Genomic DNA, 57,269 nt, shown 5'->3' with positions numbered 1-57,269 from the left:
AGTGACAGGCTGCGCGAAAAGCCTTGTGCCAGAGGCCTTTTACGAACCTTGCCGTAACCCCGAAAATGCCAGCGCCCCGCCGGTTGGCCGGCGGGGCGCTGGGTATCACGGGGAACAGTAGCCGTCAGGTTCTGCCGGGTATCTTGCCCTTCCAGATGGTAAAGATGCCAGTGGCTCGCAACACCGTGCGCTCCCCCACTTTCAGCAGACAATCGGCGTTGGCGAAACTGCCGCCGAACTTGAGTATCTGCACGTGAGCCTCCAGCCAGTCACCTTCACGCACCGCGCCAAGGTAGTCGAGGTTCAGGCTGACCGTGATCGGCGGCACCTCGAGGCCATATTCACGCTTGAACACCACGCCAAAGGCAGTATCGGCCAGCGTGGCGAGGAAGCCGCCGTGGACGATGCGCACGGAGTTGAGCAGGTGACCACCAATCCGCACGCCGAGCAGGGGCAGTTCGTCGTGCAGATAGACCCCCCCACAGAAGCGTACGAACCCGGGCGGAGTCGGCAGGGCCGAGAAACCTACGGGCGCCGGCTGCGCCCCCTCATCGGTCGTCGTCATCAGTTCACCGCCCGGCTCTTGCCCACCCAGAACGGCTCGCGCAGTTCGCGCTTGAGAATCTTGCCGGCACCGGTGAGCGGCAGTGTTTCACGGAACTCCATCGATTTCGGGCACTTGTAGCTGGCGATATATTCGCGGCAATAACCGCGCAGCTCGTCCTCGCTGACCTGTGCGCCGGGCTTGCGCACCACGATGGCATGCACCGCTTCGCCCCACTGCTCGTGCGGTACGCCGATCACCGCGCACATCAGCACCGCCGGATGGCGGGCGATGATGTTCTCGACTTCGGCGGAATAGACGTTCTCGCCACCGCTGACAATCATGTCCTTGAGGCGGTCGACGATGAACAGGTAGCCCTGCTCGTCCATATAGGCGCCATCGCCGGTGAACAGCCAGCCATCGCGCAGGGCCTTGGCGGTTTCCTCCGGCTTGTTCCAGTAGCCGGCCATGATGTTCGGACCGCGGACAATGATTTCACCGACAGTTCCGCGCGGCACCTCGACGCCGGACTCGTCGACGATCATCACGTTGACTCCCAGGCCGCCACGCCCGACGGAGCGGATCAGGCCACTTTCGCGTGCCTCCGGCCCATGGTTCTGCGGCGGATTGGTGGAGACAATCGGGCAGGCTTCGGTAAGGCCGTAGGAATGCGACAACTGCAGGTGCGGCAGTTTTGCCAGTACCTGCTCGATCATCTCCCCGGCGGTCGGAGAGGCGCCATAAGTGAGGCGCTGCATCGAGCTCAAATCGTACCGGTCGAACTCCGGATGCGCCAGCAGGCCGAGAATCATGGTCGGCACCAGAATGCTGTCGGTCACACCCTCTTGCGAGATGGCTTTGAGCACTGCCGTGGCATCGAAGGTCGGCTGAATCACATGCGAGCCGCCAGCGATGAAACCCGACACCACACGGGCCAGACCGGCGATGTGAAACAACGGCATCACGTGCAGATCGCGCTGTTCGGCGCTCTGGTGGATTTCCGCCATACGCTGGATGCAGGCGGACCACAGGTTCAGGTGGGTCTGCATCACCCCCTTGGGGAAACCGGTGGTGCCGCCGGTGTACATGATGCAGGCGAGGTCTTCGCCGCCACGGCCCGCATCCGCCACGGGGCTGGCTTCGGCGAGCAGGGTCTCGTAATCGAGCAGGCCGGCCGGTGCCTGTTTCTCGCCAGCGTAGATCAGCGTCAGCGGGCCACGAACCTGGCGGCGAATCTCCTCCACCATCGGCAGGAAGTAGTCATCCACCAGCAGGAAGCGGGTGTGGCAATCGTCCAGGGAGTAGGCGATCTCCGGCACGGCCCAGCGGATGTTGATGGGGTTGAGTACGCCACCGCCCCACCAGGTGCCCTGCATGTACTCCAGGTAGCGGTCCGAGTTCAGCGCCAGCATGCTGACCCGGTCGCCAGGTACCATGCCCAGCTGTTGCAGCGCGCCGGCCAGGCGCGCGACGCGCTCGCCGAATTCGCGGAAGGTACGGCGACGGGCGCCGAACAGGGTGACGATCTTGTCAGGCGTTTGCTGCAGCGAACGCTGCAGACCTTGCGTCAGATACATGGTGAGAGTCCTTGGAATTGTTGTTATCGGACCCGCGCGCTCAACTGGCGCAGCGGGCCATCTCCTGTTCCTGCAGTTCGCGCCAGGCGATCTTGCCGGTGGCGTTCTTCGGCAGGCTGTCGACGATCTGCACCACTCGCGGCGCCTTGTAGACCGCCATGTGCTCGCGACACCAGGCGAGCAGCTCGTCGCTGCCCAGGAGGGAACCGGGCTTGAGGGTGACGACGGCCTTCACCGTTTCCCCGCGATGCGGGTCGGGAGCAGCGATCACGCAAGCCTCGGAAATCGCCGGATGCGTATGCAGCATCGCTTCGATTTCCGCCGGCCAGACCTTGAAGCCCGACGCATTGATCATTCGCTTGAGGCGGTCGCGCATGAACAGGTAACCGTCCTCGTCCATGCTTGCCAGGTCGCCCGTGCGCAGGAAGCGCTTGCCGTCGATGACGATGAAGGTATCGGCGTTGGCCCTGGGGTTGTTCCAGTAGCCGAGCATGATCTGCGCGGCATGCGCGACGATCTCGCCGACGTCGCCCTGGCGCACCGGCTGCAGTGTTTCCGGATCGAGCAGGCGCAGGTCCACGCCATAGGTCGGAATACCCAGGCAACCGCGCTTGGGCCTGAACAACGGATTGGTGCAGAGGAACGAGGCGGTCTCGGTCAGGCCGTAGCCTTCGATGTAGTCCAGGCCGTAGCGATTCTTCAGCAGGTCATTGATGTGCTGCGGTGTCGCCGCCCCGCCGCCGGTGATGATTGCCAGGCTCGACAGGTCGCGCTGCTCGATGCCCGGCAGGGCAAAGAAGTCCACCAGCATGGTGGGCAGCGCCGCCCAGAAGGTCACCCCATGGCGCTCGATCAGCGTGGCAGCGGTCTCGCGGTCCCAGCGCGGCATCAGCACGATGGTGGCGCCATTGAAGATCGCCGCGTTGACGTTGGTCTGCAGGCCCAGCAGGTGGAACAGCGGGGCCACCGCGAGGAACACCGAGGAAGCATTGGTGGGCCGCCAGAGGCTCCCCCCGACGAACGAGGTGCTGACGGTGCGGTGCGTGTGCACGCACGCCTTGGGTTTGTCGGTGGTGCCCGAGGTGTAGGGCAGCATGCACAGATCATCCGGCCCGGCCCGGTGTGGCGCCGGCGCGTGCTCCTGGGCCAGGGCGGCCGTCCAGCGCTCGCCACCGGCGAACAGGGACTCGGTCGATGACGGCCGACGCACCCAGACCGGCACAGCCAGGCCCGCATCATCCTCGCCCAACGCATCGCCGTAGGCATGCACGATCACATGGCGCAGCGAGGTGCGCCCGATCAGCGGCGCGACCTGCTCCACCAGCTCTTCGGCGACGAAGGCTGCCACGGCGCCGCTGTCGCTGACGATATGCTCCATTTCGTCGAGCCGGAGCATGGCATTGGCCGGCACCAGCACGGCATCGGCGCGCAGGATGGCGAAGTACGCGGCGATGTACTGCGGGCAGTTCTGGCTGAACACCACGACCCGGTCGCCGCGCTCCACCCCGCAGACGTTCTGCAGGTAGCCGGCCATCCGCTCGGCGTCACGCAGCAGTTCGGCGTAGCGATAGGCGGCGCCGAAGAACTGCACCGCGGTCTTGCCTGGGTAACGCCGGGCAGCTGTTTCCAGGTGCGAGAAGATACTCGTCTCGGGGATGTGCACCTGTCGCGTCGGAAGATTCGCGGCGTGGCGCGGGTCGACGCGTAGCGGTCCGGACGGGCGCTCGATCACCCCGGGCGCCGTTGGGCAGGGATGGCTGTAGGCCATGAAGAAAGCCTCCTATCGCGGGTTGTGGCCCGCTTGTTGGAATTATCGGTCAGAAGCGCGTATCGCCATCGAGCAACCGTCGGGCGATGGTGCGTCGCTGGATTTCCGAGGTGCCGTCGGGAATACGCATGGTGCGAGCGAAGCGGAAACCTTCCTCCAGGCGCAACTCGTTGGTCAGCCCCATGCCGCCGTGGATCTGCATGCAGCGGTCCATCACGCGGCACAATGCCTCGGTGGACGAGGCCTTGACGATGGAGACTTCCTTGGTCGCCGGCTTGTCCTGGTCGATCAACCAGGCGCAATGCTGCACCATGCTCTTCACCGCATAGATGTCCATGGCGCACTCGGCCAGCATGGCCTGCACCATCTGGTGCTCGGCGATCGGCTTGCCGAAGGTCTTGCGGACCTTGGCGTAGTCCAGCGCCTGGTCCAGTGCCCAGCGCGCCAGCCCCAGACAGGACGCCGCCATGCTCAGGCGGCCGGCATTCACGCCGTCCAGCGCCACGCTCAGCCCCTTGTCCTGTGGGCCGATGAGATGACTGTGCGGCACCCGCACATTGTCCAGGCTGACAATGCCGATATCTGCGCCCAGGTGCCCCATGGTAGGGATGACACTCGGCACGGAAAAACCGGGTGTATCGGTTGGCAGGAAGAAACCGCTGATGCCGCCCTTCCCTGCCTTGGCCTTCTCTTCGTCGGTGACGGCAAAAATCATCGCGTAGTCGGCATAAGGCGCGTTGGTAATCCACTGCTTGGTGCCGTTGATCACCCAATGGTCGCCATCGCGTACCGCACGGGTGCGCATGGCCATGACGTCGGAGCCGGCATCCGGCTCGCTCAGGCCGAAGCACATTGTCTTCTCGCCACTGGCGATGCCTGGCAGATAATCCGTCAGCACCTTCGGGTCCATATGCTTGAGCACCGGCGTCAAACCATTGGTGAAGGGCGATGGCAGGATCACCGTCTGGATCAGGTGTCGCGACGGACCGACATGGGCATTGAGACGCTCCTGGATGTAGACCGAAACCTGGGCGCCGAGCCCTCCGCCACCCAGCGACTCATCGCCCAGCGCCGTGTAGAAGCCGGCCTCGGCGGACAACTGACGGACGCGGGCGCGTAGCGCCATCAGCTCCGGCGCGTAGCGGCCTTCTTCGGTGTACAACTTGCGTTCGTTGTGCAGCAGCGCGGCATGCTGCTTCTCCAGCGGCTCGACTTCCTGCTGGATGAAGCGGATCAGGGCATCGCCAACCGCGACCCACTCATCGGGAATCGTGAAATCCATGGTGCGCTCCTCAGACCGGGTCCCAGCCAAACACGTTGCTCGACACTTCCAGCGGCAAGAAGGATGGCGCAAAAGCCGGCAGCAGATGCTCGGCCAACGACTCCGGCGTCCAGCCTTCGGCACGGTGCAGCGAGCGAATCGGCCGCGGCTGGCTCATCAGGAAGACTTCGTTCTTGCGCACGGTGAAGATCTGCCCGTTGACGCTGGCCGCTGCATCGCTGGCCAGGAAGGTGGCCATGGCGGCGATCGGCGCCGGCGTCATCGACTTGATCTTTTCCACCCGTGCGGCCTGGGCCGGATCAGCAGCGGGAATCGAGCCGACCATGCGGCTCCAGGCAAAGGGCGAGATGCAGTTCGAGCGCACGCCGTAGCGCGCGCCGTCCAGGGCGATGGACTTGGACAGACCGACGATCCCCAGCTTGGCCGCCGCGTAGTTGGCCTGGCCGACATTGCCGACCAGACCCGAAGTGGAGGTCATGTGCACGAAGGCGCCGGACTTCTGCTCACGGAAATGGGTGATGGCCGCGCGGCTCATGTAGAAGCTGCCGTACAGGTGCACCTTGATCACCGCATCGAACTCTTCCGGACTCATCTGATGGAAGATGCGGTCACGCAGGATACCGGCGTTGTTCACCACCGCGTCGACTCGGCCGAAACTGTCCAGCGCCTGCTGAACGATACGCTGCGCGCTGTCCCATTCCGACACGCTGTCGCGGCTCAATACCGCCTCGCCACCCGCCGAGTGGATCGCGTCCACCACCTCGCGGCCGGGGTCTTCATCATCGGCAGCCCCGGTCACGCTGACACCAACGTCGTTGACCACCACGCGCGCGCCCTGCGCGGCCATCTGCAGCGCCATCTCGCGGCCGATACCCCGGCCGGAACCGGTGACGATCACGACCTTGCCTTCCATCATCTGCGAACTCATCGATTGCTCCCTCGTATTCTTGTTCTGTGCGGCTCTCAGCGGAATGCGCTGAGGCCAGTGATCTCGCGGCCCTGGATCAGCGCCAGGATGCCGTTCATGCCGTCGGGCACCTGGAACATCCGGGCATCACGCCACATGCGCTCGATGCCCAGTTCCTCAGTGATGCCCATGCCGCCGTGCAGTTGCATCGCCAAGCCCAGCGCGCGCTCGCAGGCTTGAGTGGCGTAGCGCTTGGCCATGGCCGAGGTGCCGTTGGCGCGCTGGCCGCGGTCCATGGCGTCCAGCGCCTGGTAGCAGAGCAGGCGCGAGGTGACGATCAGGGTCTCCATGTCGGCCAGGTCCTGCTGCACCAGTTGGTGCGCGGCCAGCGGCTTGCCGAACTGCTCGCGTACGCGGGTGTACTCGACGCACATCTCGAAAGCCTTCTGCGCCAGGTGCACGCACATCAGGCCAATCAGCGGACGGTTGCCATTCCAGCCGACGGTGAGCGTCTTGGCCGCGTCGCCCGCCTCGCCGATCAGGTGGCTGCGCGGAATGCGCGTCTCCTCGAGGACCACCTCGCTCAAGTGCCCCTGCTGCAAGCCGGTGACACCGATTTCGCGCACCTCGACCTGCGACTGACTGCGGTCGACCAACGCGCGCTGGGCGATAGGCCGGCCGCGCTCGTCGTTGCCCAGGGTGCAAGAGACGTTGAGCACGTCGCACACCGAGGCGTTGGTGATCCAGATCTTGCGCCCCGTGATGTAGGCGTGTTCGCCCTCGACACGGATACGGGTCTTCACCGCATTGGAGTCGGAGCCGGCGTTCACTTCGGAGTTGGCGGTGCAGGCGATCTTGCGCCCGGCGATCAGGTCTGGCAGGTACTGCGCGGCAATCGCCTCCGGACAGCCGGAGTAGATGCGCGCCACGGTGCCTTCATGGGAGATCAGCGACAACGCGACGATGGCCGGCAGTTGTTCGAGGATCAGCCCGTAGTCGAGCATCTTCAGCCCACCGCCGCCGACTTCCACCGGCAGGCGCGGCGCGGTGATGCCCAACTCGGCCAGCGCGGCATAGATTTCCAGCATGGCCGCCTTGGGTAGCGGCTTATCCACGGGGTGACGAGAGAGCACCGGATCGATACGGTCGCGCACCATGCGCTTGGCCGCATCGATCATCATTTCCTGGGATTCGTTAGGCGCGAAATTCATCGTGGGAACTCGTTGACGGGCTCAGGCGCCGGTGTATTTCGGCGAGCGTTTTTCGGCGAAAGCCTTGCGGCCTTCGATACGGTCCTTGCTGTCGCGCAGCAGGCCCCAATGCAGGTTGGACTGGGCGACGAAATCGCGCGGCGCCATGTGGCTGGTTTCCACCGCCAGGCGCTTGATCGCCTGGACCGCCAGTGGGCCATTGGCGGCAATCCGCTCGGCCAGTTGCATGACCAGCGGCAGCAGGCCCTCCCGCGGCACGCAGTCGCTGATCAGGCCGATGCGCAAGGCTTCCTCCGCGCCGATGCGCTCGCCGGTCAGTGCCAACTTCATCGCGTGGGCGGCGGGTACCGCACGCATCAGGTACTGCACGCCACCCACCGCCGGAACGCTGGCCACCTTGGCTTCGGGCAGAGCGAAAGACGCTTCGTCGCTGGCAATGCGCAGGTCGCACTGCAGCGCCAGCTCCAGGCCGCCCCCCAGGCAATAGCCATGGATGGCGGCGATCATCGGTTTCCAGATTTCCAGGTCGCCGAGGTCGATCAGCCGTGTGTAGCCGCCCTCCTCGGCCTCCGCCGCGCGGCTCTTGAAGTGACCGCTGGCGAAGCCCGTGGACGGCGGCAGCGTCGCCTTGAGGTTGGCGCCGGTGCAGAACGCCTTGTCGCCGGCGCCGGTCAGAACGATGACGCGCACCTGGTCGTCATCCTGCGCGGTGTTCAGCGCCTTGCGCAGATGGCGCAGATCGCCGATGGTCAGGGCGTTCATGGATTCGGGCGCATCCAGGGTGATGAGCGCCACGTGGCCGATGATCTGGAACTGGATCGCCATGGCTTACGCGCTCGGACTGGACAGGGAACGGCCGCCACAGACGTACAGCGTCTGGCCGGTGATGTAGGACGCCTTCGGGTCGGCGAACATCAGTACCGCATGGGCGATATCCTCGGGCTTGCCGATGCGGCCCACGGGAATGGTCGCCATGATCTTCGCCCGTTGCTCGTCGGAGAGCGGTGCGAGGATCGGTGTGTCGATGGCGCCCGGAGCGATGGCATTGGCGGTGATGCCATGCTTGGCCAACTCGATCGCCAGGGTGCGCGTGAGGCTGATCACGCCACCCTTCGCCGCCGAGTAGTTGGCCTGGCCGAAGCCACCGAGCCAGGCGCGCGATGAGATATTGACGATGCGCCCGAAGCCCTGCTCGATCATCCCCGGCACGACGGCCTTGGCGCAGAGGAACTGCGACTTGAGATTGACATCCAGTACCAGGTCCCAGTCCGCCTCGCTCATGTTCACCAGGCGCTTGTCACGGGTGAGGCCGGCATTGTTCACCAGCAGGTCCGGCGCCTTCCAGCGCGCGGCGACCTGCGCCACGGCAGCGCTGACCTGCTCGGCGCTGGTCACGTCGACCTTCACGCCCATCAGGTTCTGCGCCTGGGCGCCCGCTTCCGCGACCAGTTTGTCCATGGCCTCGCTATTGAGATCGAACATGGCCACCGCATAACCGGCATTCAACAGTGCTCGGGTCAGGCCCAGGCCGATGCCCTGGGCGCCGCCGGTAACGATTGCAACTTGCTTGCTCATGGAAATTCCTCAAACACCCAGAATGTGTACGGCGGACGCCGCGTGATCGACGCCGGCGATGCCGCCGCCGGTGCATTGGGTCAGCGCCAGCTCGGCGCCATCGGCCTGGCGTTCGCCGGCACGCTGTTGCAGCTGCCAGACCGCCTCGACCATCTGTGCGACGCCGGTGGCGCCCAGTGGGTGGCCCTTGGCGAGCAGGCCGCCGGAGGGGTTCACCACTGTCTTCCCACCCAGGCTGGTGGCACCGCTTTTCAGCAGCTCGTGAGCCTCACCGCGGCCGCACAGACCCAGGGCGTTGTAGTAGATGAGTTCGGCGATGCTGAAGGCGTCGTGCAACTCGATGACATCGATATCGGCCGGCTTCACGCCCGCCTGCTGATAGGCCAGCGTGGCGGCGCGGGCGGTGATCTCGGCTGACAGGATGTCGTCATCCGGTTCCTCGGCACGGCCGGACTGGATCACCGAGGCCATCACCCGTACCGGGCGCGCCTGCTGCGGCTTGCGGGTGGTCAGCACCAGCGCCGCCGCGCCGTCCACCGCCGACGGGCAACACTGCAGCAACGTCAGTGGGTCGAAGACCATCCGCGAGTTCATCACCTCATCCAGGGATACCTCGGTACGGGTCTGCGCGTAGGGATTGAGCGCACCATGGCGGCGGTTCTTCACCGCCACCTCGCCCAACACGTCGGCGCTCACGCCGAATTCGTGCAGGTAGCGGGTGGCGCGCATGGCGTAGATCGCCGGCAACGCCATGCCGGCACGGGCATAGAGCTCGGTCATGTAGTCGTTGCGCTGCAGCGGAATGGTCCCGCCGCCCAAGGTGGTGAGCTTCTCCACGCCGAACACCACCACAGTGTCGTAGATACCCGCCTGCAGCGCATGGCAGGCCAGATGCACGCCAGTGGCACCGCTGGCGCAGGCGTTTTCGACGTTGTAGATCGGCAGGCCGGAAAGCCCGAGATCACGCAGCAGTACCTGGCCCAGGACCATGCCGCCGAAGACGTTGCACGCATAGAACGCCTGCGGCTCGTGCAGCTCGACGCCAGCGTCGGTCAGGGCCTGCAATACAGCCTGCTGGGTGAGGTCCTGCATGGAGGCGTTCGGACGGCCAAACGGCGTCATCGCCACGCCGGAGATGTAGACGGGCTTGTTCATGCGTCCTCCTGCGGACGGAAGGCGTAGATCGGGCCGCTGTCGGACTCCACCAGGCACAGGCTCAGCGCCTCACCGATACGTGGCTGGCGCCCGGCGGGATAGTCCAGGCGGGCGAACACCCGCAGGCCCTCGGGGAAGTCAGCCAAGCCGAGCGGCTGCGGCGGCTTGTTCGCCTTCGGGCTGAAATGCACGACGGTGAAGCTGTACAGGCGCGGCGTGGAATCCAGTTCGACCAGTTCGCCGCCCTCGCACAGTGGCGAGGTTTCCGGTAGCGGTGGAAAGTGCAGGCCAGCATGGCTGGCACGCCGGCTGGCGAGCAGAACCACACGGCCATCTCGCTCGCGCCAGGGTTGTTCGGCGACGCTGGGTGTCGCCTCGTGGTGTGCACTCATGGGAGCTCCTTGGCTTCAGACGCGTTCGAACACCGCGGCAAGCCCCTGCCCGCCGCCGATGCACATGGTTTCCAGGCCGTAACGGACTTTGCTGCGCTGCATCTCGTGGAGCAGCGAGGTCATGATGCGCAGGCCGGTGGCGCCGATCGGGTGGCCCAGGGAAATCCCGGAACCGTTGACATTGATGCGCGGATCGTCCTCGAGCTGCCATTCGCGCAGCACGGCGAGCACCTGGCCGGCGAAGGCCTCGTTGACCTCGATCAGGCCCATGTCCGCCATCTCGAGGTTCAGTCGCTTCAGCAGTTTGGCCACCGCCGGTACCGGACCGATGCCCATGCGCAGCGGGTGACAGCCGGCCGAGGCCCAGCCAGCGAAGCGCGCCATCGGGCGCAGGTCGTTCTGGATGACGAATCGCTCGGACACCACCAGGCACCCCGCCGCCGCATCGTTCTGCTGGCTGGCACTACCGGCGGTGACGGTGCCATCCTTGATGATCGGGGATAGCTTGGCCAGCGCCTCGTAACTGGCGTCTTCGCGAATGCCCTCATCGCGCCTGACCACCAGTGGCTCCCCTCGACGCTGCGGCACTGCCACTGGCATCACCTCGGCATCGAAGCGGCCCCGGCTCCAGGCTGCGGCGGCTTTCTGGTGGCTGCCCACGGCCCAGCGGTCGCAGGCTTCACGGCTGATGCCGTAGTCTCGCACCAGGTTCTCGGCGGTTTCGACCGCACCGCCGGAGCACTCGCCGTAGCGGCTGACCGGTTGCGAATTGACCCGCCCGCGATCCAGGCGATCGTGCAGCTTCACGTCACCCAGCCGCGCGCCCCAGCGCATGCTGGTGCTGTAGTACTCGATATTGCTCATGCTCTCGACGCCGGCCACCAGCAGGCAGTCGGCAGCGCCGGTCTGAACCTGCATGGCGGCGTCTATCACTGCCTGCAGGCCGGAGCCGCAGCGACGATCCACGGTGTAGCCGGCTACCTCGTCCGGCAACCCCGCCAGTGACGCCGCGTAGCGCCCCATGCAGGGTGCCTCGCTGGACTGGTAGGACTGCGCGACTATCGCTTCGTCGACCTGCGCGGCATCGACGCCGGTGCGCCGCAGCACCTCCTGCAGGACCAGCGCGGCGAGGTTCGCCGCCGGCACGGAGGCCAGCGCACCGCCAAACTTGCCGATGGGCGTGCGCACGGGGGAAAGGATGTAGGCGTTGGACATGGCTGTCTCTTCTTGTCGATTCGGGTCGTGGGGATGCAAAGACGGTCAGGCACTCATGCCCAATCCGCCCTGGCGCAGGCGGTCGATCCGCTCGTCGGTCAGCCCCCAGTCGCGCAACGCGCTGAGCCCGCCCTCACCACGCGCCGGTGCGGGCTTCGGAACGGAACTGGGAGTGCCGAGGAAACGCGGCGCCGGCGCCGGCTGCACCACGCCATTGATCTGCATGAAGCTGCCTCGGGCTTGCGCATGAGGATGCTCGGCGGCCTCAGTGAACCCCAGCACCGGCGCCACGCAGGCATCGCTGTCAGCGAAAATCTCGCACCATTGCTCACGGGGCCGCTGGAGGAACGCCTGCATGAAGGCCTCGCGCAGGCGCGGCCAGCCTTGGCGATCATGCTGCGGCGGCAACTGGGCCGGATCGAGGCCAAGCTTGGCCAGCAGCTCCGCATAGAAGCGCGACTCCACTGGACCGATGGCCATGTAGCCCCCATCCAGGGTGCGATAGGTGTCGTACCAGGGCGCACCGCCATCCAGCAGATTGCTGCCGCGCTCCTCGCGCCAGTTTCCGGAGGCCAGCAGCCCCCAGATCACCGAGCCAAGCTGGGCGGCGCCTTCGGCCATGGCAGCATCGACCACCTGGCCGACACCGCCGCGCAGCACATTGACCAGCGCCGCCAGCACGCCCATGGCCAGCAGCATGCCACCACCGCCGTAGTCGCCCAGCAGGTTCAATGGCGGCACGGGCCGGCCGGCCACCGGACCGATACCGGAAAGCACCCCGGACAGCGCGATGTAATTGATGTCATGCCCTGCGCGCTGAGCCAGGGGGCCGTGCTGGCCCCAGCCGGTCATGCGGCCGTAGACCAGCTTCGGATTGCGCGCGAATGCCTGCTCGGGGCCAAGCCCCAGGCGCTCCAGGGTACCGGGGCGGAAGCCCTCGATCAGTACGTCGGCATGCTCCATCAGTTCCAGAGCAACAGCCGCCGCCTCCGGGAGTTTCAGGTCGAGCGTGACCGAGCGGCGGCCACGACCGGTGATATCCACCTTCGGCCCGCTCATCTTCGGCCCCAGGTCGCTGTGCGCCTGTGGCCGGTCGATGCGGATGACGTCCGCGCCCATGTCGGCCAGCAGCATGGTGGCGAAGGGTGCCGGGCCGATGGCCTCGAACTCCAGAACTCGAATACCGCTCAACACACCCATCGACGTAGTCCCATTGATCTGCAGCGCAATTGGCCCGCGCCTCGGCAATGCCGCGCCTTTGCGGCTTTTCATCAATGGAACATTCCAGGCTCGCGGGGGCCGCCACCCGCGTTGGGTGGCAGCCTTCCACCCGGTCATCGAGCTCCCGAAGGCCTCTGGTGAAGAGCGTGGCAACTGGGGCATGCTCTGATCGACGCCCGTCTACACTGAAAACAATCGCGGGCGCATGAAACTGCCTCGGAAGCGCCATGGACAAGCCAAGCAGCACAACAACAAACGTCTCAGCTCCGCACGACCGCCCCCACGAACCGGCACTGACCACGGCCCTGGATCGCTCGAAGCTGGTCCCTCCCCGTAGCGGCAGCCGCACCATCAGTCGCGACCGCCTGCTGCAGCAACTGGTGGAAAACCGCCGGCGTCGCTGCACGGTGATCAAGGGCCCTGCCGGCTGGGGCAAGACCACCCTCCTGCTCGCCTGCCGCCAGCAGTTGCTCTCGCTGGGTTTCGAAGTCGCGTGGCTGAGCCTGGGCCCGGAGGACAACGACCTGGGTCGCTTCATCGACTACCTGCTGGGCAGCCTGGCGCAGATCGACCTGCAGATGGTGCAGCACGCGTCCCTGATGGAGGCTCACGGATTCGACAGCGAATCGGTGGAGCGCACCATCATCACGCTGGTGCAGGGCGTCGCCAGCAGCCAGCGCGAAGTGGTGCTGGTGCTCGACGACCTGCACAGCCTGACCGACGTTGGCATCCACCAGGCTCTGCAATGGCTGCTCGACTACGCGCCGAGCAACCTGCACCTGGTGCTCGGCACTCGCAGCGCGGTGCCGCTGTCGCTTGCCCGCCTGCGCAGCCAGGGACAGGTCCTGGAGCTGGATCTCCGCGACCTGAGCTTCACCCTGGAGGAAACCCGGCAGTTCCTGCAGCAGCAACTAGGCGAACTGGCTACCGATGAGATACGTGAGATCCATGAATTGACCGACGGCTGGATTGCCGGCCTGCAACTGCTCGCCGCCAGCCGGCGCAAGCCATCCCAGAGCAGCAACGGCTCGCCATCTCCCTTGCGCGACCACCAGGCCTTCGCCAGCTATTTCGAATCGGCCGTGCTGGCTCGTCTGCAACCCGACGATGTCGAATTGCTCCTGCACACCGCCGTGTGCAATCGCTTCTGCCCCAGCCTGTGCGCAGCACTCGTCGATCGCCCGGAGGCCATTGCCGAGGCCGTGGAACTGCTGGCGCGCCTGGAGCAGGACAACCTGTTCCTGATTGCTCTGGAGACTCCCGATCAGGAAAACTGGTATCGCCTGCACCCTCTGCTGCGGGAAACGCTCCTCGGCCTCTTCGCCCGCCTGCCCGCCCAGCAGCAAAGTGCGGTACACAGTCGCGCCTGGCAATGGCAGCGTGATCGCGGGCAACTAGTCGAGGCCGTCCGCCATGCCGTAGCCGGCGGCCAGGCCGCGATGGCCGCGCAACTGGTCGAGGATCAGCTCGAAGCGCTGTATGCCCAGGGCGACCTGCGTATCCTCATCGAACTGGCGCGCCTGCTGCCCAGGGAGCAGATCCAGACCAGCATCCGCCTGCGCCTGCTGCTGGCACGCATGCAGGTTTTCGCCCGCGACTTCAATGCCTGCGAGAACAGCATCTCCAGCCTGGAACGAGACCTGCCGGTCGATGATGACGATTCACGCTTCCGCCTCGCGATGCTGCGTGCCGTGCTGGCGGTGCAGCGCGACGACACCGATGAGGCACTGGCGATCCTGCCACAGCTGCTCAACCCGCCACCGGGCGTCAACTCGGTGATGCTCGGCGGCAGCCTGAATATCCTCTCCTGGCTGTACATGAACCGCGGCGAATACGAGCGAGCGCGGCAGGTACAGCTGGATCGCCCGCCCCTGCTGGTCAATGGTGCGCCGTTGCTCGGCACCGCCGGCGGGACGCTGCAGGGCCGCTGCCTGATCGGCCTGAGCCTGGCAATGGAAGGCCAGATCAGCCAGGCAGAGCGCATCTACCGCGAGGTCATCTACGAAGCGCAGCGCCACGGCCGCTCCTGCGCGGACGCGCTGCACCTGGCCACCGCCCTGCTGGGCGACACGCTCTACGAAAGCAATGAAATCGAAGCCGCGCTGGCCCTGCTGGAGCCGCAGATCGATGTTCTGGAGCGCATCTCGATTCCCGACTCGGTCCTGCGCGCCCTGGAGGTACTGGGCAAGGCGCACTGGGTCGCCGGCAACCGCCGCGAAGCCTTCGCCTATCTCGAACACCTGGAGGAATACGGCCGCCGCAACAAGCTCGACCGGCTCATGGCCCACGCGCTGGTCTGGCAGGTGCACTGGCACCTGCTGCTGGGCGAAGTGGTCGCCGCCGAGACCAAACTGGCGCGCCTGGACACAATCGCCGCGCGCCATCCCGACGCCGCCACCCGGCACCTCAAGGACATCTTCATCATCGTCGAGAATGCCCACGTGCGCTGGGACGCAGCCCACGGCGACCTGCACAGTGCCAACCTGCGCCTGAACCGCATGATCGCGGCCGGCGAACAGGACGGTCGGCAACTGGCGGTAACCCGTTTGAAAATGCTCAGCGCGGTGTTCGACGCCCAGCGCGGACAGACCGAGCAGGCCAGGGAAAAGGTCCTCGCCCTGCTACGCGTCGCCCAGCGCTACGGCCAATTGCGCAGCGTGATCGACGCCCATCCCGATGCGCTGGAGCTGATCGAAACACTGACCCGCGACCACCCGCTGGACCCCCTGCTGGCGTTCTACGTCGAACGCTTGCGCGGCACACGCCGCGCACCGGCCATACAGTCCTGTGCAGATCCCGTAACCCGAACCACCGGCCTGCAATTGGGCGCTGGCATGGAACCGCTCAGCGAGCGCGAACTCGAGGTGCTGCGCCTACTGGCCCAGGCCCTGCCGAACAAGAAGATTGCCCGTGCACTGGGCCTTTCCCATGAAACGGTGAAATGGCACCTGCGGCACATCTACAGCAAGCTTGGCGTCGGCAGCCGCGACGAAGCCGTGGCCCGCCTGCGGGATGCGGAGACTGCCGAAGACGCCAACCGCTGACCCCACCGCGCCGCCACCCGCAACGGGTGGCGGCGTCGGCTGCAACGCAGCCGAGCATGGCTGGAACCTTTCCCGAGGATCCGCCATGAGCACCGATGTGATCGAGTTTCGCGAGTCCCAGCTGGCCATTGCCGACGGCATCGCTACCTTCACCCACCAGAAACCCGCCGCGCGCAACGCACTCTCGCTGGACCTGCGCGAAGACTACGCCGACATGCTCGACCGCGTGGAAGCCGACCGTAACCTGCGCGCGCTGATCATCACCGGCTCTGGCGGCAGCTTCTGCGCCGGTGGCGATATCAAGTCGCTGAAGGAACGCCAGATCAGCACCGACCCGGAAGTCAACTCAGCCAACGCCATGCGCCTGCGCATCCGCCGCCTGCATGGCTGGCTGGAACGTCTACGCGGCCTGGAGATCCCGGTGATTGCCGCCGTCGACGGGCCGGCCTACGGCGCCGGATTCGCCATTGCCCTGCTGGCGGATTTCATCGTCGCCTCCAACCGCGCCTCGTTCTGCATGCCCTTCGCCAAGCTCGGCCTGGTGCCGGACTCCGGCGCGCTCTACACACTGCCCCGAGCGGTCGGCCTGCAAAAGGCCAAGGAATTGCTGTTCAGCGCCCGCCGCGTCTCGATCGAAGAAGCCCGCGAATTGGGCATCGTTCATTCGATCCACACCCAGGAAGAACTGCCCGCCGCGGCTCAAGGTCTGGCCCGCCGTTTCCTGACCTCGCCCCGCGATGCCATCGCCATGAGCAAGCGCCTGCTCAACCAAAGCTACGAGACGAACTGGAACGCCATGGCCGAACTGGAAGGCCTGGCCCAGGGCGTCGCCTCCACTGCGCCTTATCACGACGAAGCAGTCTCCGCCTTCCTGCGCGGCGAGCCGTCGCGCTACGACTGGGACCGCGACTGAGCCACCCAGCCTGGGTGGAGTAGCCACCCGGCGCCCACCCCTAACGTAACGAACCATCGCGCCCTTTCGCGCAATACGACAACAGTGACCGGCGGCGCCGGTCGGGCAGTCAGGAGCCTTCCGTGCATATCGAGCGCAGCGTCTTCCGCGACGACCATGAGATCTTCCGCACCACGGTGCGACGCTTTTTCGAGCGCGAATGCGTGCCACGCCAGGAAGCCTGGAACCAGGCTGGGCAATGGGACCGCGATATCTGGCTGAAGGCCGGCCGCGAAGGGCTGCTGTGCATCACTCTGCCCGTGGAGTACGGCGGCGGCGGCGGCGATTTCGGCCATAGCGCGGTGTACAACGAGGAGTTCAACCGGGCCGGGCTGTCTGGCAACGGCCTGGGCATGCACTCGGACATCATTGCCCCCTACATCGCCCGCTGCGGCAGCGAAGAGCAGAAACAGCGCTGGCTGCCCGGTGCCTGCTCCGGTGAGCTGATTCTCGCCATCGCCATGACCGAACCGGGCACCGGCAGCGACCTCAAGGCGGTGCGTACCAGCGCCATCCGCGACGGCGACGAGTACGTCATCAATGGCAGCAAGACCTTCATCAGCAATGGTTTGACCGCCGACCTGGTCATCGTGGTCTGCAAGACCGACCCGGACGCCGGCTCCAAGGGCATCAGCCTGATCGCGGTGGAAACCGACCGTCCGGGCTTCCAGCGTGGCCGCAAGCTGGACAAGGTCGGCCAGCACGCCCAGGACACCGCCGAGCTCTACTTCGACAACGTGCGCGTACCGGTCGGCAACCGTCTGGGTGAGGAAGGCAAGGGCTTCGCCTACCTGATGGGCGAGCTGCCGCAGGAGCGCTTCTCCATCGCCGTTTCCGCCGCCGCCCGGCTGGAGACCGTGCTCGAACACACCCTGGAATACGTGAAGAGCCGCAAGGCCTTCGGCCAGACCGTCTGGGACTTCCAGAACACCCGTTTCAAGCTCGCCGACATCAAGGCCCAGGCCACCGCCGTGCGCCTGATGATCGATCACTACCTGGCCGAGCACATGCGTCGCCGCCTGACCCTGGAAGAGGCGGCGATCGCCAAGCTGTTCGCCACCGAAACCCTGGGCAAGGCGCTCGACGAGATGGTCCAGTTGCATGGCGGCTACGGCTACATGCTCGAGTACCCGGTGGCCCGCGCCTTCGTCGACATGCGCGTCAACCGCATCTACGGCGGCACCAGCGAAGTCATGCGTGAACTCATCTCGCGCAAGCTCTGATCACACAAGGACAACAACCATGAGCCAGAAAGCATTCGTCGCCGGCGTCGGCATGATCCAGTTCAAGAAACCCGGCACCAGCGACTTCTATGACGTCATGGCGGCCCAGGCGATCCAACAGGCGCTGAGCGATGCCGGCATCGACTATCGCCTGGTACAACAGGCCTACGCCGGCTACGTCTATGGCGACTCCTGTTGTGGCCAGAAAGCCGTGTACCACGCCGGCATGACCGGCATTCCGGTACTCAACGTCAACAACAACTGCGCCACCGGTTCTTCCGCCCTGTTCCTCGCCCGCCAGGCTGTCGCCAGCGGCGCCGTGGATTGCGCCCTGGCGGTCGGCTTCGAGCAGATGAACCCCGGCGCCCTGAAGTCCGCCTGGACGGACCGCCCGGCGGCGCTGGAGCGCGCCAACGCCGTTGTCAGCGAACTGGTGACTGGTGTCGATGTACCGAGCAACGCCATTCGCCAGTTCGCCGGCGCCGGCCGCGCGCACATGCAGAAGTACGGCACCAAGCTGGAAACCTTCGCCGCCATCCGTGCCAAGGCCAGTCGCCACGCCGCGCGCAACCCGTTGGCGGTGTTCCGCAACGTGGTCACCACCGAGCAGGTGATGAACGACGTGGTGCTCTGGCCCGGCGTGCTGACCCGTCTGATGGCCTGCCCACCCACCTGTGGCGCCGCCGCGGCCATCGTGGTTTCCGAAGCTTTCGCGAAAAAACATGGCCTGCGCACCGACGTACTGATCGCCGGCCAGTCCATGGCCACCGACATCCCCGCCTCCTTCGAAACGCGCGACATGATCCGTGTGGTCGGCTTCGAGGTCACCCGCCTCGCCGCGCAGCAGGCCTACGCGCAGGCCGGTATCGGCGTGAACGATATCGACGTCATCGAACTGCACGACTGCTTCGCCCAGAACGAACTGCTGACCTACGAAGGCCTCGGCCTGTGTGCCGAGGGCGAAGGCGAGAAACTGGTGAACGACGGCGACAACACCTATGGCGGCAAGTGGGTGGTCAATCCGTCCGGCGGTCTGCTCTCCAAGGGCCACCCGCTGGGCGCTACCGGCCTAGCGCAATGCTACGAGCTGACCCACCAGTTGCGCGGCAGCGCCGGTGATCGCCAGGTGGAGAACGCCCGCATCGCCGTGCAGCACAACCTCGGCCTGGGTGGTGCCGGGGTGGTCACCGTGTACCAGAAGAACTGACGTCGGAGCACCTACCAGATGATCGACAAGAAACACATCGGCAAAGTCCTGCCGTCCTTCAGCGCTACCGCCGAAGCTGGCCAGTTGCGCTTCTTCGCCAAGAGCATCGGCGAAACCAACCCGATCTATCTCGACGAGCAGGCGGCGCGCGATGCGGGACACCCTGCCCTGCCGCTGCCGCCGACCTTTCTGTTCTCCCTCGCCTTCCAGATGCCGAACCAGGCCTGGCGCGATGAGCTGGGGATCATTTCCTCGCGCATCCTGCACGGCGAAGAGTCCTTCACCTACCACCGCATGGCCTACGCCGGTGACACCCTGCACTACGACGTGCGCATCACCGACATCTACGACAAGAAAGGCGGCGCGCTGAGCTTCGTGGTGCGCGAGTCGAAGGTGACCAACCAGCGCGGCGAGCACGTGGCGACCCTGCGCACCACCCTCGTCCATCGCAACGGCTGAACCGGAGACCACTCATGAGCACAATCCGCTTCGATTCCGTCCAGGTTGGCGACAGCCTGCCGCCACTGACCCTGGCACCGATCAACCGCACCACCCTGGCCCTGTTCGCCGGGGCCTCGGGCGACCACAACCCGATCCACATCGACATCGACTACGCGCGCAAGGCCGGCATGGTCGACGTGTTCGCACACGGCATGCTGTCCATGGCCTATCTGGGCCGGCTGCTCACCCAATGGGTCGATCAACGTCAGTTGCGCAGCTTCGGCGTGCGCTTCGCCGGCATCACCCATCTTGGCCACCAGATCACCTGTACCGGCAAGGTGGTGGAGAAGTTCGAGGCCGACGGTGAGCGTCGCGTGAAGCTGGAAATCCAGACCGCCAACCAATACGGCGAAACCAAGATCGTCGGCGACGCCATCGTCGCCCTGCAGTGAGGAACAAGCACATGGCAAAACCCGACGGCAAGGTGGCATTGGTCACCGGTTCCGGACGCGGCATCGGCCAGGCCATCGCCCTGAAGCTGGCCAGCGAAGGCGCGCGCATCGTGATCAATGACCTGGATCTGGAGCCCGCGCAGGAAACCGCCGCGATGATCCGCGACCTGGGCGGCCAGGCGGCGATCTGCCACGGCAACGTCAGCGCACCGGACTTCGCCGAGCGCTACATCCGCACCGCGATGGAGCACTTCAAGGCTATCGACATCATCGTCAACAACGCCGGCTACACCTGGGACGACGTGGTGCAGAAGATGAGCGACGAGCAGTGGTACGCCATTCTCGACTGCCACATGACCGCGCCCTTCCGCATCTTCCGCGCGGCCTATCCGATCATCAAGGCGCAGGCCCAGGCCGAGGCCGAGGCCGGTAAAGAAGTGTTCCGCAAGGTGGTGAACATCTCCTCGGTGTCGGCCCTCAACGGCAATGCCGGCCAGCTCAACTACAGCGGCGCCAAGGCCGGCGTGGCCGGCATGACCCGCGCACTGGCCCGCGAGTGGGGGCGCTTCAAGGTCAACGTCAACGCCGTGGCCTTCGGCTTCATCGAGACCCGCATGACCCGTGCCGATGCCCATGCAGGCGCGACGGTGAGCATCGATGGCCGCGATATTCGCGTGGGCATCAGCCCCGAGGTCGCCAAATCCTTCGCCCAGCGCAATCCGCTGGGGCGCCCGGGCACGGTGCAGGAGGCGGCCGACGCGGTGTACCTGTTCTGCTCGCCGGAATCGAACTACATCACCGCGCAAACCGTTGCCGTGGCCGGGAACCTGCAATAACCGCCACGCCGCTTACCCTCATCGAAAAAAACAACAAGAACACGGAGTCCCGCATGAAGACCCGGATCACCCTGCCCTCGACGTTGCTGGCCGGCCTCATCGCCGCCAGCGCGAGCCTGCCTCTGCAAGCAGGCGACCCCAACGGTAGCCAGCCGGCCAGCCCGATCACCGCACAGAAGAACGCCGCAGTGCTGAAGGTGCTGCCTTTCAGCGACCGTACCGACTACGAGTCGGTCACGCGGGGACTCGTCGCGCCCTACAAGGGCCAGGTGAAGAATGCGGCGGGCAAGGTGATCTGGGACTCTCAGGCCCACGACTTCCTCGACAAGGACCAGGCGCCGGAGACGGTCAACCCGAGCCTCTGGCGCACTGCCCAGCTGAACAACCATGCGGGCCTGTTCCAGGTGGCGGACGGCATCTACCAGTTGCGCGGGATGGACGTGGCCAACATGACCATCGTCGAAGGCAAGGACGGGCTGTTCATCATCGATCCGCTGATGTATGCCGAGACCGCGCGTAACGCGCTGGACCTCTACTATCAGCACCGCCCCAGGAAGCCCATCGTTGGCGTCGGCTACAGCCACAGCCACGGCGATCACTTCGGTGGCGTGCGCGGCATCGTCGACGACGCCGACGTGAAGAGCGGCAAAGTGAAGATCTTTGCGCCGTCCGGTTTCATGGAACATGCCATCAGCGAGAACATCTTCGTCGGCAACGCCATGAGCCGCCGCTCGCAGTTCCAGTTCGGCACCTTCCTGCCGCGCGGCGAACGCGGGCAGGTCGACATCGGCATGGGCAAGGCGCTGCCCTCGGGCGGCACCTTCACCCTGATCGCGCCGACGGACCTGATCCAGAAGGAATACGAAACCCACACCGTCGGCGATATCGAGATCGAGTTCCAGCTCACCCCCGGCACCGAAGCGCCGGCGGAAATGAACTTCTACTTCCCGCAGCATCGCGCGCTGTGCATGTCCGAGAACAGCACGCAGATGATGCATAACATTCTCACACCGCGCGGCGCGCTGGTGCGTGACGCCAAGGCCTGGTCGCAGTACCTGGATGCCAGCCTGGAACGCTACGGCGACAAGACCGATGTCATGTTCGTCTCGCACAACTGGCCGACCTGGGGCGGTGAGCGCATCCGTACGCTGCTGGCCGACCAGCGCGACATGTACGCCTTCCTCAATGACCGTACCGTCCACCTGATGAACCAGGGCCTGACCTCTACCGAGATCGCCCAGAAGATGGACAAGCTGCCGGGGGACCTGGAGAAGAAGTGGTACACCCGCGGTTACTACGGCTCGCTCAGCCACAACTCCCGCGCTGTCTACCAGCGTTACCTGGGCTTCTATGATGGCAACCCGGCCAACCTCGACCCGCTGACGCCGGTGGATGCGGGCACCCATTACGTCGACGCGATGGGCGGTGCCGATGCCGTCCTCAAGCGGATCCGCGCCGCCATCGACCAGGGCGACTACCGCTGGGCCGCCACCTTGGGCAACCACCTGGTCTTCGCCCAGCCGCAGAACGAAGAGGCGAAGAAGCTGCAGGCCGATGCCCTGGAGCAATTGGGCTACCAGTCCGAGAACGCCCTATGGCGCAACATCTACCTGACCGGTGCCATGGAGCTGCGCAACGGCGTACCGCAGTACGACGCGGGTGCCACCAAGGCCGATGTGGTGAGAAGCATGGAGCCGGGACAGTTCTTCGATTTCCTGGCGATCCGCCTGGATTCGGATAAAGCCCAGGGCCACGACATGGTGATGAATTGGGTGTTCACCGATCTGGCCAGGGACTATGCCGTGACGCTGCGCAACGGCGTGCTCACCCATCGCGATAACGAGAAGAACGCCAGCCCCACTGTGACCATCACCCTGGCCAAGGCCACGCTGGACCAGATCAGCCTGCGCAAACTGGACTTCCCCACCGCCATCAAACAAGGCGACATCAAGCTCGACGGCGACGGCAAGGCCCTGGGCGTCTTCCTGGGAATGATCGACACCCCCGCTCCCCAGTTCAACATCGTCACTCCCTGACGCGAGCCACTTCGACACAGGACACAAGGCATGAAGCAACTTACCCCCATGGATGCACAGTTCTTCTACTCCGATGCCCCCCATCAGCCGATGGTCATCGGCGGCCTGTGGATCTGCGATCAGAACTCCGCACTCAATGGCCTGGTCCGGCACAAGGACATCATCCGCTACATCAACAGCCGCCTGAGCAGCACCTCGCTGTTCCGCCGCCGCCTGCAACACGCGCCGCTGCGGCTCGACGACCCCTACTGGCTGGAAGACAAGAACTTCGACCTGGAGTACCACATCCGCCATGTCGGCCTGCCGCAACCGGGCGACTGGCGGCAACTGTGCATCTTCACCGCCCGGGCGATGTCGCGGACCCTGGACATGGAACGGGCCCCCTGGGAAATCACCGTCATCGAGGGTCTGAACAACGTCGAGGGCGTGCCGCCGGGAAGCTTTGCGCTCCTGCTGCGGCTGCACCACGCCTATGTCGATGGCAAGTCGGGGGTGGAGATCACCACCCTGCTGATGGACGACCAGATCGACTTTGACGAGAACACCTACCGCCAGCCGGTCAGCGACCGCCTGCCCACCCGCACCCAGATGTGGGCCAAGACCGTCCCGCGCCTGCTCGGCCAGTCCCTGCGCAGCGCCAAGGCCAGCCTCAGCATCGCGCGCAAGAGCCTGCAACTGGCGGCCCAGCTGCGCGGCGATGCCAGCCCGGACCAGAACCGTGTGCCCAGCACGCTGTTCAACGCGCAGATTTCTCCACACCGCAGCTATGGCGCCACCCAATGGCCGATCGCCGATCTCAAGCAGATCCGCCGCTGCGCCGAGGGCGCCACCCTGAACGACGTGATCATCGCCATCATCGCCGGGGGGCTACGGCGCTACCTGCTGCGGCGCGAGGCGCTGCCGGTGGAGCAATCGCTGGTAGCCCTGTGCCCGGTGGCGATGCGTCCGGAAAGCGCCCGGCGCGACATGGGCAATCTGATCTCCATGATGCTGATCGGCATGGGTACCGACATGGCAGATCCGCAACTGCGCCTGCAGGCCATCACCGAGCGCACCCAGCGCGGCGCACCGCTGGCCAAGGAAGTGATGCACGAGCTGATCACCTCCATGGGCGAAGTGCTGCCCGCGCCGATGCGCATGCTCGGCGGCTGGCTGCAGAACCAGGTCCGCTACGTGAGCCGCTTCCACCTGCAGAACACCCTGATCACCAACGTGCCGGGCCCGACCAACGGCGCGGAGAAGAAGTACTTCGCCGGCGCCGAGATCCTCGCCACCTACCCCATAGTGCCGGTGTTCGACGGCATGGGCCTGAGCCACGGCATCACCAGCCTCTACGGCAACATCATCCTCGGCGTACTGGCCGACCGGCAGATGCTGCCGGACATGGATGTGTACATGGCAAGCCTTCAGGAATCGACCGAGGAGTACCTGGCCCTGGCACACCAGCGCGGGGCCGAAGCGGCCAGCCAATCGACGAAGCGCCCGGCGCCCCCGCGCAAGCGCCCCGCCTCGCAACCGGCCGAGCCGAGCGCCGAGTAAAACTGCGGCGGCGCGTGAAAAGCAGGGACGCCCCGCGCGCCGCCGTCATCCATCAGCGAACAGGGAGAGTCCCGATGTTCAGGCAGAAGTCAGCGGTCCGGCAATTGAGCGACAAGATGGACCATGCCCACAGCTACCAGGAATGGGCGGAACACGCCGCCGCCCTCGACCACGCGACCGGCATGGACGACTGGCGCGGCAACGAAGTTTCCAGCGACTACGATTACCGCACGGTGCGACAGCGCATGGAGCGCCTGCGCGGCATGCGCAACGCCGGCGCCTACGCGAACCTCATGTTCGTCCTCAACGAGGGTATCCACGGCAACCTCGCCGGCATGGGCAAGGCCGTGCTCTATGGCCACGCCAACCTGGGCACCAAGCACCTGATCCACCAGTACATCGAGGAAGTCTGCCTGGCACTGCAGGCCATCGACGCCCTCGACGAGAGTGTCATCGCGCTGGACGAGCGCAAGGACTTCTTCCTCCGCGCCAGCCAGTGCTTCGGCCGCTCCGCCCTGATGCTCAGCGGCGGTGCAGTATTGGGCTACTTCCATGCCGGCGTGCTCAAGGCACTGTTCGAGGAAGGCATGTTGCCGAGCATCATCTCCGGCTCCAGTGCCGGCTCCATCCTCGCCTCCATCGCCTGCACCCACGCCGATAGCGAAATGCTCGACAAGCTGCAGCCGGAACTCCTGCTGATGCATCCGGAAGGCCGGGCCGGCAAACGCCGGCCGAGGACCCGCCCCGCCCTGGAAGCCGGCGACCTGGCCAGCTACCTGGAGCGCCTGATTCCCGACCTGACCTTCGCCGAAGCCTACAAGGTCAGCGGTCGCCACCTGAACATCACCGTCACCGGGCTGGAACCGCGCCAGGCGCCGCGCCTGCTCAACGCCATCACCGCACCGACGGTCCTGGTGCGCTCGGCGGTCATGGCCTCCTGCGCCATTGCCGGCATCTACCCGCCGGTAACGCTGCAGGCGAAGAATGCAGCGGGCGTCCAAGTGCCCTACCTGCCGGAACAACAGTGGATCGACGGTTCCTTCCTCGACGATCTGCCCGCCAAGCGCCTGGGTCGCCTGTACGGGGTGAACCACTTCATCTCCAGCATGGCCAATCCCGCCGCGCTGTTCTTCACCCCCAACCCGAACGCCCAGCCGAACCTGTTGCAGAGTGCATTCAACCAGCAGATACGCCTCAGCAAGGGCGTCGCCACCCACCTGCTGCGGCTGGGCCGCGACCACCTGCGCATCCGCAATCCCACCCTCGCCCGCTGGCAGCACCTGAGCTACAGCGTGCTGGTGCAGGACTACATCGCCGATATCAACATCTTCCTCGGCAAGCGTTGGCACAACCCGCTCAAGCTGCTGGCCCCCATGCCTCTGGGCGAGCTGCGCCAGTTGCTGCGCGAGGGTGAACAGGCGACCTGGGAGCGCATGGAGATGGTGCGCAACTGCACCGCCATCAGCCGCACCCTGGACGGCATCCTGCGCGCCCGCCACTGGACGGCTTGACGGTCTGCGCCGCACGACGACGGCACCTTCGCCGCCTTGCATCGGTCTCAAGCGTTGGTGACCGACGTTTCCCTCGCCGCGGCCAGGGATAACAGCCACGCCCCCCGGACAGGAGTTTCACCATGAGTGATTACAGCGCCCCGCTGCGCGACATGCAGTTCGTCCTGCGTGAGCTGCAACTGCTCGACAGCCTGAAACAGTTGCCCAACCAGCAAGACATGAGCGCCGAACTGGTCGACGCGATCCTCAATGAGGCCGCCCGCTTCGCCCAGGGCGTACTGGCACCGCTGAACGCTATCGGAGACCGCCAGGGCGCGAAGTGGAATGACGGCACAGTCCATACCGCCGACGGCTGGCGCGACGCCTACGGGAAGTTCGCCAGCAATGGCTGGAACGCCCTCTCCTGCCCGCCTGACTTCGGCGGCCAGGGTGCGCCGCGACTGGTGTCGGCGCTGGTCGAGGAGATGTGGAATGCCGCCAACGTCGCCTTCGGCCTGTGCCCGATGTTGACCCGCGGCGCCATCGAGGCCATCGAACTGCGTGGCTCCGAAGAACTGAAGCAGACCTGGTTGCCCAGGCTGGTCAGTGGCGAGTGGACCGGCACCATGAACCTCACCGAGCCCCAGGCCGGCTCCGACCTCGCCGCCGTGCGCACCCGAGCCGAGCCGCAGGGTGACGGGACCTACAAGCTGTTCGGGCAGAAGATCTTCATCACCTACGGCGAGCACGACCTCACCGACAACATCGTCCATCTGGTGCTGGCCCGCGTGCCCGGAGCACCCGAAGGCGTGAAAGGCATCTCGCTGTTCGTGGTGCCAAAGGTATTGCTGAATGCCGATGGTGCCCCCGGCGAGCGCAATGACGTGCACTGCGTATCCATCGAACACAAGCTCGGCATCCACGGCAGCCCGACCGCCGTGCTCGCGTTCGGCGACCAGGGCGGTGCCACGGGCTGGCTGGTGGGCGAAGAGAATCGCGGCCTGGAATACATGTTCATCATGATGAATGCCGCCCGCTTCTCCGTGGGGATCGAAGGCGTCGGCCTGGCCGAACGCGCCTACCAGCGCGCCGCAGCCTACGCGCGGCTGCGCGTGCAGGGCAGCGAGATCGGCGCGCCCGGCCGTGACAAGGCCGCGATCATCCGCCATCCGGACGTACGCCGCATGCTGATGTCCATGCGCTCGCGGATCGAGGCCATGCGCGCCCTGGCCTGCGATGTCGCACTGGCCACCGACTTCGCCCAAGGCCACCCCGACGCCCTGGTGCGCGGGGAGCGGCAGGCCTATGTCGAGCTGATGATCCCGGTGCTCAAGGGCTGGTGCACCGAGAACGCCGTGGATATCGCCTCCCTCGGCGTGCAGGTCCACGGCGGCATGGGCTTCATCGAGGAGACCGGCGCCGCTCAGCATCTGCGCGATGCCCGCATCACGCCGATCTACGAAGGCACCACCGGCATCCAGGCCAGCGACCTGATCGGCCGCAAGATCGCCCGTGACAAGGGCGCCACCGCATTCGCCCTGATCGCCCGCATGCGCGATGTCCAGCGGCTGCTACCGGATGACGATCCGGCCCTGGCCGCCATCCGCCACCGATTCTTCTCCGCGATCAACGCCCTGGACGATGCCGTGCGGTTCGTCGTCCAGCACTATGCCGAGCAGCCACGTCAGGTCGTACTGGGCTCGGTTCCACTGCTGGAGCTGTTCGGTATCGTCGGCGGTGGCTGGCAGTTGGCCTGCTCGGCCCAGGTCGCCCGGCAGCGCCTGGCTGAGGCAACCGGCGATACCGCGTTCTACCGCGCCAAACTGCGCACTGCTCAGTTCTATGCCGGGCACTACCTCACGCGCGCGCCAGGGCTGGCGCAAACGATCACGGACGGTGGAGATGCAGCCCTGACGATGGAAGACTTCTCGTTCTGAAACCCGCGGCGCCTGGCGAATTGCGGCATGAAGATGATCCAAATGGGAAATGACTGACTGACTCGGCATGTGGTGCATCCAAGAATGAGACCGCTTTCGGCTCATCACGGAATTGCGCCGAGCTAAACGGTCCGCGGCACAAGCACGGACCGGCATCCTTTCCCACGGAGATTCTGATGCTAGACACCCTCATTCACCAGGCCGCCCAGCGGGGCATGGGTAACCAGGCCGGACGTTTTGTCGGCCTGCTGGCGGACTCGCTCGTCAACACTCGCACTGGCGGCTTCGCAGGGCTCACGAAGCGCTTCGAGGACGCAGGACTTGGCGATCTGTTGCAATCGTGGATCGGTGCCCACCCAGCGGACCACGTTCTGCACCCCGACCAGTTCAGCGCAGGTTTCGGCCAGCAGGAAAGCAACCGTATCGCCCAGTTGCTCGGTGTGACTCCGGGAGCGGTCAACATGGCAGGTGCGGAAACGCTACCCAGGCTAGTTGCGCTGATCACCACCGACGGCAGATACCCCATCCCCGGCACCCTGCCGGCGCCGCTGGCAGTCCTTATCGGCGAAAACGAAACCCCTCAACAAACTCGTCGCGAAGGATTGGGCTGGGTGTTCTGGCTGATTCTCGCCCTGCTGATCGCCCTGTTCATCATGGCGATCAGCCAATGCCGCCCTGCTCTGCTGGCACAGCAAACCCCGCCCACCAGCCCCGCTCCGGTAACGCAGAATGTACCTGCGCCGGTGGTGGAGGAAACGGCCGTCCAGGAGCCTGTGCAGCCGGCACCGGAGCCCGCTCAATTCCAGTTGGCGAATCAGGACGGCCACATCACCGTTCATGGCCGCCTGGCGAGTGAGGCGGACAAGCAACGGCTATGGGATGCGCTCAATGCCCAGTTCGGCGCCAGCAACCTCTCCGGCAATATCCAGGTCGAACCGCAGACCTTGCCGGCCGACTGGCTGGACAGGCTCATCGCCGCCTTGCCGAAACTCAATGCCAGTGGCCTGAAGATCGGCTTCGACGGCGACGAGCTGTCCATCGATACATCGGCTCTGCCGGAAGACAAGCGGTTCGACATCAGCCAGCAATTGCGTACGCTGTTCAACGGCTACTCCATCAGTGGCCTGTGGGAGCGCGCGACCGCAGCCTTGGCGGGACTGCAAGCCGGTTTCAGTGCCCAGGACCTGGTTCAGGCGCTGAACCTGATGAATGTCTACTTCAATACCAACTCCAACGCGATCACCGCCGACAGCCTGGAAATCCTTTCCCGCGCCGCCGAAGCGATCAAGGCCGCCCCGCAGGGAACGCACATCGAGGTGAGCGGCCATAGTGACAGCGTCGGTACCGACCAGGGCAACCTGGACATGAGCCAGAAACGTGCCGACGCCGTAGTTGCGAAGCTGGTGGAGCTGGGCGTCCAACCGTCCTCGCTGATCGCCAAAGGCTACGGCTCCAGCAAGCCGATTGCCGACAACGCGACGGATGAAGGCCGGGCCAAGAACCGCCGCATCGAGTTCACCGTTCAAGGTGAGTGACGCGCAGTAGACAGCCGTCCTGGCCGCCCATCCGAATCAAGGATGGGCGGCCATTCTCTGTAAAGACTTCATTACACCTCGTGTTGACCACGCCAATCGCGCCACCGGCTGGTCTCGCCTCTCCGAGGTGAACGCTTGGCTATTGCGAGGGGCCGTTCTTATATGGAAATGCTCGTTGACAGTCCTGCGTGGCTTCAGTGAGATGGCCTTTCGTTCAGGCAAATGGCATTGCCGACTGACTGTGTGCGTTGTATCCGCAATGCCGCGATGACGAAACTTCGGCGATCCCGACGGTCGCTTCCGGACGTTTCATGGCTTCATCGACACAGGAGATGCCGGCGATGTTGAACCAGGCACCCCGCGATACCCAGGACGTTGAATTCGACGAGCAATTCTTCCTCGCCTTCGAGATCCAGGTCCTGCAGAAGGCCCTGCCGGCCTTCGAAGAGGCCTCGCGCTTCGCCCGCGACCGAGGTCTGCGCTGCTGCGTGGAGTTGATCACCAATGCCGAAGGGCACCCCGAGCTCAGCCTGTCGGCCACCCAGCGCGACGACCTGCCGGACAGTTGCTATCGCCTGATTGCCGACCCGGCCGCCCAGGGCATAGTCCACGAGGAATTCACCGCCGTGAACCGCCGCACGCGCCGCCAGGGCGCGCGCCTGGCCACGCTGACCTCGCGCTCGCTGGAGCTGCAGCTGGAGGCCTTCTTCATGCACGCCTTCGGCATGCGCCTGGACTACAACGTTCTGCGCCTGGACTACTCTTACGAGCATGCCTCCGGGCTCTAGGCCATTTCCGACACCTCCGGTCGTCGATTCGGCCGGTGGCGGACAAAGCGTTCCGTCGGACAGTTCCTGCAAAGGATGATTTATGGCAACGATGAACGCGCTGAAGCCGCTATTATTCGCGCCCTGTGCGCCTCCTCGTGCGTGTTTCCTCGTTGTCGCTTTGCCATGAATGAATTCCTCGTGCATTTTCAGGACGGTCACTGCCTGGGCAAGACTGTGCTGCGCTCGTTCTCCCGTCAGATGACCCTCTCCGAGGCGCGGGTGCGCCTGCAGGCCTGCTACCCGCTACGCGTTCCGCACCTGCTGAACATCCTGCACCTGACGCCGATGCTGCCCGGCCGCTGATCCGATCCCCCCAGCGTTTTCCCAAGCCACTGGGCCTGCCCGCATGCAGCGGTAGTGGCTGGAGGCGTTAGTCTCGACGTCGAGGGAAAACCCATGGCCGACCGGCAGCTCCGCTCCCGAAGGGGCGCGGTGCATCACCGTCTGCTACCTCGACGCGCGCGCCGGCAGTGCCTGAGACTCGCCCAGCCCGGCAAGGGCTTGCCGCGCCGCTTGGCCGGCCTGCTCCAGCACTTGGCGCTTCCAGCCATCCTCGTCGACGTAGAAGGCATCACGCAGTTGGCGATGGATACGCCGGGCCTTGTCTGCCGGCACGCCGGGATTGTTGGCCAGCCATTGGTCGGCGCGCAGCGCCTTGAGGACCTTGAGCCCTGGCAGCGTGCCGTACTCCAGGGCGATGGCGGTCAGCTCGGCCTGCGGGCACTCGCTGGCGGCGGCCAGGATCATCTGCCCCTGCAACTGCACCGACACCGATCCTCCTTCCCTCGCAGAAGTCACCTCGGCTCCCCACCAGCGACGCGTGCGCGCCAGCGTTCGCGGGTCGTCACTCCCCACGTAGATACGCTCGCCATGCCCCTTAGGGCCCAAGCCGGTGTGCACGTCGATCCAACCCAGGCGAGCACACTGACGTGCATGCTGGCGCAGCACCTGGCGCACCGCCTGGTTGCTCCAGGTCGGTTTGGCGCCGATATAGAACAGGCCGTTGGGGTGGCTGTCCTGGCCGCTGGAAATGGCCGCCTGCAATCGCTTGCGCCCATGGCGCATGGCGTAGCGCAGCAGGCGCAGGTGGCTGGCGAAAGATGGCCAGCGGCGCGGTATCAGGATCGGGTCCAATGTTGCGTAGGCCTGGTTGCGCTGGCGCGGTTGGGAGAAGTCGATGAAGTTGCGATTCAGGTCGACGTTCTCGTGGGTCCAACGCCGCCACCAGGAAAATCCATAGGGGTTCGCGGCATGCAGGTAAAGCACCGCGCAATCGGCCTTGGCGCATAGCTCAAGCCAATCGGGGTCGTTGAGCAGCGCGATCTGCACCGCCGAGCCGCAGAAGCCTTCCACCCCATGGCAGCCGCTGCTGATGATCAGCAGGTTCTGCGCATCGCTTGGGCCGCCGCGAGCCACATCCAGCGCCAGCGGTTCGCCATCTCGGCCTGGCAATGGGTGGCGGTGGGACTCGACGACCAGGCCGGCGGACAGGCAGGCGGCGAGAAACTTGCCACGCGCCTCGGCGTAGCTCTGGGAAAAACAGGCAGACGGCTTCATCACCACTCCGGATGATTGGATTCGAGTCAGGAATATGGGCCCGACATGCGGGCCCTTTGAAAGAGATCAGGCGTGGCCGACAGCACCGGGGAGCGGCGCTTCGCTGTGCCCGCCCTGCAGGGACTGGCGAGTGCGCTCGGGAGCGATGATCCGGCAGCCGAGGATGGCGCAGACGACGGTGAGCACGCCGAACAGGCCGAGCGCCGTCTCGAAGCCATGGGCAATGTCACCACCGCGCAGCTCGACCAATTGGCCGACTATCCATGGCGCGAGCATGCCGGCGCTGGTCATGCCGCCGATATGGATCGCCAGCATCGAACCTCGCTGTGAGCTCGGGGCGATATAGGCGACCAGGGTGTTGCAGAAGGTCGGCAGGACGTTCACCAGGATGGCGCCCAGTGCATAGAGCACCAGGATCGCCAGACGATCGCCATGCAGCAGGGTCAGCGCGCAGAAGGCGATGCCGGCGACCGCCGCAAAGGCCATCGGCGGCAGCACCATGGCGCGCTGCACCGAGGTGCCGCGCTGCATGGCCCGCTGCGACAGCGTCGAGAGCAGCAGGTTGGCAAGTATCACCCCGACCGTCACCACCATCACTGTGTAACCCGACTGCATCGGCGTCATGCCCTGGCCCTTCTGCAGATAGACCGGCACCCAGCTGTACACCAGCGCGGTGGGCAAATAGCTGAGGAAGCCCATCAGGGTGATCCAGAGGAAGCTGCGGTTCAGTAACAGGCGACTGTACGGCAGACGCAGCGACGCGCCCGGCCCCTCTTGCTCGGTCTGCTGCCCTTCCCGGCCGAAGATCAGCCAGACAACCAGCCAGACCAGCCCGAGCAACGCCAACAGGAAGTACGCGGTGCGCCAGCCGAAATGCTGGATCGCCAGCGGCAGGCTCAACGCGCCGAGCACGGCGCCCAGCATGATCGACACCTGGATCAGCGCCGAGGGCAATACACGCTCTTTCGGCCCGAACCACTTGAAGCAGGCATGCTGGGTCACCGCCGTGCCCGGGCCGGTGCCGGCGCCCAGCAACAGGCGCCCGGCGACCAGCGCGGCAAAGCCGCTGGACAGCGCCACGACCAGTTGCGAGGCCATCCACACCACGGACATGCCGGCGAGAATCCAGCGCGTCGGGAAGCGGTTGGCGAGGAAGCCCACCAGCACGCCGGAGATCGAATAGAGGAAGAAGAACGCGCTGCCGACAAAGCCGAACTCTGTCGGCGAGAGCTTCAGTTCGTCGATGATCTGTGCGCCGGCGAAGGCGAATATGGTCTTGTCCAGCACGCTGATGACCATCACCAGCATCAACAGAATGAGTACCCCATTACGTCGATTCATGCTCTGGCCCCCGTGCCCAGGAAGGTTTCCACCAGTCGCACCCAGAGGGCAGCGCCGAAGGGGATGGCGGCGTCGTTGAAGTCATAGCCTGGATTGTGGACCATGCAGCCGCTGGGGCCGCTGTTGCCGTTGCCCAGGGCGATGTAGCAGCCGGGGCGGCGCTCGAGCATCCAGGCGAAATCCTCGCTGCCGAGGAAGCCCGAAGGGATCTCGGACAGGAGGCGCTGCGGACCGACCAGCTCGGTCAGTACCTCGCGGGCGAGGCGGGTTTCGTCCGGCGTATTGACCAGCACCGGCACCAGCTCCTCGTATTCGTACTGCAGCTCCATGCCGTGCACCGCGGCAACGCCACGGGTGATCTCGCCGAGGCGCCGCTTGAGCAGCTCGCGCACGTCGGGTCTGGTAGCGCGTACGCTCAGGCGCAGGTCGGCATGGTCGGGAATGACGTTGGCCGCCTCCCCTGCCTTGAGCATGCCGACCGTCACCACGCCCACTTCGGTGGACGGCACATTGCGCGCGACGATACTTTGCAGTGCCAGTACCAGTTCGGCGGCGGCGACAATCGGGTCCTTGGTCAGGTGCGGCATGGCGCCATGACCGCCGACACCGGTCAGGCGGATCGACACGCGGTCGGAGGATGCCGTCAGCGCGCCCTCGCGGGTCAGGAAGCAACCGACCGGCAGGCCCGGCGCATTGTGCAGCGCGTACACCGCATCGCAGGGGAAGCGCTCGAACAGGCCATCGTCCATCATCGCCACGGCGCCGCCGAGGGTTTCCTCGGCGGGCTGGAAGATCAGGTTGAGGGTACCGTCGAAGTGGCGCTGCTCGGCCAGGTCGCGTGCGGCACAGAGCAGGATGGCGGTATGGCCGTCGTGGCCGCACGCGTGCATGCGCCCGGCGTGCTGGCTGGCGTAGGGGACACCGCTGGCCTCGTCGATGGGCAATGCATCCATGTCGGCGCGAATGCCGATGCTGCGCGCGCTGTTGCCCTGGCGCAGTACGCCGACAACACCGGTACCACCGATGCCCTCATGGACTTCATAGCCCCATTCGCGCAGGTAGCCGGCGACGATGGCGCTGGTGCGCGCCTCCTCGAAGCCCAGTTCGGGATGCTGGTGGAGGTCCCGGCGAATCCGCGCGAAGTCCTCGGTGCTTGCCGCAAGTCTTTCTATCGTGGGGTGCTGACTCATGCCGCATCCTGCTCATTGTTCTGATGTGGCCGGCAGGATGCCCCACGCGCGCGATGCTGAATAATGACCTTCACGCATGCTTATCGAGGCTGGTTATCGACGGCCGTTTTCGAGCCAGAATCAGTCGGCCTTGCGCAGGTGCGGGCCCTTGAAGGCGTAGACCAGCTCGTCCACCAAAGTCTGCGCCTCGCGGGTCATCAGCTCCGGCGGCCGGCAGACCAGGGAGATGTCGGTGCCCGGCACGGTCTCGGCGATGTCCAGCGCCTCCAGGGTGCTGGACACGATGGGCAGGTCGAACACCCTCCGCGACCAGAAGCTCACCGCATCCGTATTGGCCGCCAGCTCCGCGTAGAGCACCACCGAGGCGCACTCGATGACACGCTCCGGATAACGCACCTGGTACTGCTCGAACATCTGCCCGGCGAGGGAGACATCCAGCGAGTCGGGCACCAGCCATTCCTCGTCGAGCAGTTCGTGCAGCGAGCGGGCGCTGCGCAGTCGATGTCCCTTGCGAACTGCCAACGTAGTGGGCTGGGCGTAGAGCTCCTGCCAGTGGAAACCATCGACATTGCGCGAGGCCGGCTGCGAGGTGAGCACAAGATCCAGCTGACCTTCGCGCAGGCCTTCGAGCAGTTTGGCCGGACGAAGTTCGCTGATCTGCAACTGCACCTTGGGGTAGCGCTTGCGGTAACGCAGCAGGCAACTGGCGAACTGCTGGCTGGGGGTCACCGGCGACACCCCGATGGCCACGCGGCCGTCCATCGCGCCCTTGAGCGTCTCGATTTCATCCCGCGCGCGGCGCACCTCCTCCACCACCAGGCGCGCCCGGCGCACCAGGCGCTCGCCGTATTCGGTGGCGGTAATGCCGCGGTTGGAACGCACCAGCAGCGGCACGCCCAGCTCGGCCTCCAGCTCCTTGATGCTTTTGGACAGGGCGGGCTGTGAGATATGCAGCAGGCGCGAAGCCTCCTGGATGCTGCCGCTCTCGCAGATGGCGACGATGGCGCGGAGTTGATGCAACTTCATGGCTTGAACGACGGCTCGGGGATCGGTAACAGGTCCGAACATAAAGCAAAAACGAGGCCTGCGTGAGTAACGGTTGGTAAACGGAGCGGGACCGGCGGGTCGTGTTCGCATGAATTTGCAGGAGCGAGCGAGGCGCAGGCGAAAAAAAAGCGGCCCGAAGGCCGCTGATAAACACAAGGAGCGCCGGTGAGCGCCAGTAGAGCCCGCTGTCAGCGGATACCCGTGGCGCGCAAGGCGTTGGGCGTGAAGTCGTTGCTGCTCGACTGCACCGCGAAGTCGTAGCTGCTCTTCTCTTCGTTGCGCAGGCCGGACACCGTATAGCGGCCGGACAGTACGTCATAGTGGGTCTCCGCCGTCAGCCAGGTGAAATGCTGGTCATAGAACGGCCGCGCATGGCCCTCGGACACACGCCAGAGGCTGCCGCGACCGTCGTAGGCGTCGGCCTCGGCGATCTGCCAGCTGTCTTCGTCGATGTACAGGTCGCGCTTGCTGTAGATATGGCGCTGGCCCGGCTTAAGGGTCGCTACCACATGCCACACGCGATGCAGCTCGTAGCGGGTGTGGTCCGGGTTGAGGTGGCCGGGCTTGACGATGTCCTCGTACTTCAGCGTCGGCGAGTCGAGCGCGAAACTGTTGTAGGGGATATACAGCTCCTTCTTGCCCACCAGTTTCCAGTCGTAGCGATCCGGCGCGCCGTTGAACATGTCGAAGTCGTCGTAGGTGCGCATGCCTTCCGCGCCGGGGCTGTCGTAGCCCACTTGCGGGGCGCGGCGCACGCGGCGCTGGCCGGCGTTGTACATCCACGCCATGCGCGGTTCCTTGACCTGATCGATGGTCTCCAGCACCAGCATCACGCTGCCGGCGCGGCGCGGCGGCGAGAGGATTTCCTGGCGGAAGTAGTAGAGGATGTTGTTCATCTTCGCCGGGTCGTAGTCCTTGAGCCCGAACGGGAAGGCGAACTGCTCCTTCATGTAGCTGATGGTGTAGTCACCGTTGGTCTGCGGGTTCATCTGCGCGGTGGTGCGCAGCATCGCATTGCCGCGGTAGCGGGTAACGTGGTTCCAGATGACTTCCAGGCCGCTCTGCGGAATAGGGAACGGGACGGTCATCTGGAAGTTGGTCAGGCCGTTGCCGCCTTCGGCCAGCGAGGTGGCGGTGGCGTTCTTCTTCGCCGCATCGATCACCGCCTGCGGGTAGCTCGCGCTGCGGTGGCTGGGGTAGACCGGGATGCGATAGGTCTGCGGGAAACGCTGGAACATGGCCAGTTGGCCGGGCGTGAGTTTGTCCTGGTACTGGCTGGCATTCTGCGCGGTGATGGTGAACAGCGGCTTGTCGGCCGCATACGGATCGGCGAGGAAGCCGCCAGCGTCGGCCTTGCCGGCATTGGGCGCCAGGCCACCGGTCCAGGCTGGAATGCTGCCATCGGCGTTGCCCGCTGTTTCAGCACCCACAGGCGTCAGTTCATTGCCCAGGCGCGCGGCCTGGTCGGCGCCGACCGCGGCCATGACCTGCCCGGCGAGCAGGCTCAGCGTCAGGCAACCCGCCTGCAACCATTGCTTGTTGTTCATGCTTGTACCTCTGGGACGGATAGGCATCAGAAACTGACGCCCAGGCTGACGGCGAGGAAGTCGCGGTCGGTGTTGACGTTGTAATCACCGCCGAAGTAATCGGTGTAACTGATGCTCGCGGTGTAGCGGCTCAGGTACTCGGCATCGACGCCGACGCTGACTGACTTGTCGCCCTCGTTAAAGGTCGGGCCGTAGCCTTCCACGTCGTGGGAGAAGGCCAGGTTCGGGCGCAACGAGATGCCGCCGATCAGGTCGTTGTATTCCAGGCCGGCGCGCACGCGGTAACCCCAGGAATTCTGGGTGTAGAAGCCCTTGTCGTCGCACTGGCCGGGGTTGGCGGTGTTCACCACCTTCTGGCAGATCGCATTGCCCGACAGTCCCAGCAACGCGGAGGTGCCGGCGCTGGCCAGTTCGCCATTGCCATAGACGCTGCTGCGACCAAAGCGCAGGTCCGAGCCGTCGGTGGAGCCCAGGTCGGCGATATGGCCAAAGCCGATCTCGCCGACCAGGGTCAGGCGTTCGGCGCCGATCACCGGGATCTGGTCGAAGGTGTTGGTGAAGGTCATCTGCGCCTGTGTGTAAGGGAGGCGTTTGTAGCCCTGGATCAGCGAGCCGTAGCTCGAGTCCGCCCAGCCGCTGGAGAAGATCGGCAGGCCGCCGTTGACCAGCGGGCTGGTCGCCGCGGAGCCGAGCGTCGCGGCACCGGAAACGTCGCTTGAGTTGATGCCCATGGGCATGTTCGGCCGGTAGCTGATCTCGCCCTGCACCGCCGTGCTGCCCCAGGTGGTGTTGAAGCCCAGGCCGTAGAGGCGGATATCTTCGGGGTAATCCAGGTACCAGCTGGCGGTGCTGCGCCCGCCCTGCCCGATCAGGCCCCCCACCGGGTCGGCCAGCGCGCCCTTGCCCACCACCCAGTTACTGGTCGGCGTGCGGCTGTGGTAGTTCATCGCGTAGGCGGAGAACTCGGTGTCATTGACCATCCAGCGCAACGCCACGCCGAACTGACCGCCATCGCGGGCGTCATGGTCCCTGGTTCGCGGCACGTAGCCATAGCCACCCCTGATGCCGGTGCCGTCGATGTCGCGGTCGAAGTCGCTGCCGTTCACCGCCATGTTGATGTCGCAGCCCTTGGCCGCCACATCGCTGCCGAAGAAGGTGCCGCAATTGTCCGGCACGGTCTTCTCCCATTCGAGCTGGTAGAAGGCCTCCATGGACAGGGTGTCGGTCAACCCCTGGTTGAAATACAGCATGCTCACCGGGATCAGCGCTTCCTTCACCTCGGAACCGGGACGACGCAGCGCGGCGACATCTGCCGGGTTGATCGAGTTGATGCCGTTCTGGATGAAGGTGCTCTCGCCCCAGCTCACCACCTGGCGGCCCAGACGCACGGTACCGGGCAGATCGCGGAAGTCGTAGTTGTGGTAGATGAAGGCATCGAGCAGCTCGACGCCGGAGGACTTGGCGGCGTTGTCTCGACCACTGTCGTCGATATCGTAGAGCGGGCGATGCTCGTCCTTCAGCTCGAAGTCGTACCAGTACTTGCCCCGCAGGAACAGACCGCTGTCGCCATACTTCAACTCCAGGTCGTGCAGGCCCTTGAAGATCTTGGAGAAGGTTTCGCCCTTCTTGAAATTCAGGCGGCCGTCGTCGGAAGTCTGGCTGGACGCCGTGCCGCCGTTGCGGGTACCGATGAATTTCTTGTCCGGGCTGTCCATCGCCCAGCTCGCACCGATGGACAGCGTCGAGTCGAAGCGCCCCTCGATTTCCCCCACGTTGAAGCTCACCGCCTGAGCCGAAGTTGCCCCGCCAAGGGCCATGCTGGTCGCCAGCGCCAGCGCGTGCGGCCTGAAGCCTGCGGCGCCGGTTATTGTTCTTTTCATGCTGCTCTCCGCCTGGATCGTGCTGGTCACGGCAAGCCGCGCCACCCCTGCCCCCGGCTCGTCGGCCGGTAGGCGGTCGCATGGTAAGAGCGCGGTCACGAGCCTGACTTCTGAAAAAAAGTGATGCCCATAGCCAGAATGCAAGCTCGCGACCATCCCCCCGCGCGAAGCTCCGCGAGCGATAACCGACGGCTATTGCGATACCCAGGATTCAGCCGACCGCAGCCTTGAGTTGCCCTAAAGTCCGCCGCCATCAGCGACTCCCCAACGATGAGGTGGACCATGAAGATTGCGTTGACCGGCGACAGCATCCTGCAACGCCGCCTGAACAGCCGCGACGACGAAACCCTGCGCCCGCTGTTCGACCTGCTGCGCGGCGCCGACGTCAGCTTCACCAACCTGGAAGTGCTGCCCAACGACTTCCAGGGCGATGCCGTGCTGGAAAGCGGCGGCTCGCACTTCGGCGCGCCGGCGTGGATCCTCGATGAACTGGTGGAGGGCGGTATCGACCTGTTCTCCACGGCCAACAACCACAGCCTCGACTACGGCATCGCCGGCCTGCATGCCGCCCACGCCCAGCTGAACAAGCGCGAGCTGCTGTTCGCCGGCACCGGCCGCAACCTGGAGGAAGCCCGCCGCCCGGTGTACTGCACCAAACCCGCCGGCACCGTCTCGCTGCTGGCCTGCACCTCCACCTTCGGCAAGGGCCAGGAAGCCAGCGAGCAGACCCGCGACATGCCCGGCCGACCCGGCCTCAACCCATTGCGCTACGACACCGTGCACCAGCTCGACGGCGCGCAGATGGAAGCCATGCGCGGCATCATCGCCTGCCTCGGCCTGGACCGCCTCTACCAGGGCGCGGTGGACCTGGGCTTCGCCCACCCGATTCCCGATCCGTCGCTGGCGGTATTCGGCCCCTTCACCCCGCTGCTGTTCCGCCAGGGCGAGTCCTCGCGCCTGCGCACCCTGCCGCGCAAGAAGGACATGGACGAGATCCTGCGCTGGGTCGAGGAAGCGCGGCTGATGTCGGACGTGGTGGTGCTGAGCATCCACGCCCACGAACTGGGCCACGACGCCGCTGGCGAGTGGGACCTGGAAGTGGCGGCCGAATTCGTCCAGCCGGTGGCGCGGCGCATGATCGATGCCGGCGTCGACATCGTGGTCGGCCACGGCCCGCACCTGCTGCGCGGCATGGAGATCTACAACGGCAAGCCGATCTTCTACAGTTTGGGCAACTTCATCGGTCAGAACGAACTGGTGTCGCGCCTGCCGGCGGACAGCTACGAGCAGTTCCGCGTGGACCGCAACCAGACGCCGTCGAAAGTCTTCCTGCAGCGCACCCAGAACGACACCCGCAGCTTTCCCTCCGACTCGCGCTTCTGGGAAAGCCTGGTGCCGGTGTGCCAGTTCGACGGCCGTCGCCTGACCGGCATCGAACTGCACCCGGTGAGCCTGGGCCTGGGCGAGGCGGTGCACCGCCGTGGCCGTCCGCGCCTGGCCGAAGGCGACCATGCACAAGCGATCCTGCAGCGCTTCGCCGCGCTGTCGGAGCCCTACGGTACTCGGCTGTCGATCGACGGCTCGATTGCGCGCATCACACTCTGATGCCGCAGCGCCGGGCAGCCACAAGCTGCCCGGCGCCCTCTGACTCCCGCAGCCATGACAACCACCCGCATTCTCATCGTCGAGGACGACCTGCGTCTCGCCGCACTCACCCGCGACTTTCTCGAGCACCACGGTCTCACCGCCAGCATCGAAGCCAACGGCGCCCGCGCCGCCGCCCGGGTGATGGACGAACGCCCGGACCTGGTGATCCTCGACCGCATGCTGCCCGGCGAAGACGGCCTGTCCGTCTGCCGGCGCATCCGCCCCGGTTACTCGGGGGCCATCCTCATGCTCAGCGCGCGCTCGGAAGACACCGAGCAGATCGACGGCCTGGAAAACGGCGCCGACGACTACGTCTGCAAACCGGTGCGCCCCAGCCTGCTGCTGGCCCGCGTGCGCACGCTGCTACGGCGTCGCGAGGCTCCCGGAACCACTTCCGAACGACTGGAAATCGCCGGCCTGCTCCTCGATGCACGGCAGCGCGAGGTCCATCGCGATGACCAGCGCATCGACCTCACCGGCGCCGAGTTCGACTTGCTCTGGTACCTCGCCAGCCGCGCCGGCCAGACACTGAGCCGCGATGAGCTGTTCCTCGCCTTGCGCGGCATTACCTATGACGGCCTGGACCGCTCGATGGACGTGCGCATCGCCCACCTGCGCGCCAAGCTGGGCGAAGCGCCCTCGCATCCGCTGATCCTGACGGTGCGCGGCAAGGGTTATCGCTTCGTCGGCTGAAACGCCCTCGCAGGGCGCATAGCGCTTCAGCGTTATCCGCCGTACGGTGGAGCCTGCTCGCAATCGGATTCAGCGGCGATCCACATATCGCGCCGGTTCACGAGCAAGGCCCCGGCGTCCCCCTCGCTCCTACGAAAACCGCGTGGCATCCGGTAGGCTGTAGCCTCGTCCTGAAGAGCCGCACAGCATGCACGCCCTCACCTGTCCCCACCTGATCGGCGACCACGTCGAACTCCTCCCCCTGCGCGCCGAACACGCGCAGGCCCTGCTAGACGCAGCCGCCGATGGCGAACTGTGGAACCTGAAGGTCACCGTGGTACCCGGGCCGGACACGGTCGCGGGCTATATCGCCAAGGCCGAAAAGGGCCTGGAGGAAGGAACCGTCCTGCCCTTCGCCATCCTTGACCGGCGCAGTGGAAAGATCGTCGGCAGCACGCGCTTCTGGAAGGTCGACCGAGCCAACCGCAAGCTGGAAATCGGCCACACCTGGCTCGCCCTGTCGGCGCAGCGCACACCGATCAACACCGAGGCCAAGCTCCTGCTGCTCACCTACGCCTTCGAGCAGCTCGATTGCGTGCGCGTGCAGTTCACCACCGACGAGCTGAACGAGAAATCCCGCGCCGCCATCCTGCGCCTGGGCGCTGTGCAGGAAGGCATCGTCCGTCACGAGCGCATCATGCCCGACGGCCGCAAGCGCAACTCGGTGCGTTTCAGCATCATCGACAGCGAGTGGTCCGAGGTGAAGGCGCGGCTGCAGCAAAGGCTGGGCCGCACCTCGGCTTGAAGGATCAGCCCTGGTAGAACACCTCGTCGCTGTAGGGGTACCACCAGGAATGAATCTGCGGCTGGTGGTCGATGATCACCATCTTCGAGCGGCGGAACGCATCCAGCCCCTGGCGACCGAGTTCGCGGCCCATGCCGGACATCTTCCAGCCGCCGAACGGCAGCGCATCGTTGTCGATCAGCGGATTGTTCACCCAGACCATCCCCGCCTCCAGGCGGTCCGCCGCTTCCATGGCTTCGGCCAGGTCCGTGGAGAACAGCGAGGCGCCCAGGCCGAAGGGCGAGTCATTGGCCAGGCGCACGGCCTCATCGAAATCCTTCACCTTGCAGATCGCCGCCACCGGGCCGAAGCACTCCTCGTGGAAGATGGCCATCGCCGGGGTGACGTCGGTGAGGATGGTCGGTTCGTAGTACCAGCCCACCGGGAATTGCGGCGGAATGCGCCCGCCGCAGACCAGCGTGGCACCCTTGGCGATGGCGTCGTCCACCAGGCGAATCACCTTGGCGCGCGCCGCTTCGCTGACCATCGGGCCGATCTCTGAGCGCTCCAGCCCGTGACCGATGCGCAACGCGCGAGTCCGCTCGGCGAAACGCGCAACGAACTCGTCATGCACTTCGTCGACCACATAGAAGCGCTCCGCCGAGGTGCAGATCTGCCCGCTCAGGTGGAAGGCTGCGGTCACTGCGCCGGCCGCCGCGACTTCCAGCGGTGCGTGGCGGGAGATGATCATCGGGTCACTGCCGCCGGCCTCGATCACCGCCGGTTTCATCCGCTCGGCGCAGGCCACGGCCACTGCCTTGCCGGCGGCGACGCTGCCGGTGAAGGCCACGGCGTGGGTACGCTCGGACTGCACCAGGCGCTGCGCGGTGCTGGCATCGCCCGGCACGCAGCTGACCATGCCCGCCGGCAGCACCTTGAAGTGCTCCATGAATTTCAGCGTGCACAGCGTGGTGCTTTCCGCCGGCTTGACGATGCAGGCGTTGCCCGCCGCGAGCGAGGCTGCCAGGGTCCAGCACATCAGCAGGATGGGGAAGTTGAACGGCATGATGTGCACGCTCACCCCATAGGGCTCGTAGCGCACATGCTGGAACGAGCCGAGCTGGGTGGTGCCGGCTACCTTGCCCGCTTCATCGCGGGCCATCTCGGCGTAGTAGCGGAAGATCGGCGCGCAGTTGGCCAGCTCGCCCATGGCCTCGGGGAACGGCTTGCCCATCTCCAGCGTCATCAGCCGCGCCACTTCGCGCTGAGTCGCCTGGTCGGTCTCGATGGCGTTGGCCAACTGGTGAAGGATCGCCGCGCGGGATTTCGCATCGACACGCTTCCACTCGCTCTGGGCAGCGTTGGCGGCGTCGATGGTGGCGTCCACATCCTCGGCATCGCACAGGGCTATGCGGCCCACGGGCGTGAGGTCAGCGGGATTGATGATGTCGCGCAGGCGCTGCGTCGCCACGCCCTGATAGTGAGGGCCGATGAAACGCAGGGGCACGTCAACGTGAAAGTCGGTCATGGAATGCTCCGCAGGGATTCGGGTGAGGCCAGACGCTGGGCGATCACGTCGCTCTCCAGCGGCTGGCGCCAGTTCGGCAGGTTTGCGTCGAGCAGCGCTGCCAGCGGGCGCAGCTGCTCGTTATCCAGCGCGCGCTGGAACAGCCGCAGTACGCGCGGCAGGTGCTTGAGATAGCCGTGCTTGCCATCGCGCCTGGCCAGGCGCACGAAGATGCCCAGCACCTTGGCGTGGCGCTGCGCGGCGAGCACCTGGAAGTCGGCCAGGAAGCGCCGGCCGTCCACTTCCGGGCGCTGGCCGAGGTAATGGGTGAGCAGGGTCACGCGCAGCGTTTCGGGAATGTCGCGGCGCGCGTCTTCGAGCAGCGACATAAGGTCATAGGCCGGCGCGCCGAACAGCGCGTCCTGGAAGTCCAGCAACCCGCAGGCCGCCACGTCGTCCCGGCCCTCCAGCAGCATCAGGTTGTCGACGTGATAGTCGCGCAGCACCAGTACTTCGCGGCGCATCGAGGCGTCTCGCCAGAGCGCGGCGAACTCGGCGAGATAGCGTTCGCGCAATTGCGCGGCGGCCTTCTCGCCGATGAGCAGCGGCGCGTACCAATCGATGAACAGCGCCGCTTCCTCGCCCAGCTTCTGCCCGTCGTAGGCCGGCACACCCTCTGCCGCTTGCGGGCCGGCACGGTGCAGGCGCACCAGCGCGTCGACGGCGAGACGGTACAGCTCCGTTTCGCTGTGACCGGCCGCGAACAGCCGGGTATAGGTGGCGTCACCGAAGTCCTCGATCAGCGCCAGGCCCAGCTCACGGTCGGCGGCCAGCACGTTCGGCGCCGACAGCCCGCAGTCGCGCAGCAGTTGTGCCACCCGCAGGTACGGCGCCAGCGGCTCGGCGCCGGGTGGCGAATCCATCAGCAGCAGGCCCTTGCCGTCGACGCGGAAGTAGCGCCGCGCCGAGGCGTCGGCCGGTAGCGCGGTCAGCGTCTCTCCGGCCAGGCCGCTGCCGGCGAGGAAGGTCTCGCGGGCAGCGGCGCGGGTGGTTTCACAGGGCAGGTTCATGGCATCACCGGATCATGTAGACCTTCTTGATGGTCTCGTGCACGGTGCACACGCCCTTCCAGTCCTTGGGGAAGAAGGCCGCGGTGTCCGGCTCGATCTCGATCACCTCGCCGGACTCGTGCACGTAGGTGCAGCGGCCTTCGAGGAAGTGGCAGAACTCGTCGCTGGTCACGTGGCAGAACCACTTGCCCGGCGTGCAGTGCCAGATGCCGCATTCGGACTGACCTTCGGGCCCCTTGTGCAGGACCACGCCACTGACGTGGGATTCGCCCTCGAGCATGGTCGGGATCACGCCCCAGTCCTTGAGTTCGGTGACTTGCAGCGGGCGATGGATAACGGGGGTCTTCATGTACTTCTCCTTCGATAGCAACCCATACGGGCGACCGGGTAAGGCGTAGGGCGAATAACCGCTTGCGGTTATCCGCCGATGAATTCGGTGCAAGGTCGATGGCGGATAACGCTTGAGGCGTTATGCGCCCTACGAAATCACGCCAACATGTAGAGGTTGCGGAGTGTGGTGTGCACGGTGCATTCGCCGGTCCAGCCGGCCGGGAACAGCACCAGGGTGTCGGGCTCGACCTCGATCACTTCGCCCTCGTCGGAGCGGTAGGTGGCGCGGCCGGCAACGAAATGGCAGAGCTCGTCGCGCGGGATCGACAGCCGCCAGCGGCCGGGGGTACAGACCCACAGACCGGTCTCGGGACTGTTGTTCGGCCCCTTGAACAGCAGGCGCCCGCTGGAGTGCGAGACGCCCTCCAGCGCATCGGACTGCACGCCCCAGTCCACCAGGTCGTCGTACTCGCGGGCGCCGCGAATGTGCGGCGCCGTGCTGTCGGCCTTGAACTCAGCCATGGCTCACCGCCTTGCCACCCATCAGTTGGTCGAGGATGCGCGCGGCGTCTTCCGGGCCCTTGCGCGAGCGCATGTAGTCGCTGGTGCGCGCCAGGCGCTCTTTCATCAGGTCATCGCCGAGCAGTTGGGCAATGTTGCGCGCCAGGTCTTCCTCGCTCCAGTCGTAGCGGTCCATGCGCAGGCCGTGGCCGCTTTCCTGGGCACGCATGGCGTTGTCGTGGCCGTCCCAGACGTAGGGCATGACGATGGCCGGCTTACCGAAGAACAGGCACTCGGTGAAGCTGTTGTTGCCGCCGTGGTGGATCACCCCGTCGACCTGAGCGATCACCGAGGGCTGCGGGTACCAGTTGGAAACGATCACGTTGTCCGGCAGGTCGTCGTATTTCTCCACGTGCTCGCCGACATTGAACAGCGCGCGGTACGGCAGCTTGCCGATAGCGGTGACCAGGCGCTTGAGCAGGTCGACATCGCCGGAACCAAGGCTGCCGAAGCTGACGTACAGCAGCGGCTTGTCGTTGTGCGCCTTGAACTGCGGAATCTCGTAGGGCTTGTCGGTGCGCACGCAACCCTGCAGGTAGTGGAACTGCCGCGCCGGCAGCGGATGGCGGCGCTGGAACTTAACCGGGTCCGGGTACAGCAACAGGTTCATGTAGGGCGACTCTTCGAAGAAGGTGCCCAGCGGGTACGGTCGCTCGCCACACTGGGCGAGGAAGTCGTTGAAGTCGGCGTGGATCGGCGCGATCACCTCCTCGAAGCGTTTCTGGAAGCGCGCGTGGCCCTCCTTGTCGTCCACGCTCATGCCCGACAGGTACGGCGGGATGTCCGGGTCATGCACTTCGTTCTCCGAGCAGGAGATGATCCGCACCCACGGCTTGCCGTAGTGCTTGATGGCCGGGAAGAGGATCACGTTGTCCACGCAGATCAGGTCCGGCTTGATCTTGTCGAGGATCGCCGGCAGCTCCTTCTGCGCCCACTTGGCGGTGGAGACGATGGCCTCCCAGCACTCCTTCACGTAGTTGTCGAGCTGGTCGATCGGCGCCTTGCGGAAGTTGGGGATGTGGCCGTTGATGAAGTCGGTCCAGTAGCGCGCCATCTCCTCGGCCGGCATCGGCTCGGACATGTTCACGTAGTGCTCCTCGAAGCCGTAGGCCGAATACACTCCGGTCATGCCCGGATCGGTGAGGAACACCGCCTTGTGCCCCAGCGCCTCGCAGGCCTGGGCGATGCCGACGGAGTTGAGGGCCGGGCCGTAGGCGGCCTCGGGGAAGAAGGCGATGACCTTGCGTTCACTACTCATGGTGCTCTCCTGTAGGTCTTGTTCTTGGCAATCAGTGAGTCAGCACGCGGCCGTGCCGCGCATCCCAGCCCAGGCGCACCGGCATGCCGGCGGCGAGGCGGAGGAAGTCGTAGTCCGAGGACGGCACGCGGACGATCAGCGGCTTGCTGGACAGCGCCGTGTTCACGTGCAGGTTGGTGTCCAGACCGTGGTAGGCGACCTCCGCCACCTGGCCCTGGATCTGGTTGTCAGTGGCGGGCGTGGCATCGGTCAGCACGCGCAGGCGCTCCGGGCGCAGCGCAAGCGTCACGCTCTCGGGGCTGGACTCGGCTGTGGTCTCGATGCTCAGCACCTGGTCGCCGGCCTGCAGGCGATTGGTGCCCACGCGCCGGCCCTCGATCAGGTTGCTGACGCCGATGAAGTCGGCGACGAAGCGACTGCCCGGGTTCTCGTAGAGTTCGCTGGGGCTGCCGCACTGGCAGACCTTGCCGTCGCGCAGCACGGCCATGCGGTCGGACATCACCAGGGCTTCTTCCTGGTCGTGGGTGACCATGATGAAGGTGATGCCGCTCTCGTGCTGCAGGCGCTTGAGTTCCAGCTGCATCTTCTCGCGCAGCTTCTTGTCCAGCGCGCCGAGGGGTTCGTCCAGCAGCAGTACGCGCGGGCGCTTGACCAGGGCGCGGGCCAGGGCGACGCGCTGGCGCTGGCCGCCGGAGAGTTGGTCCGGCCGGCGGTTGGCCAGCGGGCCGAGCTGCGCGGTGTCCAGCACCGCGTCGACGCGCTGGCGGATTTCGCCAGCGGGCAGCTTCTCCATCTCCAGGCCGTAGGCGATGTTGCCGCGCACGGTCATGTTGGGGAACAGCGCGTAGGACTGGAACATCAGGTTCAGCGGGCGCTTGTTTGGCGGCAGCGGCGAGATGTCCTGGCCGTTGAGATAGATGGCGCCGGAACTGGGCGTCTCGAAGCCGGCGATCATCCGCATCAGGGTGGTCTTGCCGCAGCCGGACGGGCCGAGCAGCGCGAAGAACTCGTTCTCGCGGATCGCCAGGGACACCTGGTCCACCGCCGTCAGGCCCTCGCCGTAGGATTTGCTCACCTGCTCCAGCACGAGCAGGTCGGATGACTTAGTCATGGGCTTTGGGCACCTTGTTCAGACGTTGGGAGGCGAACAGCGCGGTGAAGCTGACCAGCATCACCAGGGTGGCGAGGGCGTTGATTTCCGGGGTCACGCCGAAGCGGATCATCGAATAGATCTGCATCGGCAGCGTGGTGGAGGCGCTGCCGGAGCCGGAGTTGAAGAAAGCGATGATGAATTCGTCCACCGACAGGGTGAACGCCAGCAGCCCGCCGGCCAGCACGCCGGGGAAGATCGCCGGCAGCAGCACCCGGCGCGCGGTGGTGAACCAGCCGGCGCCCAGGTCGATGGACGCTTCGAGGATCGAATAGTCGAAGTGATTGAGGCGCGTGCGCACCACCGCGCAGACGAAGGCGATGTTGAACACCACGTGGCTGAGGATGATGGAGTGCAGCCCCAGGCTCATCTTCAGCAGGTTGAAGAAGCTCAGCAGCGCGATGGCCAGGACGATGTCGGGGATGATCATCGGCGCCATCAGTAGCGTGTCGGCGATGTTGCTGCCTTTCTTGCCGCTGCTGCGGGCGCGCATCTCCACGCCCAGCGCAAGCAAGGTACCGAGCACGCAGGCGATGAAGGTGGAGGTCAGCGCGACGATCAAGGTGTTCAGCGCCGCGTGCTGGATCGAGGCATTGGCCAGCAGTTTGGCGTACCACTTCAGCGACGCACCGCCCCACGCGGTGGGCAGGCCGCTGGCGTTGAACGACAGCAGGATCAGCACCAGGATCGGTACATAGAGGAAGGCGTACACCAGCCACAGGTGTGTGCCGAGGGCAATGCCGGAGGGATTACGCATGGCGTTCGCCCTCCGCGCCCTGGGCCCGGCGCGAGACCATGGCCTGGATGAACAGCAGGAGCAGCATGATGCCGATCAGGAAGAAGCTCAGCGCCGCGCCGAACGGCCAGTCCCGCGCGGTAAGGAACTGTGCGTAGATCAGGTTGCCGACCATCTGCACCTGCTTGCCGCCCAGCAGGTCGGCGGTGATGAAGTTGCCGATGGAGAGCACGAAGACAAACACCGCGCCGGCCGCCACGCCGGGCACCGAGAGCGGCAGGATCACCCGGCGGAAAGTGGTCCAGCCGGACGCGCCGAGGTCCCGCGAGGCTTCCCAGAGCTCGTTGTCGATGCGCGACAGCGAGCTGTAGATGGCGAGGATGACAAAGGGGATGTAGTTGTAGACCAGCCCGAGCACCACGGTGGCGTCGGTGTACAGCAGGCTGATCGGCTCACCGCCGTAACCCAGCAGACTGAACAGGCGGTTGAGCAGACCTTCGCGGTTGAGAAGGACGATCCAGGCATAGGTGCGGATCAGGTAGTTGCTCCAGAACGGCAGCATCACCAGGAACAGGTACACCGCCTGCCGGCGTGGCGTGGTGCGAGTGATGGCGTAGGCCGCCGGGTAACCGATGATCACCGCGAAGAGCATGGCCAGGCCGGCGATCTTCGCCGAGCGCAGGAGGATGTCGAGGTATAGCGGGTCCACCGCGCGTCGGTAGTTTTCCCAGGTGAACACGTAGTCGATGCCGCCGTAGGCACCGCGCTCGAGGAAGCTGTAGACCAGCACCAGCAGGCACGGCAGCAGCAGGAACAGGGCCAGCCAGCCCAGACCGGGCGCGAGCAGCCAGGCCGACAATTTGCGGTCGGCGGATAAAGCGGTCATGCGTAGTTCCCCCAACCCCACGCCAGGCGGGGTGCTTCAGGGTTATTCCGGAGAGAGTTCGGGGCGCCAGCGCGACGCCCCATCGGCCTTACTGGGCGGCCATGATTTCCGTTACGGCGCGGGTGTACGCCTTCTGCGTCGAGCCCCCCACGTCACGCAACTGTTGCTGCTTGACCAGTTCGGCCGGCGTGGTGGTGAGGTTGGGGTACTTGGCCAACAGCTCCGGCTTCAGGGTCGCCATCGCCGCCTGGTTGGGCACCTTGTAGAGGATGTTCTCCGCGACCCAGGCGTGGTTCGCCGGCTCCAGCATGTAGTTGATGAAGCGGTAGGCGGCGTCGGGGTTCTTCGAGCTTTTCAGCACGACCATGGTGTCCACCCAGAGGTCGGAACCTTCCTTGGGCACGACGAACTTGATCGACTCGTTGGCTTGGGTGCCGTAGTTGCACCAGCCATCCCAGGCGTGGGCCATCAGCGCCTCGCCCGAAGCCAGCTTGGAGTAGAAGGTGGTGTCGTCGAAGGACAGCAGGCGCTTCTTGGTGGCGATCAGCTGGTCGCGCACCGCGTTGATCTGGTCCGGGTTGCCGTCGTTCACCGACCAGCCGTTGGCCAGGAAGCCGGCGCCGAGCAGCCAGCGGTCGGTGGCGAGCATGGTGGTCTTGCCCTTGAGGGCGTCGGAGGGCTTGAGCAGGTCGCTCCAGCTCGAAGGCGCCGGGCTGACCTTGTCCGAGCGGTAGCAGATGCCGGTGGTGCCCCAGGTGTAGGGCACGGAGAAGTGGTTGCCGACGTCGTACTCGAGCTTCTGCGCTTCGGGGTAGAGGTTCTTCAGGTTCGGCACCTTGGCCGGATCGATCTCGGCAAGCAGGCCCTGCTTGTGCAGGATCTCGGCAAAGGGCGAAGAGACGAACACCACGTCATAGCCTTCGCCACCGGAAGCCATGAGCTTGCCCATGATTTCTTCGTTGGTGGCGTGGAGAGATTTGTCGGCTTCAAGGCCAGTGGCCTTCTGGAACTTCTCCAGGTTGTCCGGGGCCATGTAGCCGTCCCAGATGGAGATCACCAGATCCTTGGCGCTGGCCGTGGTGGCGGACAGCGTGAGCGCGAGGGTTGCCCCTGCGTAGAGCATGGTCTTCAGCTTCATCTTGCGCACCTGACGATGGTTGTTTTTGTGTGTCAACGGCAGCGGAACGAAAAGCGTACTACATGTCTTTTTTTCAAAATAAAAACCGAACCACTGGCGAAGTCAACCATTTCTTGCATTCTTGTTGGACCCTCCTCGCTGTGGCATAAGGGGGCGCCCCGCGCCCCGCGCCCACAAGCCTGCGACGCCTGCCGGAGAGAAGCCGCTTGAGCAAGGACACCGAGAAAAGACCGCGCACCAACCACCTGGAACTGGCCCGGCGGATCATCGAGCATGCCCAGGACACCGGTCTCGCCGATGGCGACGCCTTGTCCGAGCAGCAACTGGCGCGCACCTTCGGCGTGTCGCGCACGCTGATCCGCGCCGGGCTCGACCTGCTGCAGGAGCAGCAACTGGTGGCCCACGAGCCGGGCAAGGGCTATCGCCTCGCCGCCGATCCGTCCGCCCAGGTGCTCGGCTCGGCATTGCCCCAGGCCGAGGAAGAAGCCCTGGCCGCCTCGGTACTGCGGGATCGCATGGCCGGTCGCCTGGGCAACAGCCTGAGCGCCAGCGAGCTGATGCGCCGCTACGACATCGGCCGAGTCGCGGCACAGAAGGTCCTGGCGCAACTCAGCGAGGACCAGGTGCTGGAGCGCGGCGCCGGGCAGAGCTGGTCGTTCCGCCCGTTGCTGAACAACCTCGCAGCGCTGGAAGACAGCCTGCGCTATCGGCTGATCCTCGAACCCGAAGCCCTCCTCGCCCCCGGCTTCGAGCCAGACCTGGCACGCCTCGCCCTGCTGCGCGGGGCCATGGAGGAACTGCTGGCGGCGCCCATCGAGCGCTTCGACGTGGCCCAGTTCCGCGAGCTGGACATCGGCTTCCACGAGCTGATCGCCCAGGGCTGCGGCAACCGTTTCGTCGGCGACGCTCTGCTGCAGCACCAGCGTCTGCGGCGCCTGCCCAACCTGCTGCCGATGGTCAGCGTGCACCGCCTGCAGGAAGCCCTGCGCGAGCACCTGCGAATCATCGAGCAGATCGAGCGCGGCCAGCTGGAAGTCGCCGCCGACCTGATGCGCTTGCACCTGCGGCTGTCCTTCGCGCAACGCCCGCAGACCGCCAACCGCGGGATTCCACAGTCGTTCGCCCAGGGGCGTCGCTGATTATTTTTCTCACACAGTGTTTTTTTTAACGAAAAAATGCAGTATCAGTTTCACGCAGTGCCCGTGAGCAACACCCGGATGTGCCCATGACGCAAAGAACAAGAACCATCGCCTTCTTCCCCGAGGCCAGTTTCGGCGCCGCGCTGAACTGCATCGGCATCGCCCAGGCCCTGCGCGAACTCGGCGCACGCCCGGTGTTCATCTGCCATGCGCATTTCCAGGGCATCTTCGCCGAGTACGGCTTCGCCGAGTACCCGCTGCAACTGGACTCGCCGCTCTCCGCCGCCGACCACCAGCATTACTGGGAGCGCTTCATCGAGCGCAACGTGCCCTACTTCGACCAGCCGCCCCTGGCGCAGATCGACAGCTACGTGGCGCCGGCCTGGGAAGCCATCATCGATACCGCCATCGAATCGGAAAAACCGCTGCAGCAGTTGCTCGCCCGGCTCAAGCCCGATGCCATCGTGCTGGATAACGTGGTCAGCTTCCCGGCCATCTCCGCCGCCGGCTGTCCCTGGGTGCGGATGATCTCCTGCGCGGAAACCGAACTACCCGACCCCGCGGTGCCGCCCTACCTGTCCGGCGCCAGCAGCAGCGATCCACAAGCCTGCGCCACCTACCGCGAACACTACCTGCAAGCGACAAAGCCGGCGCACGAACGCTTCGCCCGCTTCCTCGCCGAGTACGGTCACCCTGCCCTGCCCGCCGGCCAATTCCTCGAAGATTCGCCTTGGCTCAACCTGTTGCTCTCACCCACACCGGTGCGCTACGAGCGCCAGAATCCGCTGCCGGCCGAGCGCTATCTGTACCTCGACGGCTGCGTGCGCAGCGAGGCGCCGTATATCCCGCCGCAGTTCCCGCGGCACGACGATGCTGCGCTGATCTATGTGAGTTTCGGCAGCCTCGGCGCGGCCGATATCGAGATGATGCGCAAGCTGATCGATGCCGTCGCGCAACTGCCCTACCGCTTCCTGATCAACGTCGGCGCCTACCGCGAGCACTACGACAGCGTGCCCGACAACGTCTACCTCGACAGCTGGTACCCGCAACCGGCCGTGCTGCGCGAATGCCAGTTGTTCATCCATCACGGCGGCAACAACAGCTTCTGCGAGGCACTGTATTTCGGCCTGCCGTCGGTGATCATCCCCTACTGCTGGGACGGCCATGACAACGCCAGGCGCGCCGAGGAAGTGGGCGTGGCGCGCTACCTGCCGCGCTTCGAAAACCCGCTGGCGGCGCTGCCCGGCGCACTGGCCGACCTGCTCTGCGACAAGGCGATGCAGCAACGGCTGACCAGCGTACGCGAACAGATGCAGGCCTCGCGCGGCACAGCGTCGGCCGCGCGGGCGATTCTTGGCATCTGCAGCGACTAAGCGGCCAATGGCACCGTGCAAGGACGTGCCATTGGCTCTGTGCAAGTTTCCGGTCGCCCCATAAGCCTGGCTCCATGTCCCTGGAACCAGGCATGACAAGCTTCAATGACCAGCCAGCCCTGCTCGGCGATTTCCTGCAACTTCGCCCACTGCGCAGCGAGGGTTTCGACGCCTCTCCGGCGCCGCCAACTCGCCCGGAACCTGGGCCGGACACCCGGTGAAGGACAGGTGACCCAGGCGTCTTCAGGCTTTGCGCAGCGGTACTTCCTGCAGCAGCCACGACAGCGCGAAGGCCACGGCGCTGACCATGCACGCCACCAGGAAGACCCAGTGCATCGATCCGGAAAAGGCTTCCAGGTAAGCCTGCCGCAACGCTGCGGGCAAGGCATGCACAGCGGCCGGCGACAGGTTGGCCGGTGAGCCGACGCTGGTCGGGAAGGCACTCACGAGCCGACTCATCAGCTCGTGAGAGAACAATGCGCCGAACACCGAGATGCCAATGGAGCCGCCGATGGAGCGGAACAGGGTCGCCCCGGAGGTCGCCACGCCCATGTGGCGAAATTCGACGCTGTTCTGCACCGCCAGGATCAGTACCTGCATCACCATGCCCAGCCCGGCGCCGAGCAAGGCCATGTAGAGATTCATCTGCAACATCGACGATTGCAGGTTCAGACGGCTCAGCAACGCCAGGGCGATGACCTGCAGCAGCGTGCCAAGGATGGGGAAGACCCGGTAACGCCCCCAGCGGCTGATCAGGCGACCGGTAATAGCCGAGACGATCAGCATCGCACCCATCAGGGGCAGCATCTGCAGGCCCGCACTGGTCGGCGTGGCGTCCTTGACCACCTGCATGTAGAGCGGCAGGAAGGTCACCGAGCCGAACAGCGAAACACCGACAGTGAACCCGATCAGCCCGGCGAGCACGAAGGTCCGGTGGCGGAACAGGTGCAGCGGCATGATCGGTTCCGCCGCGATGCGCTGCTCGTGGACGAAGCCGATCACGCCGACAACGGCGAAGAGCGACAGGCACAGGATGTCGATCGAGGTCCACTCGAGCGTGCTGCCGCCCAGGCTGGTGATCAACACCAGCGAAGCCAGGGCCAGGGTCAGGAAGAAGGCGCCAAAGTAGTCGATGACGTGTTTCACCCGCGCGACGTGGGGCTTGAACGCGCTGCCGATCACCAGCAGGGCGAGCAGGCCCAGCGGCAGGTTGATGTAGAAGATCCAGCGCCAGGACAACTGCTCGACCAGGAAGCCGCCCACCAGCGGACCGACCACCGTGGCGAGGCCGAATACGCCACCGAACAGCCCCTGGTAGCGACCACGCTCGGCCGGCGCAATGACGTCGCCGATGGCCGCCATCGCCACCACCATCAAGCCACCGCCGCCCAGGCCCTGCAGCGCGCGCAGGAGGATCAGCTGGGTCATGTTCTGCGCCAGCCCGCAGAGCGCCGAGCCCGCCAGAAACAGTGCGATGGCGGTCTGCAGCACCAGCTTGCGGCCGTACAGGTCGCCGAATTTGCCATACAGCGGGACCACGACCGTGGAGGCCAGCAGGTAGGAGGTCACCACCCAGGACAACAGGTGCAGGCCGCCCAGTTCGCCGACGATGGTGGGCAGCGCGGTGGACACGATGGTCTGGTCCAGCGCCGCGAGGAACATCACCAGCAGCAACGCCGCCAGCAGCAGTGGAATGGACGGCTGCGTCACCTGAGCGTCGTCCGGGGGGCTCAGCTTCGTGGCCAGACTATTTTCGGAGGCCGTTTGCATGGGGCGGACCTGATGAGATGAGGTGGCGTGGGACAGGGAAGGAATGGAGTCGGCTCATTCGCCCGTGCAGAGTGCGCGCTGGCGATGCTGCCGCCCCACTTCCTGCAGGCCGGCCAGGGTGAAGCTGTAGAGCTGGGCGACGACCACAGGACCCGGCATGTCGAGAATGTCGCGCAGGGCGCCATGCCCTCCACGAGGCCCGATCAGCAGCATCGCCCATGGCGCAGTGACGCTGAGGATGCAGGGCACCAATGTGGGATCTTCGGGGGGGATCCCGGTGATCTCGCTGAACAGTTGCTTGAGCAACGTCAGCTTCAGCGCCTTTTCGGGGTGCAGAAACTCCTGACCGTGGCTGCTGGGCGCCAGGGCTTCGGCAGCGAGCACCCGCAGGTGCCAGCTCTCCCTCCCGCGCGCGGCCTTGCGCACAACCAGTTCGGTCAGCGCAAACAACTTGTCCGGCGCCGCCTGCTCGCCCTGGATGATCCGCTGCAGGTCGGCGATGTCGAGAAAGCGTCGGCGGGCCTCGCCCAGCACGGCCTGATAGAGACCGTTGCGGCTGCCGAAGTGGTAGTTGATCGACGCCAGGTCGACCTCCGCCTTGGCGGCGACGGCCTTGTTGCTGGTTTCGCCGAAGCCGAGCGTCGCGCAAAGTTCGCCGGCGGCTTCAAGGATGCGCAGGCGGGTCGCTTCACCATCTTTTCGAGCTTCGCGGGAGGCCATGATTATTCCTGAACAGCGGACAGTGCCAGGAAGCCTGAAGCAGGTTAAATCTAAATTCAATTTAAATTTAGAAAATACGATGAACTGCCCTCTCCGCCGGGATCAGGCTTCGGGGGCTTGCGCTTAATATATGGAAATACGTATATTCGATTTTCCATATATTTAGGCGGCGCCATGATTACCCCACCCGACGTCTTCAAGTGTCTGGCCGACGAGACCCGCGCTCGCGCCACCCTGCTCATCGCCAGCCTGGGCGAGCTGTGTGTCTGCGAGCTGATGTGCGCGCTGGACGACAGCCAGCCGAAGATCAGCCGCCACCTGGCACAACTGCGCAGCAGCGGCCTGCTGCTGGATCGCCGCCAGGGGCAGTGGGTGTATTACCGCCTCAACCCCGACCTACCCACCTGGGTACACGACATGCTGCAGGTCACCCTGCTGGCCAACGGGCAGTGGCTGGCCGACAACACCCTGCGCCTGCAGAACATGGACGGCCGCCCCGTCCGTGACGCCGCCTGCTGCTGATCCCCACCGAGCGAATCCTCCATGCTGGTCGCCATTGCAGTCTTCATCTTCACCCTCGTTCTGGTCATCTGGCAGCCCAGGGGCCTTGGCGTCGGCTGGAGCGCCGCCCTGGGTGCGATCATCGCCCTGGCCGCCGGCGCGGTTTCGCTGCACGACATCCCGGTCGTCTGGGCCATCGTCTGGAACGCCACCGCCACCTTCATCGCGGTCATCGTCATCAGCCTGCTGCTGGATGAGGCCGGCTTCTTCGAGTGGGCCGCACTGCACGTGGCGCGCTGGGCCAACGGCAGCGGTCATCGCCTGTTCGCCTTCTGCGTGCTGCTCGGCGCGGCCGTTTCGGCGCTGTTCGCCAATGATGGTGCGGCCCTGATCCTCACGCCCATCGTCATGTCGATGCTGCTCGCCCTGCGCTTCTCCCCCGCCGCGACCCTAGCCTTCGTCATGGCCGCCGGCTTCATCGCCGACACCGCAAGCCTGCCGCTGGTGGTGTCCAACCTGGTGAACATCGTTTCGGCGGATTACTTCGGCCTGGGCTTCGCCGAATACGCCTCGGTGATGCTGCCGGTGAGTCTTGCCAGCATTGCCGCCACCCTGCTGGTGCTGTTTCTGTACTTCCGCCGCGACATCCCGAGGCAGTACGCGCTCCATGCGCTGAAGGAACCCAAGGCCGCCATCCATGACCGCGCCACCTTCATCGTCGGCTGGTGGACGCTGCTGGCGTTGCTGGTCGGCCTGTTCGCCCTGGAGCCGCTGGGCATCCCGATCAGCGCCGTGGCCGCCGCCTGTGCCGCGCTCCTCTTCGCTGTCGCCGCCCGCGGCCAGCGCATCTCCACCCGCCGTGTACTGCGCGAAGCGCCCTGGCAGGTAGTGATCTTTTCCCTCGGCATGTACCTGGTGGTCTACGGCTTGAAGAACGCCGGCCTCACGGACTTCCTTGCCCAGTTGCTCGACCGTCTTGCCCAACAGGGGCTGTGGGTCGCCGCCCTCGGCACCGGCCTGCTCTCGGCGCTGCTGTCCTCGGTGATGAACAACATGCCCAGCGTGCTGGTCGGCGCCTTGTCGATCCAGGCCAGCG

Annotated in this window: 51 protein-coding genes; 22 read left to right on the top strand and 29 right to left on the bottom strand. The window is 65.5% G+C overall.

The window, feature by feature from the left end; translation table 11 throughout:
- Positions 1-124: 124 nt before the first annotated feature.
- The 12 genes from A9513_RS10590 to A9513_RS10535 are packed head-to-tail and all read right to left on the bottom strand — an operon-like array spanning position 125 to position 12,826.
- Positions 125-565, bottom strand: coding sequence for a PaaI family thioesterase (locus A9513_RS10590; protein WP_065084711.1), 441 nt, complete (start codon positions 563-565; stop codon positions 125-127).
- Positions 565-2,121 (bottom strand): long-chain-fatty-acid--CoA ligase, encoded by a 1,557-nt coding sequence (locus A9513_RS10585; RefSeq protein ID WP_024762817.1) that lies wholly within the window; start codon positions 2,119-2,121, stop codon positions 565-567. Before A9513_RS10585 ends, A9513_RS10590 begins: the two co-directional genes overlap by 1 nt.
- 40 nt (positions 2,122-2,161) lie before the next feature.
- Positions 2,162-3,889 carry a long-chain-fatty-acid--CoA ligase gene (locus tag A9513_RS10580; protein WP_083196086.1) on the bottom strand — a complete coding sequence of 576 codons (1,728 nt, stop codon included), beginning with the start codon at positions 3,887-3,889 and terminating at the stop codon, positions 2,162-2,164.
- Between the two features lie 49 nt (positions 3,890-3,938).
- Positions 3,939-5,171 carry an acyl-CoA dehydrogenase family protein gene (locus A9513_RS10575; RefSeq protein ID WP_065084710.1) on the bottom strand — a complete coding sequence of 411 codons (1,233 nt, stop codon included), beginning with the start codon at positions 5,169-5,171 and terminating at the stop codon, positions 3,939-3,941.
- Between the two features lie 10 nt (positions 5,172-5,181).
- Positions 5,182-6,099 (bottom strand): SDR family NAD(P)-dependent oxidoreductase, encoded by a 918-nt coding sequence (locus A9513_RS10570; protein WP_065084709.1) that lies wholly within the window; start codon positions 6,097-6,099, stop codon positions 5,182-5,184.
- 35 nt (positions 6,100-6,134) lie between these two features.
- Positions 6,135-7,289, bottom strand: a complete 1,155-nt coding sequence (locus A9513_RS10565; protein WP_024762813.1) for an acyl-CoA dehydrogenase family protein — start codon at positions 7,287-7,289, stop codon at positions 6,135-6,137.
- A gap of 21 nt (positions 7,290-7,310) precedes the next feature.
- Positions 7,311-8,114, bottom strand: coding sequence for an enoyl-CoA hydratase/isomerase family protein (locus tag A9513_RS10560; protein ID WP_024762812.1), 804 nt, complete (start codon positions 8,112-8,114; stop codon positions 7,311-7,313).
- A gap of 3 nt (positions 8,115-8,117) precedes the next feature.
- Positions 8,118-8,864: a 3-oxoacyl-ACP reductase FabG gene (gene fabG / locus A9513_RS10555; RefSeq protein WP_065084708.1), complete on the bottom strand. Its 747-nt coding sequence runs from the start codon at positions 8,862-8,864 to the stop codon at positions 8,118-8,120.
- Positions 8,865-8,873: 9 nt separating this feature from the next.
- The gene (locus A9513_RS10550; protein WP_065084707.1) at positions 8,874-10,019 is read right to left on the bottom strand and encodes a thiolase family protein; all 1,146 of its coding nucleotides are present in this window, start codon (positions 10,017-10,019) and stop codon (positions 8,874-8,876) included.
- On the bottom strand, positions 10,016-10,411 hold the full coding sequence (locus tag A9513_RS10545) for a Zn-ribbon domain-containing OB-fold protein (protein ID WP_065084706.1): 396 nt from the start codon (positions 10,409-10,411) through the stop codon (positions 10,016-10,018). The genes A9513_RS10550 and A9513_RS10545 overlap by 4 nt, the downstream gene beginning before the upstream one ends.
- A 15-nt stretch (positions 10,412-10,426) precedes the next feature.
- Positions 10,427-11,626, bottom strand: coding sequence for an acetyl-CoA C-acetyltransferase (locus A9513_RS10540; RefSeq protein WP_065084705.1), 1,200 nt, complete (start codon positions 11,624-11,626; stop codon positions 10,427-10,429).
- 45 nt (positions 11,627-11,671) lie between these two features.
- A complete protein-coding gene (locus A9513_RS10535; RefSeq protein WP_065084704.1) occupies positions 11,672-12,826 on the bottom strand; it encodes a CaiB/BaiF CoA-transferase family protein in 1,155 nt (384 codons plus the stop codon).
- Between the two features lie 248 nt (positions 12,827-13,074).
- Here A9513_RS10535 and A9513_RS10530 point away from each other — a divergent pair, with 248 nt between their 5' ends.
- The 14 genes from A9513_RS10530 to A9513_RS35430 all read left to right on the top strand — a co-directional run bounded on the left by A9513_RS10530 (position 13,075) and on the right by A9513_RS35430 (position 30,672).
- Positions 13,075-15,891, top strand: a complete 2,817-nt coding sequence (locus A9513_RS10530) for a LuxR C-terminal-related transcriptional regulator (protein ID WP_065084703.1) — start codon at positions 13,075-13,077, stop codon at positions 15,889-15,891.
- 85 nt (positions 15,892-15,976) lie between these two features.
- Positions 15,977-16,804: an enoyl-CoA hydratase/isomerase family protein gene (locus A9513_RS10525; RefSeq protein ID WP_065084702.1), complete on the top strand. Its 828-nt coding sequence runs from the start codon at positions 15,977-15,979 to the stop codon at positions 16,802-16,804.
- Between the two features lie 122 nt (positions 16,805-16,926).
- Complete coding sequence (locus tag A9513_RS10520) at positions 16,927-18,066, top strand: acyl-CoA dehydrogenase family protein (RefSeq protein WP_065084701.1); 1,140 nt, start codon at positions 16,927-16,929, stop codon at positions 18,064-18,066.
- Between the two features lie 19 nt (positions 18,067-18,085).
- Positions 18,086-19,273 carry a lipid-transfer protein gene (locus tag A9513_RS10515; RefSeq protein WP_024762805.1) on the top strand — a complete coding sequence of 396 codons (1,188 nt, stop codon included), beginning with the start codon at positions 18,086-18,088 and terminating at the stop codon, positions 19,271-19,273.
- An 18-nt stretch (positions 19,274-19,291) separates the two neighbouring features.
- Entirely contained in the window at positions 19,292-19,732 is a 441-nt protein-coding gene (locus A9513_RS10510) for a MaoC family dehydratase N-terminal domain-containing protein (protein ID WP_024762804.1), read from the top strand.
- Positions 19,733-19,746: 14 nt separating this feature from the next.
- Positions 19,747-20,166 carry a MaoC family dehydratase gene (locus A9513_RS10505; protein ID WP_024762803.1) on the top strand — a complete coding sequence of 140 codons (420 nt, stop codon included), beginning with the start codon at positions 19,747-19,749 and terminating at the stop codon, positions 20,164-20,166.
- Positions 20,167-20,177: 11 nt separating this feature from the next.
- The gene (locus tag A9513_RS10500) at positions 20,178-21,002 is read left to right on the top strand and encodes an SDR family NAD(P)-dependent oxidoreductase (protein ID WP_065084700.1); all 825 of its coding nucleotides are present in this window, start codon (positions 20,178-20,180) and stop codon (positions 21,000-21,002) included.
- A 53-nt stretch (positions 21,003-21,055) separates the two neighbouring features.
- The gene (locus A9513_RS10495) at positions 21,056-23,038 is read left to right on the top strand and encodes an alkyl/aryl-sulfatase (RefSeq protein WP_065084699.1); all 1,983 of its coding nucleotides are present in this window, start codon (positions 21,056-21,058) and stop codon (positions 23,036-23,038) included.
- 30 nt (positions 23,039-23,068) lie between these two features.
- Positions 23,069-24,577 (top strand): wax ester/triacylglycerol synthase family O-acyltransferase, encoded by a 1,509-nt coding sequence (locus tag A9513_RS10490; protein ID WP_065084698.1) that lies wholly within the window; start codon positions 23,069-23,071, stop codon positions 24,575-24,577.
- A 74-nt stretch (positions 24,578-24,651) separates the two neighbouring features.
- Positions 24,652-26,088, top strand: a complete 1,437-nt coding sequence (locus A9513_RS10485; protein ID WP_065084697.1) for a patatin-like phospholipase family protein — start codon at positions 24,652-24,654, stop codon at positions 26,086-26,088.
- A 122-nt stretch (positions 26,089-26,210) separates the two neighbouring features.
- Entirely contained in the window at positions 26,211-28,004 is a 1,794-nt protein-coding gene (locus tag A9513_RS10480) for an acyl-CoA dehydrogenase (RefSeq protein ID WP_065084696.1), read from the top strand.
- A gap of 176 nt (positions 28,005-28,180) precedes the next feature.
- A complete protein-coding gene (locus tag A9513_RS10475) occupies positions 28,181-29,539 on the top strand; it encodes an OmpA family protein (RefSeq protein ID WP_065084695.1) in 1,359 nt (452 codons plus the stop codon).
- A 341-nt stretch (positions 29,540-29,880) separates the two neighbouring features.
- On the top strand, positions 29,881-30,327 hold the full coding sequence (locus tag A9513_RS10470) for a hypothetical protein (protein ID WP_024762800.1): 447 nt from the start codon (positions 29,881-29,883) through the stop codon (positions 30,325-30,327).
- Between the two features lie 165 nt (positions 30,328-30,492).
- Positions 30,493-30,672, top strand: a complete 180-nt coding sequence (locus tag A9513_RS35430; RefSeq protein WP_024762799.1) for a hypothetical protein — start codon at positions 30,493-30,495, stop codon at positions 30,670-30,672.
- Positions 30,673-30,816: 144 nt separating this feature from the next.
- On the opposite strand, the gene A9513_RS10460 is transcribed toward A9513_RS35430, so the two are convergent.
- From A9513_RS10460 to A9513_RS10435, 6 genes are all read right to left on the bottom strand, one after another.
- Entirely contained in the window at positions 30,817-31,926 is a 1,110-nt protein-coding gene (locus A9513_RS10460; protein WP_065084694.1) for a M14 family metallopeptidase, read from the bottom strand.
- Positions 31,927-31,992: 66 nt separating this feature from the next.
- Entirely contained in the window at positions 31,993-33,267 is a 1,275-nt protein-coding gene (locus tag A9513_RS10455; RefSeq protein WP_065084693.1) for an MFS transporter, read from the bottom strand.
- Positions 33,264-34,457 (bottom strand): M20 aminoacylase family protein, encoded by a 1,194-nt coding sequence (locus A9513_RS10450; RefSeq protein ID WP_065084692.1) that lies wholly within the window; start codon positions 34,455-34,457, stop codon positions 33,264-33,266. Before A9513_RS10450 ends, A9513_RS10455 begins: the two co-directional genes overlap by 4 nt.
- Positions 34,458-34,577: 120 nt before the next feature.
- Positions 34,578-35,483, bottom strand: coding sequence for a LysR family transcriptional regulator (locus tag A9513_RS10445; protein ID WP_024762795.1), 906 nt, complete (start codon positions 35,481-35,483; stop codon positions 34,578-34,580).
- Between the two features lie 209 nt (positions 35,484-35,692).
- Positions 35,693-37,051, bottom strand: coding sequence for a DUF1329 domain-containing protein (locus tag A9513_RS10440; RefSeq protein WP_065084691.1), 1,359 nt, complete (start codon positions 37,049-37,051; stop codon positions 35,693-35,695).
- A 26-nt stretch (positions 37,052-37,077) separates the two neighbouring features.
- Positions 37,078-38,931, bottom strand: a complete 1,854-nt coding sequence (locus A9513_RS10435; RefSeq protein ID WP_024762793.1) for a DUF1302 domain-containing protein — start codon at positions 38,929-38,931, stop codon at positions 37,078-37,080.
- Between the two features lie 282 nt (positions 38,932-39,213).
- On the opposite strand from A9513_RS10435, the gene A9513_RS10430 reads away from it, so the two are divergent.
- The 3 genes from A9513_RS10430 (at position 39,214) to A9513_RS10420 (ending at position 42,055) form a co-directional block, all read left to right on the top strand.
- Positions 39,214-40,536, top strand: a complete 1,323-nt coding sequence (locus A9513_RS10430) for a CapA family protein (protein WP_065084690.1) — start codon at positions 39,214-39,216, stop codon at positions 40,534-40,536.
- Between the two features lie 54 nt (positions 40,537-40,590).
- Positions 40,591-41,271, top strand: a complete 681-nt coding sequence (locus A9513_RS10425; protein WP_024762792.1) for a response regulator transcription factor — start codon at positions 40,591-40,593, stop codon at positions 41,269-41,271.
- A 187-nt stretch (positions 41,272-41,458) separates the two neighbouring features.
- Positions 41,459-42,055 (top strand): GNAT family N-acetyltransferase, encoded by a 597-nt coding sequence (locus tag A9513_RS10420; protein ID WP_024762791.1) that lies wholly within the window; start codon positions 41,459-41,461, stop codon positions 42,053-42,055.
- Positions 42,056-42,059: 4 nt separating this feature from the next.
- On the opposite strand, the gene A9513_RS10415 is transcribed toward A9513_RS10420, so the two are convergent.
- From A9513_RS10415 to A9513_RS10375, 9 genes are all read right to left on the bottom strand, one after another.
- A complete protein-coding gene (locus tag A9513_RS10415; protein WP_065084689.1) occupies positions 42,060-43,562 on the bottom strand; it encodes an aldehyde dehydrogenase in 1,503 nt (500 codons plus the stop codon).
- Positions 43,559-44,611, bottom strand: a complete 1,053-nt coding sequence (locus tag A9513_RS10410; RefSeq protein WP_065084688.1) for an aminoglycoside phosphotransferase family protein — start codon at positions 44,609-44,611, stop codon at positions 43,559-43,561. Before A9513_RS10410 ends, A9513_RS10415 begins: the two co-directional genes overlap by 4 nt.
- Before the next feature lie 4 nt (positions 44,612-44,615).
- Complete coding sequence (locus A9513_RS10405; protein WP_017519228.1) at positions 44,616-44,960, bottom strand: cupin domain-containing protein; 345 nt, start codon at positions 44,958-44,960, stop codon at positions 44,616-44,618.
- Positions 44,961-45,097: 137 nt separating this feature from the next.
- A complete protein-coding gene (locus A9513_RS10400) occupies positions 45,098-45,463 on the bottom strand; it encodes a cupin domain-containing protein (protein WP_024762787.1) in 366 nt (121 codons plus the stop codon).
- Positions 45,456-46,760, bottom strand: a complete 1,305-nt coding sequence (locus tag A9513_RS10395; RefSeq protein WP_065084687.1) for a glycosyltransferase — start codon at positions 46,758-46,760, stop codon at positions 45,456-45,458. The genes A9513_RS10400 and A9513_RS10395 overlap by 8 nt, the downstream gene beginning before the upstream one ends.
- Before the next feature lie 31 nt (positions 46,761-46,791).
- Positions 46,792-47,871, bottom strand: a complete 1,080-nt coding sequence (locus tag A9513_RS10390; RefSeq protein WP_024762785.1) for an ABC transporter ATP-binding protein — start codon at positions 47,869-47,871, stop codon at positions 46,792-46,794.
- Complete coding sequence (locus A9513_RS10385; protein WP_065084686.1) at positions 47,864-48,667, bottom strand: ABC transporter permease; 804 nt, start codon at positions 48,665-48,667, stop codon at positions 47,864-47,866. Before A9513_RS10385 ends, A9513_RS10390 begins: the two co-directional genes overlap by 8 nt.
- Positions 48,660-49,532 carry an ABC transporter permease gene (locus A9513_RS10380; protein ID WP_065084685.1) on the bottom strand — a complete coding sequence of 291 codons (873 nt, stop codon included), beginning with the start codon at positions 49,530-49,532 and terminating at the stop codon, positions 48,660-48,662. The genes A9513_RS10385 and A9513_RS10380 overlap by 8 nt, the downstream gene beginning before the upstream one ends.
- An 88-nt stretch (positions 49,533-49,620) precedes the next feature.
- Positions 49,621-50,670 carry a spermidine/putrescine ABC transporter substrate-binding protein gene (locus A9513_RS10375; protein ID WP_065084684.1) on the bottom strand — a complete coding sequence of 350 codons (1,050 nt, stop codon included), beginning with the start codon at positions 50,668-50,670 and terminating at the stop codon, positions 49,621-49,623.
- A gap of 206 nt (positions 50,671-50,876) precedes the next feature.
- Between A9513_RS10375 and A9513_RS10370 the strand changes: the two genes are divergently transcribed.
- The 3 genes from A9513_RS10370 (at position 50,877) to A9513_RS36460 (ending at position 53,403) form a co-directional block, all read left to right on the top strand.
- On the top strand, positions 50,877-51,809 hold the full coding sequence (locus A9513_RS10370) for a GntR family transcriptional regulator (protein ID WP_037016097.1): 933 nt from the start codon (positions 50,877-50,879) through the stop codon (positions 51,807-51,809).
- Between the two features lie 86 nt (positions 51,810-51,895).
- On the top strand, positions 51,896-53,182 hold the full coding sequence (locus tag A9513_RS10365) for a glycosyltransferase (protein ID WP_065084683.1): 1,287 nt from the start codon (positions 51,896-51,898) through the stop codon (positions 53,180-53,182).
- Between the two features lie 92 nt (positions 53,183-53,274).
- Positions 53,275-53,403, top strand: coding sequence for a hypothetical protein (locus A9513_RS36460; RefSeq protein ID WP_255302837.1), 129 nt, complete (start codon positions 53,275-53,277; stop codon positions 53,401-53,403).
- A gap of 22 nt (positions 53,404-53,425) precedes the next feature.
- Here the strand turns inward: A9513_RS36460 and A9513_RS10360 are convergent, their stop codons facing one another.
- Positions 53,426-54,952: an MDR family MFS transporter gene (locus A9513_RS10360; RefSeq protein ID WP_065084682.1), complete on the bottom strand. Its 1,527-nt coding sequence runs from the start codon at positions 54,950-54,952 to the stop codon at positions 53,426-53,428.
- A gap of 54 nt (positions 54,953-55,006) precedes the next feature.
- Positions 55,007-55,672, bottom strand: a complete 666-nt coding sequence (locus A9513_RS10355) for a TetR/AcrR family transcriptional regulator (protein ID WP_065084681.1) — start codon at positions 55,670-55,672, stop codon at positions 55,007-55,009.
- Between the two features lie 174 nt (positions 55,673-55,846).
- Between A9513_RS10355 and A9513_RS10350 the strand changes: the two genes are divergently transcribed.
- Entirely contained in the window at positions 55,847-56,194 is a 348-nt protein-coding gene (locus tag A9513_RS10350; protein ID WP_024762778.1) for a metalloregulator ArsR/SmtB family transcription factor, read from the top strand.
- A 21-nt stretch (positions 56,195-56,215) separates the two neighbouring features.
- Positions 56,216-57,269: arsenic transporter (locus A9513_RS10345; protein ID WP_065084680.1), on the top strand; the 1,054-nt coding region annotated here is incomplete at its 3' end.

Origin of the sequence: Pseudomonas sp. AU12215, from assembly GCF_001675465.2 — a bacterium.
In the GTDB taxonomy this organism is placed as follows: domain Bacteria; phylum Pseudomonadota; class Gammaproteobacteria; order Pseudomonadales; family Pseudomonadaceae; genus Pseudomonas; species Pseudomonas nitroreducens.
Note: the sequence above shows the minus strand (reverse complement) of the source record. Positions and strands in the feature narration are given on the sequence as shown.

What these genes read in the sequence shown, in the direction of transcription:
- A9513_RS10590 (WP_065084711.1), bottom strand. Translation starts at nt 565, where the DNA reads ATGACGACGACCGATGAGGGGGCGCAGCCGGCGCCCGTAGGTTTCTCG.
- A9513_RS10585 (WP_024762817.1), bottom strand. Translation starts at nt 2,121, where the DNA reads ATGTATCTGACGCAAGGTCTGCAGCGTTCGCTGCAGCAAACGCCTGAC.
- A9513_RS10580 (WP_083196086.1), bottom strand. Translation starts at nt 3,889, where the DNA reads ATGGCCTACAGCCATCCCTGCCCAACGGCGCCCGGGGTGATCGAGCGC.
- A9513_RS10575 (WP_065084710.1), bottom strand. Translation starts at nt 5,171, where the DNA reads ATGGATTTCACGATTCCCGATGAGTGGGTCGCGGTTGGCGATGCCCTG.
- A9513_RS10570 (WP_065084709.1), bottom strand. Translation starts at nt 6,099, where the DNA reads ATGAGTTCGCAGATGATGGAAGGCAAGGTCGTGATCGTCACCGGTTCC.
- A9513_RS10565 (WP_024762813.1), bottom strand. Translation starts at nt 7,289, where the DNA reads ATGAATTTCGCGCCTAACGAATCCCAGGAAATGATGATCGATGCGGCC.
- A9513_RS10560 (WP_024762812.1), bottom strand. Translation starts at nt 8,114, where the DNA reads ATGGCGATCCAGTTCCAGATCATCGGCCACGTGGCGCTCATCACCCTG.
- fabG (WP_065084708.1), bottom strand. Translation starts at nt 8,864, where the DNA reads ATGAGCAAGCAAGTTGCAATCGTTACCGGCGGCGCCCAGGGCATCGGC.
- A9513_RS10550 (WP_065084707.1), bottom strand. Translation starts at nt 10,019, where the DNA reads ATGAACAAGCCCGTCTACATCTCCGGCGTGGCGATGACGCCGTTTGGC.
- A9513_RS10545 (WP_065084706.1), bottom strand. Translation starts at nt 10,411, where the DNA reads ATGAGTGCACACCACGAGGCGACACCCAGCGTCGCCGAACAACCCTGG.
- A9513_RS10540 (WP_065084705.1), bottom strand. Translation starts at nt 11,626, where the DNA reads ATGTCCAACGCCTACATCCTTTCCCCCGTGCGCACGCCCATCGGCAAG.
- A9513_RS10535 (WP_065084704.1), bottom strand. Translation starts at nt 12,826, where the DNA reads ATGGGTGTGTTGAGCGGTATTCGAGTTCTGGAGTTCGAGGCCATCGGC.
- A9513_RS10530 (WP_065084703.1), top strand. Translation starts at nt 13,075, where the DNA reads ATGGACAAGCCAAGCAGCACAACAACAAACGTCTCAGCTCCGCACGAC.
- A9513_RS10525 (WP_065084702.1), top strand. Translation starts at nt 15,977, where the DNA reads ATGAGCACCGATGTGATCGAGTTTCGCGAGTCCCAGCTGGCCATTGCC.
- A9513_RS10515 (WP_024762805.1), top strand. Translation starts at nt 18,086, where the DNA reads ATGAGCCAGAAAGCATTCGTCGCCGGCGTCGGCATGATCCAGTTCAAG.
- A9513_RS10510 (WP_024762804.1), top strand. Translation starts at nt 19,292, where the DNA reads ATGATCGACAAGAAACACATCGGCAAAGTCCTGCCGTCCTTCAGCGCT.
- A9513_RS10505 (WP_024762803.1), top strand. Translation starts at nt 19,747, where the DNA reads ATGAGCACAATCCGCTTCGATTCCGTCCAGGTTGGCGACAGCCTGCCG.
- A9513_RS10500 (WP_065084700.1), top strand. Translation starts at nt 20,178, where the DNA reads ATGGCAAAACCCGACGGCAAGGTGGCATTGGTCACCGGTTCCGGACGC.
- A9513_RS10495 (WP_065084699.1), top strand. Translation starts at nt 21,056, where the DNA reads ATGAAGACCCGGATCACCCTGCCCTCGACGTTGCTGGCCGGCCTCATC.
- A9513_RS10490 (WP_065084698.1), top strand. Translation starts at nt 23,069, where the DNA reads ATGAAGCAACTTACCCCCATGGATGCACAGTTCTTCTACTCCGATGCC.
- A9513_RS10485 (WP_065084697.1), top strand. Translation starts at nt 24,652, where the DNA reads ATGTTCAGGCAGAAGTCAGCGGTCCGGCAATTGAGCGACAAGATGGAC.
- A9513_RS10480 (WP_065084696.1), top strand. Translation starts at nt 26,211, where the DNA reads ATGAGTGATTACAGCGCCCCGCTGCGCGACATGCAGTTCGTCCTGCGT.
- A9513_RS10475 (WP_065084695.1), top strand. Translation starts at nt 28,181, where the DNA reads ATGCTAGACACCCTCATTCACCAGGCCGCCCAGCGGGGCATGGGTAAC.
- A9513_RS10470 (WP_024762800.1), top strand. Translation starts at nt 29,881, where the DNA reads ATGTTGAACCAGGCACCCCGCGATACCCAGGACGTTGAATTCGACGAG.
- A9513_RS35430 (WP_024762799.1), top strand. Translation starts at nt 30,493, where the DNA reads ATGAATGAATTCCTCGTGCATTTTCAGGACGGTCACTGCCTGGGCAAG.
- A9513_RS10460 (WP_065084694.1), bottom strand. Translation starts at nt 31,926, where the DNA reads ATGAAGCCGTCTGCCTGTTTTTCCCAGAGCTACGCCGAGGCGCGTGGC.
- A9513_RS10455 (WP_065084693.1), bottom strand. Translation starts at nt 33,267, where the DNA reads ATGAATCGACGTAATGGGGTACTCATTCTGTTGATGCTGGTGATGGTC.
- A9513_RS10450 (WP_065084692.1), bottom strand. Translation starts at nt 34,457, where the DNA reads ATGAGTCAGCACCCCACGATAGAAAGACTTGCGGCAAGCACCGAGGAC.
- A9513_RS10445 (WP_024762795.1), bottom strand. Translation starts at nt 35,483, where the DNA reads ATGAAGTTGCATCAACTCCGCGCCATCGTCGCCATCTGCGAGAGCGGC.
- A9513_RS10440 (WP_065084691.1), bottom strand. Translation starts at nt 37,051, where the DNA reads ATGAACAACAAGCAATGGTTGCAGGCGGGTTGCCTGACGCTGAGCCTG.
- A9513_RS10435 (WP_024762793.1), bottom strand. Translation starts at nt 38,931, where the DNA reads ATGAAAAGAACAATAACCGGCGCCGCAGGCTTCAGGCCGCACGCGCTG.
- A9513_RS10430 (WP_065084690.1), top strand. Translation starts at nt 39,214, where the DNA reads ATGAAGATTGCGTTGACCGGCGACAGCATCCTGCAACGCCGCCTGAAC.
- A9513_RS10425 (WP_024762792.1), top strand. Translation starts at nt 40,591, where the DNA reads ATGACAACCACCCGCATTCTCATCGTCGAGGACGACCTGCGTCTCGCC.
- A9513_RS10420 (WP_024762791.1), top strand. Translation starts at nt 41,459, where the DNA reads ATGCACGCCCTCACCTGTCCCCACCTGATCGGCGACCACGTCGAACTC.
- A9513_RS10415 (WP_065084689.1), bottom strand. Translation starts at nt 43,562, where the DNA reads ATGACCGACTTTCACGTTGACGTGCCCCTGCGTTTCATCGGCCCTCAC.
- A9513_RS10410 (WP_065084688.1), bottom strand. Translation starts at nt 44,611, where the DNA reads ATGAACCTGCCCTGTGAAACCACCCGCGCCGCTGCCCGCGAGACCTTC.
- A9513_RS10405 (WP_017519228.1), bottom strand. Translation starts at nt 44,960, where the DNA reads ATGAAGACCCCCGTTATCCATCGCCCGCTGCAAGTCACCGAACTCAAG.
- A9513_RS10400 (WP_024762787.1), bottom strand. Translation starts at nt 45,463, where the DNA reads ATGGCTGAGTTCAAGGCCGACAGCACGGCGCCGCACATTCGCGGCGCC.
- A9513_RS10395 (WP_065084687.1), bottom strand. Translation starts at nt 46,760, where the DNA reads ATGAGTAGTGAACGCAAGGTCATCGCCTTCTTCCCCGAGGCCGCCTAC.
- A9513_RS10390 (WP_024762785.1), bottom strand. Translation starts at nt 47,871, where the DNA reads ATGACTAAGTCATCCGACCTGCTCGTGCTGGAGCAGGTGAGCAAATCC.
- A9513_RS10385 (WP_065084686.1), bottom strand. Translation starts at nt 48,667, where the DNA reads ATGCGTAATCCCTCCGGCATTGCCCTCGGCACACACCTGTGGCTGGTG.
- A9513_RS10380 (WP_065084685.1), bottom strand. Translation starts at nt 49,532, where the DNA reads ATGACCGCTTTATCCGCCGACCGCAAATTGTCGGCCTGGCTGCTCGCG.
- A9513_RS10375 (WP_065084684.1), bottom strand. Translation starts at nt 50,670, where the DNA reads ATGAAGCTGAAGACCATGCTCTACGCAGGGGCAACCCTCGCGCTCACG.
- A9513_RS10365 (WP_065084683.1), top strand. Translation starts at nt 51,896, where the DNA reads ATGACGCAAAGAACAAGAACCATCGCCTTCTTCCCCGAGGCCAGTTTC.
- A9513_RS36460 (WP_255302837.1), top strand. Translation starts at nt 53,275, where the DNA reads ATGACAAGCTTCAATGACCAGCCAGCCCTGCTCGGCGATTTCCTGCAA.
- A9513_RS10360 (WP_065084682.1), bottom strand. Translation starts at nt 54,952, where the DNA reads ATGCAAACGGCCTCCGAAAATAGTCTGGCCACGAAGCTGAGCCCCCCG.
- A9513_RS10355 (WP_065084681.1), bottom strand. Translation starts at nt 55,672, where the DNA reads ATGGCCTCCCGCGAAGCTCGAAAAGATGGTGAAGCGACCCGCCTGCGC.
- A9513_RS10350 (WP_024762778.1), top strand. Translation starts at nt 55,847, where the DNA reads ATGATTACCCCACCCGACGTCTTCAAGTGTCTGGCCGACGAGACCCGC.